Source organism: Myxococcus sp. CA023, assembly GCF_010998615.1.
In the GTDB taxonomy this organism is placed as follows: domain Bacteria; phylum Myxococcota; class Myxococcia; order Myxococcales; family Myxococcaceae; genus Myxococcus.
This window is the reverse complement of sequence record NZ_JAAEAH010000049.1, coordinates 1-57671: the sequence shown is the minus strand read 5'-3', so window position 1 is coordinate 57671 and position 57671 is coordinate 1. Positions and strand designations below refer to the sequence as shown.

Sequence of the window (57671 nt, the reverse complement as noted above, 5' to 3'; positions counted from 1 at the left end):
GAGCCGCCGGACCTCCGCGTCCTTTTCCGAGGACAGCACCTGGAAGAGGAAGTCTAGCGCCTCCGTCTCCTCCAGCGCGGCGGCCTCGCGCACCGCGGCTTCGCGGCGGGGACGGCCGGCCTTGAGTGATTCCGTCAGCAGGTCGATGCCGTGCTGGGACGTGTCGTGGTCGCCCGCGGGCGAGCCATCCACCGCGAGGCCGAAGCGGTGCGTGCGGCGGTCATCCCCGCCCGTGAAGACGGAGCCCAGGGACGTCTTCGCCAGCCGCGGATTGGCCGGCGGCACGAAGGCGAGCGCCTGCACGGGCTTGCCCCCCGCGTCGAGCGAGCGCGGCTTGCGGCGAACGTCCAGGCGCCAGACCTTGACCTGTCCGTCGCTGCCCGAGGACCACACGCGGTCGCCGGGCTCTTCCTCACCCGGCTTGGCGGTGGGCGTGGGCGGGAAGAGCAGGGCGAGCACCGGGCCGGCATGGCCGGTGTCCTTCTCGCCGCGGACCTCGAACTCCACCGCGCCCACGAGGTACCAGATGCGCAGCTTGCCGTCGTCACCGGCGGACACCAGCCGGCCGTCGCGCGGCGTGAAGGCCAGCGCGCGCACGGCGCCTTCGTGGCCGGCCATGTCGCGCTGCGCGCCAGTGGCCACGGTGAAGACGCGCACCACGCCGTCGTCACCCGCGCCCGCCGCGTAGGTGCCGGAGGGGTCCACGGCCACCGCGCGCAGGGGCTGGGTGGACGCCTTCCACTCGTGCATCTTGCGCGTGGACTCCCAGTCCCAGGCGCGCACGACGCCGTCCGCGCCCGCGCTGAAGAGGAGCGTGCCATCCGCGCTGGAGGCGAGCGCCGTGACGCCGCCAGGGTGCACGTCATTGAGCTGGAACTGCACCTGCCCGTCGGACAGCGTGCCGATGCGCACCGTGCCATCCGCGCCGGCCGCGGCCCACTGTCCACCGGACAGGGCGAGCGCGTTCACCGCGGAGGGCAGCTCCGTGCTCCACAGCACCTTGTTGGTGCCCGGCTCGAACGCGGTGAGGCGGCTGGCGGTGGATGCGCGAGCACCGCCCACCAGCAGCAGGCGCGCATTGGCCGCGAGTGCGCGGACCTTCTCGATGTTGCCGATGGCGAGTACGGGCATCACGCTCCTCAGTGGCTGGTCTTCTTAGCACCAGCGCCCTCAATAGAAGAGCGCGCAGTGAAGGGGTTCGCGGTGCCGCGCGCCGTCAGCGCCCGTTGCCCCGGATTCCCGTGGAGCGCAGATAGAACCGGGCCGTCTGCGCGAGGAAGCGCAGGGGGTAGCCGGGGTCGGCGAGCTGGCGCTGGAGTTCACCGCCCAGCTCCGACAGCAACGTCCGCAGCAGCGCCAGTTTGCTCGGGTCGTCCAGGGTGGACGCACGCCCCAGCGAGGGCATCCGCCGCCGCCACACCGGGCTGCTGGCCAGCGCGGCCCTCACCCCGTCGAGGAGGTCCAGGAGCGTGGGCGGCATCAGGCCGATGGAGATGGACAGCGCCTCCTCGGTTGCCTGCGCCATGTGCCAGTGCCCGCCTGGGATGTAGATGAAGTCCCCGGCGCCCAGCGAGTGCGTCTCCACGGGCGTCTTCTCCTGCGCCGCCAGGGAGCCGCTGGGCACGGACTCCGGCAGGGGCACGGGGTGGAGCGTGTTCTCCCGCAGCAGGTAGTCCTTGCGGCCCGCCGTCTGGAGGATGAACACCTCCTCCGGGTCACAGTGCCAGCCGAAGCCGTGGTGCCCCGCGGGCGTGCAGTAGATGTGCAGGTTGATGCGGCCGTGCAGCTCCGCGCTGAAAGCGCGCGCCAGCTGGGCCAGGTCCGGGTGGTGCAGGTCCGGCTGCCGCAGCGCGAGCGTGTAGCCCTGTGCGAACAGCTCCCGCGCCGCCTTCGCTGTCGTGGGCCTGTCTCCCGGGTAGGGCACGCCCTGGCGCGCGAGCAGCACGTCGCAGGCCGTCTCCTCGACGAGGAAGTCGATGGTCTCCCAAGTCCCCAGGCGCTGGAGGCGCTCCGCGGCGGAAGCGCCGGTGAAGGGACGCCGCTGGTAGTGCTCCTGGAGGAAGCGCTCCCGCGGAAAGCCATTCAGCAGTTCATCGAGCAGCATGGGCGTTCAATCTGCTCAGGCGCTTCCGAGTTGGGCATCCGGGTGCGCGGCCCGCAGCTGCACCAGTGAGGCGAGGCAGCTCTGCCATTCCCCCTTGGCCAGCGAGCCGGTGAACTCCTCCAGCACCGGGGCCACCACGCGGGCGAAGGCCGCGTCGTCCAGGCCCAGGTCGCGCACCAGTTCGATGACGCGGCGCTTGGCCACGCTGGCGGATAGGCGCTTTTGCACCTCGCCCTCGCGGGCCTCCTTGGCGCGGCCCGGCGGCAGGCCGAAGAGCATCTTCCGCAGGAAGGTGCGCAGCGCGTCCACGTTGGCGAAGCGCTCCGTGCCACTGGCGGCCGGGGCCTCCTTGGCGCCCGCGGGCTTCCACCCCTCCGGGAGGTGCGTGGGGCGGTGCTTCTCCCAGAGGAGCCGCACCGCGAACAGGCCCACTTCGCGGTCCGCGCTCTGCATCAGCCACGCGAGCCGCTCGGCGCCGCCCAGCCGCGCGTAGTGCCGGCGGATGAGCTCCACCGCGACCTCGCGCGTGCTGCGCTTGGTGCTCTCCGTGAGGGAGAACACCTTCACCGGGTCCAGCTCCTCCGGCTGGAGCGTGTGCCGGGCGTCCGCGCCTTCCTCGCCCGCGCGCAGCAGGGCGTCATAGGCCAGGTTGCGGACCTCCTTCGCCTCGGCGTCCGCCAGCTCGTACACGCGCGTGTGCCAGCCCCAGGCGCGCAGCTCCGCGCGGGCAATGGCCAGGGCGAAGCGGCGCACGTCGTCCCGCGAATCGGTGAGCGCGGGCCACAGCAGCTCCGGCGTGTACGCCTTGCGCGGCGCGCGGGGCTTGAGGTTGTAGGACTTCGACTCCGGCTGCTCCGGCCCGATGACGGGGTGGTGGCAGCGCAGGTACGTCTGCGCGAAGGCGCGCACGGGCACCGGCTGCTTCGCGCCCAGGGCCAGCTCGAAGAGGCGCTCCAGGCCCGCGGCCGCGTCGCCCGAATCGCTGAAGTCCGCGGGGGCCACGTTCTCCAGCAGGTAGCGGTGCGCGAAGCCGTGCAGCTCCGGGTCGGCGCGGCGGGCCAGCGCCAGCAGCCAGGGCACGGTGAGCTGGCGCGCGGTGAACAGTTTGCGGTTGCCCAGCAGGCCCAGCGCCACGCCTCGGTACTTCGCGCTGAAGACGCGCGCCTTCACCTGCTCCACGTCCAGCCCGGGCAGGCTGTCCGCGCGCATGAGCGCCTGGGTCGCCATGTTGCTGATGCGGGGATGGGCGGCCTTCTCCAGCAGCCACTCCGGACCGATGGCAGCGGCTGGGTAGGCCGACAGCGCCCGCATCGCCAGTCCTTCCACGGGGTGGGGCTTCTTCTGCAGCCGCGGGTCGTCCAGCAGCGCCTTCCAGAAGTCCGCGGGCAGCTCGGTGGCGCCGTACTTGGAGCTGATGAAGCCCTTCACCCAGTTGAGCTGCTCACCGGTGCCCAGGTACATGTCGCGCAGGAAGTCCGCGGGCAGCTCCGCCCGGTCGAACGACTGCGCCAGCGCGCCCGCCGCGAAGGACGAGGTGGCCTTGTGCTGCAGGAGCCGCCCCAGCAGCGCCACGCCCAGCTCGCGCGGGTTGCGCTTCTCCAGCGTGGCCGCGGCGAAGGACTTCACGTCCGGGGCGCCCTGGGCCACCAGCTCCTCCAGGCGCTCCGCCGGCAGGTCCTGCGCGTGGGCGCGGGCGTACTCGATGGCGTAGGCGCGGGCCTTGGCGCTGGGAGACAGGAGCAGCGCCAGCACCGCCTCATGCAGGCCGAGCTCACGCAGCCGGCCCTGGTGGAACTCGGGCGAGCCCTGCAGCGTCTCCACCAGGAAGTCGTGCGCGCTGCCCAGCGGCCGGCGGGCGAGCCGGTCCAGCCACGCGGGCGTCACTTTGCGCAGCGCCTCCGGGAAGTCCTTGCGCAGGCCCTGGATGGCGAAGCTGGCGGCGGGGTCCGACTCACACACGTCCAGCAGGCGCATCAGCGCGTCCGGCGAGCGCTTCCACGCGTCCGGGAAGGCGCGGTGCTTCACCATGTCGCCCGGCGGCGGCATGGCGAAGGAGTCCTGCGTGTACTTGCCGCTGCCGTGCGCCCAGATGTGGTGGGCCACCCAGACGCCGTACCAGGAGGTGTCCGTCGCGTAGTGGCGCAGCACCTCCACCGCGAACTGCGGGTAGAGCTCCGGCACGGCGGCGCCCAGGTGGCGCAGGTAGCGCCAGGCGCGGCGGCGCAGGTAGGTGAGGGTGCCGCCGGAGACTTCCCGGCTGGCGCTGGGGCGGTGGCGCTCCACGTCGAAGCGCCAGGCGAGCACGCCGAACAGCTCCGCGTCGTGGTTGGCCTCCGCCAGCTTGTAGATGCGCTTGAGTCCGCCCCACAGGCCGAAGCGCAGGTCCGCGCGGCGGGCGATGTCCATCAGCGCCGCGCGCGAGGCCTGGGTGCCGCGCTGGTAGAGCGCCACCAGCAGGTCGGCCAGGGCCAGGCGGGGAGGGCGGGGCACGTCCTGCTGCGCCAGGTAGCGCTGCCACGCCTCGGAGGAGGCCTGACGCCGCCCGTCCGACTCGTAGTGCGCCCGGGCCTGGGTGAGCGTCCGGAGGAGCGCGTCGAAGGTGAAGGCATCCTTCGGCAGCGGCTTCTCCGGCGTCTGCTCGGGCTGCTCGAGCAGGGCGAGGACGGCATCGGCCAGGTCAGGGGACTCGGCGCGGACCAGCCGCTCCAGGTCTGCCGCGCTCAGCGCATCGCTCGTGGACGTGGACATGGAGGGGGATTTACCACGCTACTTCTTCCAGAACATCAACGCGTCGAACAGGTCCAGCCCCGGGCCCAGGGCGGCGCGGGGGCTGTTGTTCTCGAAGTACGTCAGGTCGACGAGCAGGGCGACGGCCAGCACCAGCTGCCGCAGCCGGAAGTCGGTGCACTGGGGCTGGAAGTCGAGGGTGAAGGTGTCCGCGGCGGAGAAGCTTTCCTGGAGGAAGCCACTCCGGCGTTTGCGGACCACGGCCACTTCCACGTCATTCTGGAAGATACGGAAGGTCCAGGGTCTGAAGAGCGGGCCCTTCACGGTGGCGATGACGGCGCCGCCGGGCGTGACGATGTCCAGGTGGCGTCCCAACAGGGTGAAGCGCTGCTGGATGCGCGCCATCAGCCGGCCGTCCCAAGCCAGGATGTCCGCCTTCGTGAGGAGGATGCTCCAGGGACGCTCCACCACGAGCGCCACGATGCCGCCCAGCGTCATGCACTCCATCCGGGCCTTGTAGAAGGGCGAGAAGGTCCGCCGGAGCATGGCGCCGAAGCCACGGGCCTCCTCCTCCACGTACAGCGCGACGCGCCCCGTGTCGTCGCACACCTCGTAGCGGTTGCGCGTCTGGGCGCCGAAGAAAACCTCCAGGCCTTCGCGCATCTGCCGCATGCGCAGCGCGGGCGTCTCCATCATCCCCTGCACCGACTGGCGCAGCTCGGTGCTCATGTGGCGCGGGTCGCCCGGGAGCCCCTTGCCCGCGCCGGACGGCACCTCGACCTCGGAAAGCGGTTCCAAGGCCGCGCTGGAGGGCGCCTCCGGCTTGCGGGGGGCGCGGCCACGCCAGTCCAGCTCCAGCTCGGTCGTGTCCGCCAGGGGGCGCTTGTCGCTCATCCGCTTCACTCTAGGCGTGGGCTGGGACAACCGATAATCGCACTCGCGCTCAGGGCAGGGGCCGTGGTGTTACCTGGATGTCCCGCTCCAGCGTCTCCCCCTCCGCGAGGAAGAGCTCCTCCCGGTGGACGGTGAAGCGGGCGGGCTTCTCCTCTTCCAGCAGGACGATGAACGTGTACGCCCCAGCCGGGAGCTGCTCGTACACCAACACGCCCTCCTGGCTCTTCGTGGACGCTCGGATGTCTCCGAAGCGGGCCCGCGTGCGCAGCTCCCGGCCGGACACGGTCGGTGGCACCGTGCCCGACAGCAGCGCCTGGTAGGTCCCCACGTCCGGCTTGACCGGAGGCATCCGGACGCCGAGTCGCATCGTGCCGCCACCGGTGGCTTCCGTGAAGGCGAACGTCACCTTCCCCATGGGGGGGACCTTCACGCGCTGCGGAAGGAAGGCCACGCTGCGGCCTTCCGCGTTCTGTCCCATGGAAGCCGACAGCGTGTAGGTGCCCGCCGGGACGTTCCGGGCCTGGAACGTCCCCAACGCTTCGTCCACCGAGGCGGAGTAGTCCCCGTCGTTGGCCACGAGCTGCACGATGGCTTCCGCGGGCTTCCCGTCGCGGTCCTTCAGGGTGCCGTCCACCTGGGCGCCCGGATACACCTGCAACTCCAGGGCTTCGTCACCCGTGCCAATCCGATGGCGCATGATGGGGTGACCCTGGTTCGTCTGGACCAGCACGTCCAGCGGGCGCGCTTCCAGCAGTGGGAAGGCGAAGGTGCCATCCGGTTGGGAGACGTCCACGGCCAGCGCGGTGACTTCCTCCAACGCGCCACCTTCACCCGGCAGGTGGACCTCGACGATGGCATCCTCGATGGGCTTCGACGTCGCCGCGTCCACCACCCGGCCGCGGACGTTGCGCCCAGCCTCCAGCCGCACCTGTCCCAGGTCCAGGTCCTCGCCCGCGGAGACCTTCACGTCGCGCACGGCGCGCGTCAGCCCGGGGGCCTCGAAGGTCAACCGCAGCTCACCCTCGTCGCGGGGGGAGAGCATGAAGGCCCCCTCCGGGTCCCGGAAGGGATCATGGTTGATGGTGAAGCGGGTGATGGGCGAGCCATCCCCGCGCACCACGCGGCCACGGATGCGGCCCTGGCTCCGCAGCACCAGCCGCACGTCGCGAGCCCCCGACCTGGCGAGGACCGAGGGCGGGGACATGTTGGGGACGCGGGGCTCGGTGGCTTCGAACTTGTAGCCCTCTTTCGACACGCGCAGCGAGCACTCGCCCTCCGGCAGCGAGTGCAGGACGAAGCGGCCCTCCGCGTCACTGGTCGTGAGGACGGGGTGGACGGCTTTCCATCGTTTCGAGGGGGAGGTCGCGTCCACCGTCGCGTTCGCCACCGGGCGCCCGAGCTCGTCCACGACGATGCCGGAGACGGGCTCTCCGGTCTCCAGCCGCAGGGTGGTCTTCACGGTCTCGGTGCCGCGCACGGTGACGGTGTGCGGCGTCGCGTGCTCGATGGCGCTGCTGTCCACCCCGGCCTTCAGGGTGTAGGTGCCCGGGGCCACGCTGACGATGATGAAGCGCCCTTCTTCGTCTGAGATGGTCTCGAGTGAGGACGGTGCGTCGCTGTTGTCCACGAGACTGAGCATCATGCGGTCGAGGGGCACTCCCTGTGCGCTGGTGACGGTGCCCTCCACCCGGCCCGCCCCGCGCAGCACCACGTGGAGCGCCGTGTCAGGCGCGTTCACCGTGACCTGCTCATCCAAGTGGTCATCGTTGCTGAAGGCGAGTGTGTAGCGCCCGGCTTCGGGGAACGTGAGCTCGAAGCGTCCGTGCTCGTCCGAGGTCGTGGCGTCCACGCTGCGGAGGTCTGTCTCGGACTCGGTGCGCGTCTCCTCGTCCAGGTCGATGTCCACGCCGGGCACGGGATTGCCCTGGGCGTCGGTGACGGTGCCCTGGACGAGGTGTGCGCTCTGGAGGGTGAAGTCCAGACGATGGCCTGGGGCGGCGACGGCGTCATGGAGCAGGCCCAGGAAACCGGAGGCCATGACGTTGAAGATGTAGGGCTCCAGCCGCAGCGGCCCTAGCCTGAACCGGCCGTCCGCCGTCGTGGTGACGTAGTCCACGGGAGGGGACCGTCCCCTCGCCGCGCCGGCCCCCACGGTGGCTTGGGGAATGGGGCGCCCGGACTCGTCGCGCACGGTGCCTTCCAGGTAGACGAGCGTGCCCAGCCGCACGGTGGTGTCCGCGTCCCCGCTTTCCTCGGTCAGTGTCACCGTGGCGAAGCCGTGCTCGCCCTGGTGCTCGGCGCGTACCTCGTAGTCGCCCGGCGAGAGCGGCTCGAAGGAGAAGCGGCCTTGGTCGTCCGTCACGGTGACAGACGACGTGTACGGCACGTGGACCTCCGCGCCGGACACCGGCTTGTCCTGGGCGAGCACGCGCCCGGACAGCCGCCGCGGCGGATGGAGGACGATGGGGTCGAGCTTCGCCGCGTCCACATTCTGGAGGGAGTCCGTCAGCAGGCCCTCGTGGGTGGCGACGACGGAGTAGGCGCCCGGCGGCAACGGGCCGAACGCGAAGCGGCCGTCCGCGCCAGCCTGGGCGTCGAAGAAGCGGGAGTGGTCCTGGTGGAAGAGCGTCAGCCGTGCACCGGGCAGCGGTGCGCCGGATTCGGCGATGACGCGGCCGGGAAGGAAGTGGCCCGTTTCGAGGACGAGCTCCACGTCTTGCGTGCCGGTGCGGACGTCCAGCGCCAGCGTGGCGTGCCGCTCCCCGATGGCCCACAGCGCCACGGTGCCCTCGGGCAGTCCTTCGAGCAGGAATGTCCCGTCCGCGGAGGTGGCGCCCTGGGCCACCACGGGCGTGTCGCCGTGGCCCACTTCGACGAGCTCGCGCACCAATTCCTCGGGCTCGCCGATGCAGCTGCTGGAGGACAGCGGCAGGCCCGGGGCACGTGTGTCACAGGGGCGCGCGGACAGGGACTCGCTGGGCATCTCCCGCGTGGCGGAGAGCTGGATGCCCGCCGCGGGGTGGCGCTGCGGGTCGAGCACTCGGCCGCGGAGCGAGTGGTTGCCGCGCGGCGGTGGCGTGGGCTCGCCGACGTCGCGTCGCGACGCACTTCGCTGTGCGGTGGAGCGGGGGGGGCCAGCACCCTCGTTGTCCTGACCATGGACGAGCGCCACGGCCAGCACCAGCGCGAACCCACCGAGCGCGACCATCACCACCGGCTGTTTGCGCATCGCGTTCCTTGGAGAGCCCCGCCTCGAACCCGGCGTGCATTTTTGCCTGGGTTCCCGAGCCGGTGAAAGGGGCGGGCCTGGAGGAATGCGTCAGGCGCCGGGCGTCAGCGCCTCGATGCGTGCCTTTTCCGAGACGATGAGATTCCGGACGTGCTCACGCAGGGACGCCACGTCGGTGAAGGCGCTGAGGTCGACGGGGGGCATGACCTGGACGTGGCAGCGGGCGGTGGTCTCCAGCACCAGGCCGTGTTTGGGCAGGGTGCGCGCGGTGCCGGTGAGGACCACGGGGATGACGGGGCAGCGCTGCTTCAAGGCCAACGCGAAGGCGCCGTCCTTGAAGGGCTTCACGACGCCGTCGGAGGAGCGCGTGCCTTCGGGGAACATGAGGATGGGCACGCCGCGAGACAGCCAGTATTCGCAGTCGGCCATCATCTTCGTGATGCTCGCCTTGTCACCGCGCACCAGGGGGACATAGCGGTTGAGCCGCATGTTCCAGCCGATGAGCGGCAGCTTGAAGTTCGACGCCTTGGAGACCCACTTGAAGGGGCGGTAGAGGCCGAAGAGGACCAGGATGTCGCCGAGCGACTCGTGGTTGGACACGAGCACGGCCGGGCCCCGCCAGGGCAGGTGTTCGCGGCCGTCGACCTCCAGGTGCCAGAGCGGGTTGACGTAGAAGTAGAGCTGCGCCCAGAAGCACGAATACAGGTGCAGGACGCGCCCGTTACGGTCGAACGGCAGCGTGACGAGCCAGACCAGCACGGCGCCCACGAAGAGCACGGCGCTGGAGAGCATCAGGAACGCCCAGAAGACGATGGAGAAGAGGAGTCGAATGGCGCGCGCAGTGTGCCACAGGCTCGCGGCAGGTGGGCTTGTACTTGAATGTGTCGCGCGGGGCCTACCGGGCGAGCAGCGACGTGAGGATGGGCTCGGCATGCGTCCACAGCAGTGCGCCCCCGGCGTCTGGCTCCACGCGGCGCCGGGCCGTGGGAATCCTCGTCGCGAGCGTCTGTCCATGGTCGGGTGAGTGAACAGGGCTGGTGTCGAGCCCGCCGTACCAGAGGTCCACCGGCACGGAGAGGGACTCGGGCTCGAAAGGCCAGCGGGACATGGCCAGCACGGTGTCTCGTGCGTAGCCCGCAGTGCCTTGTGAGAAGGCTTCATCCAGCGCGCGCCGGTACGCTTCGGAGAAACGTGGCTCGGTGTACACGGCACGGTCCGCTTCGTGGCTCATGCCGATGACCATGTTCCACATCATCTTAGCGCTCATCCCCGCGAAGAATGCCTCGGCTTGGGCGGGCTCCGTGGCGGTGAGGTCCACCAGTTTCGCGACGTCAGGATGGAGAAGTGCGCGCACGGCCGGGTGTGCCAGTTCGTCCCCGCCTGAAACGAGCGCGACCGCCTCCACCCCCTGCGTGGCCGCGCAAGCGAGGGCGAAAGGCGCGCCCTGGGAGAAACCCACCGCGCGAAGTCCGTTCAGCGCCCGAGCAACACGGAAGTTCCGGATGTCACTGGCCCAGTCCAGGAGGTTCCGCTGCGGCATGGGCGTGGACGCCCCCAGGCCTGGTCTATCGACGGAGATGAGCCGGACGCCCGTTTTCTCCAACACCGCCGAGCCAAAGCCCAACCATCGGCTGGTCGCCGCTCCCGGACAGAGCAACACGGGCCTGCCTGTGAGAGGACCCCGCTCACTCCAGCCCAACACGCGCCCGTCGGGCAGTCCTGTCGTCCCCTGTCGTTCGGGGTTCTGCATCTCGGTGGTCGTCATGGCTCGGGGGGTCGTCGTCAGGGACGGAGCCTGACGGTATCTCCGATACGTTCCGGGCACGTCATCCTGGCGCTTCGCTGGGCTAGCCCGTCTTCAGCACGGACACGGGCGCGGGCGGTTCGCTCGTGGAAGCGTCCAGTGCCTGCACCCGCGCGCCCTCGGCGGCGAAGACGTCTCGCAGCCAAGGATGGCAGGTGAAGGCGATGACCTGCTGGTGCTCGGAGAGCTTCGCCAGCAGGTGGATGGCGCCTCGCGCCCGCTCCGGGTCGAAGTTCACCAGCACGTCGTCGACGATGAGCGGCAGCGCCCCGCGTGTCTCGCCGAAGTCGCGCACCACCGCCAGCCGGAACGCGAGGTACAACTGCTCGCGCGTCCCTCGGGAGAGCTGCGCCGCGCTCCAATCGCGCTGGCCGTCTCCCACGCGCAGCTCACGCTCCTCTCCCGTGGGAATGAAGACGCGCTGGTAGCGGCCCTGAGTGAGCGCGGCGAAGTGCTCCGAGGCGAGCTGCACCACCCGCGGCTGCTGCTCCTCCTCGAAGCGGCGGCGCGCCCGGGCCAGCAGTGCCAGTGTCAGCCGGTCCGCCGCGTACTGCTTCGCCAACTCGGAGGCCCGTGCGCGCAGGGACTCCTCGACGATGCGGAGCTTCGCCAGCGCGTCGTCGTTCTCCCACTGCTCCAACTGGTGGCTGAGCGCGCCGCGCTCCGTGAGCACCGCCTTCAGCCGGTCCTGGGCCTCCGCCTGTCTGTCGCGCAGGGACTCCAGCTCTACGCGCAGGCCCTGCTCGCCGCCCACGTCGATGAGCGCCTGCCGGGCGAGCGTCTCCGACAGGCCCGTGCGCGCCTCGATGCGGTGTGACAGCTCCCGCGTCCGGCCCGTCAGCTCCACGTAGCGGCGTGCCTGCGCGGCGCGGCGGCGGAAGGTCTCCTCGTCGGCGCTGCCACCTTCGGCCAGCAGCGTCGCCAACGCCGCTTCTTCGTCGTGGCACAGTCCGTCCAGTCGCGCCTTCTCCGCTCGCAGTTCGTGCCGCCGCTCTTCCAGCGTCCTGCGCTCCAGGCTCTGCGCGCGCTCCGCTTCCAGCGCCGCCGCCACCCGCGACGCCAGGGGCTCCATGACACCGGCGTCCAGTTCGCGGGCCTCCGTCGCGCCCGGGATGAGCTCCGCCACCACTGCCTCCGCCCACAGCCGCGACGTCACCAGGGCGCAGACCTGCGCGTCCACCGTGAGCGCGGCTTCCTCCGCGCCTACGTCCAGGAGTCGCTGACGGAGCGCCGCCGCGTCGCGCCACAACGTCAGTGCCGCGGACGCGGCCAACGTGGGAGGGAAGCGCCGCTCGGACAGCAGGGCCGTCAGCTCCGCGCCCAACTGTTCCTGCCGCGACTCCGCTTCGCCCACCGCCTCACTCGCGCGGTGCTCCTCGCGTCGCGCGGCGGTGTGCTCGGCGTGCAGTGTCTCTCGTTCCCGCTGGAGCTGCTCCCGCCGTCCCGCTCGCTCCAGCGCATCCGCCAGCACGGCTTCCCGCGCCGCCATGTCCGCCGCCGTCGCGACCAGGTTGAGTCCGGCCTCGGACGCCGCAGACAGCAACTCACGGTGCAGCAGTTCCTCTCGCGCGGACAGACCCAGCAAGGCCGCGCGCAGCCGCTCCTCTTCCTGCTGCCGCCAGCGCTGGCGCGCGCGTTGTGCCTCCACATCCGCGTCGCGCGCCGTCTCCACACGGCGCCGGGCCAGCTCCAGCACGCCCGTTAGAAGCAAGCCGCCCACGAGGCACAGCGCGCCCACCACGTTGCCCGCCAGCAGCCACGCCGTCACCGCGAGCGCCACCACCACCGCCGCGACCGCTGGCACCCACCACGTGGGCAGCACCGCCGCCGTCGCCTGCGGCTCGCCCTGGGTGCGGACGCTCTCGAATTGCCGGTGCAGCTCGGCCCGCTGCTCCGACAGGCGCTCCATCTCCGCGCGCACGGTGCGCAACCGTCCCAGCCCCGCCTGTTGCTGGCGAATTCGCGACGCCCGTTCCTCCGGCAGCGTCGACAGCTCGGCGTTCACCCGCGCCAGCGCGCCATCCAGCCGCTCGCGCTCCGAGACGGCGCGGGCCCATGCGCCGTCCGCCTCGCGATGCGCGACCTCGGCCGCTCCCAGCCGGAGCGCCAGTTCCTCCAGCGTCACGCGGACGCTCACGCTCAGGTCCAGCGCCAGCAGACCGGGCCCATCCACGGGCAGGCCCAGCTCGCGCAAGGCCAACTCCACTTGCCGCTGCTTCTCCGCCACGGCGGCCCGTCGGGAGGGCAGGGCGCGCAGCAGCGCGGCGCCCTCGGTGTATGCCGCCAAGGCCTGGTTCAGTGCTTCCTCGCGTCCACGGACCCCTGACGGCGCGGACAGCCGCTCCAGCCCGGCCTCCACCGTGGCCAGTCGCTCCGCCAGCCGAGCGCCTTCCGCGCGATAGCTCCGGCGCCGGTGCAGGCCGTCCTCGAGCCGCGACTCACCTGCCTCGGGGAAGGTCTCCAGCGCGGGCAGCGTCGCCAGCTCGGCGCGGGCCTGTGCCAGCGCCGCCACGTCCCCGAGCGCCGCCTCCAGTCGCGTCAGCCGCTCCAGTCCCGTCCCCGTCTCCAGCAGCTCCGCTTCGAGCGTCCGTTGCTCCTCCACCAGCGCGCCCAGCCGCTCCTTCTCCGCGAAGTAGCGCGCGGGCCGGTCTCCCTCCTGCCGCAGCCGTGCCTGGACGTCCTCCAGGGCCTTCAGCGTCTCGTTCAGCGAAGGCTTCACGCCGTTGGGCTTGTAGATGCCCTCGGTACTCTTGCGGAGCTGGTCCATGACCTCCGGCAACCGGCGCGCGCCGCGCATGCTGGCGGCCACCAGGGCCTCGGAGGCGCCTCGCTGTTCGGTGAGCCGCTCGAAGCCGGCCAGTTCATCCAGGCGGAAGGCGAACACGTCGAAGAACAGCTCGCGCGACACGTGGGCCAGCGCGCTCTCCAGCGACTCCTTCGAGAGCTCCTTCCCCTCCGCGTCGCGCACCGACAGCTCGCCCTCCGACGAACGCCGGCTCGCGATGCGGCGCACCAGCAGCGGTCCCGCGTAGGTGGTCAGCGTCAGCTCGCCGCCGAACGCGCCGCCGTGGGCCGGCTCGTAGCGCTCCGGTTGCCCGCGCTTCTCGAAGCCGAACAGCATGCTGCGCAGGAAGGCCAGCAGCGTGCTCTTCCCCGCCTCGTTGGGGCCGTACAGCAGGTGCAGTCCCGGTCCCAGGTCGCGCGTGAGGCCGGAGAAGCGGCCGAAGCCGAGCACGCGCAGCGCGTCGATGCGCAGCCCCGGCTTCATGACGTCTCCTCCTCGTGCAGCGACTCCACGCCGTGCAGCCCGGCCTGCACCACCCACTCCGCGCGAGGCGCCTCCAGCGCGTCCACGCCCAGCCGCTTCAGTCGCTGGCTCAGCGCGCCCAGGGCCTCCTCTTCCCACAACCGCGCCAGTGCCGCCGGGTCCTCCGCGAGGAAGCCCACCTCGTCCAGCAGCGTGCGCGCGAAGCCGCCCGCCGCGCACACCGCCTCCAGGTCCACCTCCGGCCGGCTGCTGTCTCGCAGCGACTCCAGCAGCACCGGTGGGTGACTCCTCGCGAGCTGTTCGCGCAGGTCCACCTCCAGCTGTGCCAGCGCGCCAGGGCGGGCCAGCTCGCGGTGCAGCGGACCTCTTCCGGTGAGGGTGAGTCGCACCGCGTGGCCGTCCAGTTCGGGCGCGCAGCGTGCCTCCACGCCTTCCATCGCCGTGGCCAGCAGTCCGTCCAGCGTGCTGACGCCGGACAACGGCACCTCCAGCTTGTGCCAGCGCACGCCGTCCACGGGGATGAAGCGCCGCCGCATGCCGCCGTCCTCCACCTCCACCAGCATGCAGCCGCGCGGGCCGGTTTCGTTCGCGTGCCGGCCCTGCGGGTTGCCGGGGTACACCGCCACGCCGCCGCCGGGGAGCATATGCTCGGCGCGCGTGTGGACGTGGCCCAGCGCCCAGTAGTCCAGCCCGCGCGAGCCCAGACCCGCGGTGGTGCAGGGCGCGTAGTTGGCGTGGCCCTCCGCGCCGCCCAGGTTGGCATGCAGCAGTCCCACGCTGAAGCCGTCTCCGGTGCGGCGGAAGCGCGCGGAGAGGTCGTCGCGCACCTCCACGTCCGGATAGGAGATGCCCTGCACGCGACACAGTCTCCGGCCCTCGCGCTTCACCTCCACTTCTTCCCAGTCCGGGCCGAACACCTTCACCGACGGCGGAAGCCCCAGCGCGCCGGTGTCTCCGCTCAGCGGGTCATGGTTGCCGTGGACGATGAAGGTGGAGATGCCCGCCGCGTCCAGCCGGCCCAGCTCGCGCCGCAGCGCCAGCCGCGCGCGCACCGAGCGGTCCTTCACGTCGAAGAGGTCTCCGGCGAGCAGCAGGAAGGCCACCCGTTCTCGCAGGCACACCTCCGTGATGCGCGTGAGCGCTCGGAACGTCGAATCCTGGAAGCGTCCCAGGAGCGGCCCCTGGGTCGCGACGCCCCGGAAAGGCGTGTCCAGGTGCAGGTCGGCGGCATGAACGAACTTGAAGGGCATGGCGCGCCGCACAACGTACCCGATGCGGGCGGGTGACCCGACATTCCGGCCCGGACGCACGGTCGCTGGCCGACAGCGACCCCTCCCTTTGTGCCCGGGTGGCGTCGACTCGCCGCCAGAACGGGTGTGACGGGTAGGACAGAGCCGAAGGCCCAGAAGCGGAGCGGGGCCCGGGAGCATCCCGGACCCCGTGGGGTGCTTGCTCGCGGCGGGTCGCGAGCAGGCGGGCTACTGCTGACCTTCGGGGCTGTGCGTCCCGGTGTCCTGGGTGTTGTGGTCGTTCATCATCCCGGAGCCACCGGTGCCGGCGTCCTCGTTCATCATCCCAGAGCCGCCCGTGCCGGCGTCGTAGCCCTGCATCTCCTGGCCGGAGCCACCGGTGCCGCCGGTGCCGTCGCTGGGGCGCGGCTGGGTGCCCTGGCCGCTACCGCCGGTGCCCTCCATGCCCGGGGTGGTCGTCGTCCCTTGCTTTTCACGGTTCTGTTCCCTGCATCCCGTAACGGCCATTGCCGCCGCCACCGCACCGAGCACCATCCACCGATTGAAAGCCTGCATCGCGTTTCCTCCCTGAGTAGCGACTGGCCCAAGGCTGGAGGCGACCCTCGCGTGTTGCACCCCGCCCCCTCGACCGTTGCGCATGTCCGCCCATGCTCCGGCCGGGCGGCCAGGGGCCCGCTTCAATCAGGAGGTGGGGCGAGTCCTCAGTCCACCCGCCGGAGTACGAGCAGCCCGTACTCCAGACCGCCGTCCATCAACGCCTGCTGCAGGCGCAGGTGCTCGCGGCTGGATTCGCCGCGGCCGGCCTGAGCGAGCGCACGCAGGGGATGCTGGGAGGGGTGTGCCGACGCGCGCTCATGCACCATCAATTCCAGTGTCAGCGACCAGAAGCCCACCACGCGTGAGGACACGTCGTCGCGTACCTCCAGCTCCAACCCCGCGGCGTGCGCGGCGGACAGGTACTCATCGAGCGAGCCGATGCGCGTGCGCCAATACCGGTCAAAGCCGGGGGCCAGCTCCGGACGGCAGAGGAAGCAGTCGGCGATGGCCAGCACGCCGCCTGGCTTCAGCAGCGTCCGCGTGCGGCGGAACCACTCGGCGCGCGGCAGGTAGCAGGCGCTCTCCACCGCCACCACCGCGTCGAAGGCCGCGCGGCCCGGCACGGAGAGGGCGTCACAGAGGATGGGACGCACGCGCGCGCTCACGCCCGCGGCCTCCGCGAAGCCGCGCACCAGCGCGACATGCGAGGGCACGTTCGTCACCGCCGTCACGTGCGCCTGATGCTCGGTGGCCCAGTAGAGCGCGCCGCCGCCCAGGCCACAGCCGACGTCCACCACCTCGCCGCCGTCTGGGAAGCGGCCCACGGCGCGCGCCAGCTCCACCAGCAGCGCTTCCTGTGCGGAATGGACCGTGTCGCGCAGCACCTCCGAGGGCGCGCCGGGCGGCGGCACCACGTCCACCAGCCCGGAGTGATAGTGCACGCGTGGGCCGGGCCCATAGCGTTGGAGCAGCCGCTCCGTCTTCGCCTCGTAGTACGCGCTCACCTCGTCGCGTCTCCACTCGGGTTGCACGGCTTCGGCTCTCATGACTCCCCCTCTGGCAGCATCGGTTCGATGCGGCGCAGCGCCGCGTCCAGGCAGCGCAGGTCCAGTCGGCGCAGCGCCTGCGCGGCGGCGCGCGCCCAAGCCACCACCGCGTGCCGGTCCGCCCCGGGCATGCTGGTGAAGCGCACATCCCGCGTGCGGATGTCCTCCGCCACGTGCGCGGCCACGCCCAGCGCCCGGCCCGCCGCCGCCGCGCGGGGCTCCAGCACCGTGCCCGCCCACAACACGCGCAGGTACGCGGCCCACTGCTGGCCGGCGATGCCCTCCGCCACCTGGCGGAACAACGGCGCGGTCCAGTCGTTGGCGCGCACCTCCAGCGCCTGCGGGCCGGCGGCCACCGCCAGGGTGCGGACCGCTTCTTCCAGCACCGGGCCCGGCAGCTGCGCCTGCGCGCCGCACAGCGTGGCGAAGGCCAGGTTCTGGAGGATGAACTGCACGCACGGCCCCACTCGGATGGGTGGGTCGTGGTACGTGCACTCGCCGTCGATGAGGTCGTCGGCGAGGTTGCCCGCGCTGAAGCTGAGGAAGAGCCCGGCGCCGCGCGCCATCAGGGCCTCGCGCGGTAGGCCGGCCTCCGCGCCCGCCTCGTAGAAGAGGGACAGGGGGCCCGGCTGCGCCGCCTCCAGCGCCGCGAGCACGTCCCGCTCCGACACCTCCGGCAAGTCCAGCCGGCGAAGCGCGCGCAGCGACTCCTGGTACAGGGCTCCGCCGCTCATCGGTACTCCCTGGGAAGGACCATGCGGAGCACGGCGCCGCCCCCTGCCGCGTTCTGCCGGTGCAGCATGCCGCCGCTGGCGCGCAGCAGGCACTCGCTGGTGTAGAGGCCCAGGCCCGTCGCGTGGGACTTGCTGGTGTACAGCGCCTCGGCGGGGCGGACGAGCTGGCCGGGCGGGAAGCCGGGGCCATCATCCGTGATGGTGACCTCCAGGCGCCCGCTGAGCGACTCCACGCGCGCATGGATGTGGACCCGCGCCGCGCCTTCCTCGCCGTTGCCCTCGCAGGCGTTGAGCACCAGGTTCTCCACCACGCGGCGCAGCGTGGGTACGCCGCCGCGCATCAGGGCGCGCAGGGGCGGGGAGGGCTGCTCCACCTCCACCTGGATGTCCACGTCCGGGAAGCGCAGGCCCACGCTGGCCTGCACCGAGTCCAGCACCGGCGCCAGCTCCACGGGCTCCGGCTCCATGCCGGCATGGCGACGCCCCTTGTTGCGGGCGTCCATCATCATGTCCCGTATCTGCGTCAGGTTGTCGTTGAGCTGCCGGAGCAGGTCGTCGAACTCGGTGCGGCCGGGGCCCGGGCGGTGCGCGCCCACCACGGCCAGCATGTCCGCCGCGCTGCCCGCCGCCATGAGCGCGTTGTCGATGTCGTGGTGGTAGCCCAGGATTTCCGACAGCGCCTGCGACAGGCGGCCCACGTCGCGCTCCTGCTGCTCCAGCAGTTGCGCGTGCACGGCGGCGCGCAGGCGCTCCGCGTCCGCGCGGGCCCGGTCATGCTGCACGGCGAAGGTCCCCAGGTAGAGCTGGGCGGTGAGCGCCGCGGGGCCGATGACGCCGAAGAGGGCCAGGTGTTCGTCGCTGCCGCGCAGGGGCAGGGCCAGCGCCAGCGCCAGCGCGGTGCCCAGGGCCAGGAAGGGCTGGCGCGGCGTCACCCGGTGCAGCCGGCCATGGAAGGCGGTGGCGAAGAGGAACAGCGAGGCGATGACGGCGGCCCCTGGCGGCGCCGACAGCGCCATCAGCGCGGCCACGAAGAAGTGCATCGCCGCCACGCTGAAGATGAGCCACACCCAGCCCCAGGGCTCGATGCGGCGGCGCCGCCGGTGGACGAGCGAGAACAGGACGCCGCTGGTCAACATGGGCACGGCGCACAGCAGCGCGGTGCCGAAGTGGATGCCGAAGAAGCTCCGCGCGCCGGGGGCCCAGGCCGTCACGGCCAGCAGGCTCGGCACGAAGGCGCATAGCGCGAGCCACGCGCCCAGGCCCGAGGCGGCCAGCACCTCCGCGGCATCCTGGGCGCGCGTCCACCGCCGGAACGAGGACAGGAGGGCCTGTCGCCCGGCGGAGCGCGGACTCATACGGTGGCGGACAGGATGTCACCCGCCGTACCCAGGCTGGACGACTCCTCGGTGGCGCGTTCGGCCCGGAGGTTCAGTTCGTTGACGATGTCCGCATTGCCGCGCTGGAGCAGTTGCACCGACACCTCGCCGCCTGCGAGTACGTGGTGGAGGGCCTCCAGCACGGGCCGCAGTGCGGGGTTGAGCGCGCGCGCACCCAGCGGGCCCTCCATCGCGCCCAGCTCATTGCAGCGCGCCAGGTAGTCTGACAGCGCGCTGTCACGGACGGTGTCGCCGCGCGAGCTGCCGTGCTCTGGCCTGTCCGCACGGTTTCGAGGCCGTGGTGTCGTGGGCGCGCCCGTGCGGGCATCCCAGCGCGGTGGGCATTCTCGTCGCGTGCGAAGTGGATGGAACCGGATTTCTCGGACTCTTGGCGTCATGCTGGCTCCCCCCCGGGGCCCGGCACAGTCGTTTCACCCCCGAGCAAAGCGAAGGCTCCCCCGCGCCGTCAAACTCCCGGCCAGGCGAGTGTTGTCCAGCGTGTTCTCTTCACCCTTCAGGGCAGGCGGGTGATACGGGATGGACAGAGGGCGCGGTGGAAGAGGTGCGCGGAATGTCTCGAGTCTTGACGAAGCCGGGGCCGGTTACGGTGGCGGTCCTGACGTTGCTCGTCGCGATGACCTCCATCCAGACGGGCGCTTCGCTGGCCAAACAAGTCTTCCCCGTGCTGGGCGCGGCGGGGGCCACGGCGCTTCGCGTGTTCTTCGCGGCGCTCATCCTGGCGGCGGTGTTCCGGCCCTGGCGGCAGCGGCTCACCCGCAAGGACTTGCGGGCCGTGGCCATCTACGGCGCGGCGCTGGGCGGGATGAACCTGACCTTCTACCTGGCGCTGGAGCGCATCCCGCTGGGCATCGCCGTCGCCATCGAGTTCACCGGGCCGCTCGCCCTGGCCATCTTCTCCACGCGCCGGGCGCTCGACTTCGTGTGGGCGCTGCTGGCCGTGGCAGGCATCCTGCTGATTCTGCCGCTGTCGGAGACGTCGCGGTCGCTGGACTGGATGGGCGTCTTCTGGGCGCTGGTGGCCGCCACCTGCTGGGCGCTGTACATCCTCTTCGGTCAGCGGGCCGGAGGCACCGTCCACGGCGGCACGGCGGCGTCGCTGGGGATGTGCGTCGCGGCGCTGCTCGTCATGCCCTTCGGGGTCGCGCACGCCGGCATGAAGTTGCTGGACGTGTCGCTGCTGCCCATCATCCTGTGCGTGGCCGTGCTGTCGAGCGCGCTGCCGTACTCGCTGGAGATGTATGCCCTCAAGGCGCTCCCCACGCGCACGTTCGGCATCCTGATGAGCCTGGAGCCGGCGCTGGCCGCCGTGTCCGGGTTGCTGCTGCTGAAGGAGCGGCTGTCGCTGGTGCAATGGGCGGCCATCGGCTGCATCATCCTGGCGTCCGTGGGCAGCTCCGCGACGTCTCGCAAGCCCGTTGAAGCCGCCGCCGCGAGCTGACCGGCAGGGGGCGTCGATGCCGTTCTCCGGGGTCGGGCCCGTCTTCGGGCTCGCAATGGGGCCCGGCGCCGGGCTAGAGGACGGCCTCATGCGTGACCGAATCCAGGCCGTGCTCCGCCAGCTTGCCCAGTCGCCCGACATGGAGGCGCGCTGGCTCCACACCCTGTCCCTGATGGAGTTCATCGGCGCGCGGAAGATTTCGCGCACCGTGGCGGACCGGCACCCGACGCTGGAGGTGCTGGGGCATCTGGCCGACGAGACGCGCCACGCCTTCGCCTTCAAGCGCCTGTCCGCCGAGGTCGCCGGCGCGGAAATCACCACGTTCCTCTGCCCGGAGGCCGCGGGCCGCTACTTCCAGGCGCTGGACCACGAGCTGGCCACCTGGGCGACGTCCTTCACGGGCGCGCCGGATGTCTATCTGCACTACCTGCTCACGACGACGGCCATCGAACGGCGCGCCATGGTGCTGTACCCGCTCTACAAGGCCGCGACCCGCCAGCCGGCCGTGCGCGAGGAGTTGGGGCGCGTCGTCACCGAGGAGCAGAGCCACCGGCGCACCATCGAGGACGCGTGTGTCGAGCGCCTCACCGCCGTGGGCGCCACGCTGGATGCCGCGCTGGCGCTGGAAGAGCGGCTCTTCGCTGCCTTCATCGGTGAGTTGGAGGCCATCGTGGCGCGGGAGTCGGGCGCCCAGGCTGCCTTCGTTCCGGCGCCCGGCGAGGACGTCGCGACGCGGTCGCCGCAAGGGTGACTACAGCGCGTCGTCGTCGCTCGCAGGCGCGCCCGTGCCATGGGCGCCCGACAGGACAAGCGTGCCGTCCATCAGCTCCGCGCGCAGGTTGCGGGCCTTGCGCGCCCGCTTGCGGCTGAGCTCCACGCCCACCGCGTCCAGACCCAGCGCGTTGGCCACGGCCAGCACGGTGCCGTGGCCACAGAAGGGGTCCACGACCGTGCGCGTGCGGGTGTGCTCCAGGATGAAGCGGCACGCGATGAGGCACGCCTCCACGCCCATGCCGCGCGTCCACGTCACCTCGCCCGCTTCGGGCAGGACGTCCGGCGTGGACTTCGCCATGTCCACGCGGACGCCGCGCGAGAAGCACAGCATGTGGGAGTACGCGGGCCGGCCGAACGTCACCGTCCCGGGCGGCCGCCGGCACACCACCTTGTGCCAGAGCAGGTCGACGCCCACCTCCTCCGCGGCGCGAGCCACCAGGTAGCCCTTGTCCACCCAGGTGCCCTCTTCCTTCACGTCCGTCTGGTAGAAGATGGCCACGCCTTCGGGCGGCACGCGCGCGAGGATGAGCGCCGCGGCGCGGATGAACCAGGCCTTCCACTCCGCCAGCGACAGGGACGGGAACTCGGACCAGTCCGGCAGGGACGCGATGGCCGAGCTGCCCTCCAACACCGGCCGCGCCTCCAACCACACGAGTGCGTCTTCGCAGTACACCGTGCGCTTCGCCGCGCCCGTGGCGCCTGCCTGTTCGTCCACCATGTGGGGCTGGAGTCTGCCAGAGCCGCGCGCACTCCGCGTCGGGCTGGTCAACACGCCCAAACCGTGGCTTGCTAGCGCTCCTGTAGATTTCTACAATCCTGTTTTATCTCGTTGAAACGGAGAGACGGAATGCCCACGACTTCAGGGAAAGACGGGACTTCGCTCCACTACCGTGTCGTGGGTGAGGGTCCGCGCACGGTCATCCTGGTCCACGGTTGGATGGTATCAGGCGCGGTCTGGGATGCGCTGGTGGAGCGCCTGGACCTGACGGGGCTGCGGCTGGTGATTCCGGACATGCGGGGTTCCGGTCAGTCGGGCCGGCCGGACGGAGGCTTCAGCCTGGAGTCGCTGGCGCACGACGTGCTGGCCGTGGCGGACGCGGTGGACGCGCGGCGCTTCACGCTGGTGGGGCACAGCATGGGCGGCCAGCTGGCGAAGTGGGTGGCCGCGGAAGTGCCGGCGCGCGTGGAGGGGCTGGTGCTCCTCAACACGGTGCCCGCCGCGGGTCTGCCGCTGCCTCCGGATGCGGCGGGGCTGTTCCGCACGTCGGCGGGGAGCCGCGAGCAGAAGCAGACCATCCTCGGCCTCGCGTGCAAGCAGTTGTCGCCGGAGGCCCTGGAGGCGTTGGTGAAGGACTCGATGGGCGTCAGCCCGGCGGCCATCGAGCACGTCTTCGACGCGTGGACGGCGGGTGGCTTCGCCGACAAGCTGGCCTCGATTACGGCGCCCACGCTGGTGTTGGCCACGGACGACGCCTTCCTGCCGGCGGCCTTCCTGCGGGAGGCGGTGGTGTCGAGGATTCGCGGCGCGCGCCTGTCGTACCTTCCCGGCCCCGGTCATTACCCACAGGTGGAGCGCCCGGCGGAGACGGCGGCGCTGGTGTCCGCCTTCCTCGCCGGCTCCCTGCCGGCCTGAGCGCCCGCTTCGAGGAGGCAGCACGATGGCCTGGAGCATGTCCTTCGAGTACGACGCGCCGAACGACGTCGTCACCGCGTACTTCACCGACTGTGTGTTGGTGAGTGAGGCGGACGTCCTTCGCTGGCGGAAGGAAGTCGAGGAGCACCTTTCCAAGTACCCGCCCAAGGTGGACCTCCTCATCAACCTGGACGGGCTGGTGGTGAAGTTCACCGCCGGCCGTGTCTTCGGCAAGGAGCGGCGCGAGGTGTTGGAGCGCTACACGCACCGCTCGTACCGCTTCGGTGGTGACGAGATGACGCGCATGTTCGTGCTCACCAGCGGCGCCATCAACGGCGCGGCTGTCAATCACTTCACCACCCGCGACGAGGCGCTGGCCGCGCTCCATGCCGAGCGCGAGGCGCTGCGCAAGCGGGGCTTTTCGCCCTTCGGTGGTGGCTTCGTCGGCAGCAAGGTCTGAGCCTTGACGGCCAGGGACGGGAGCCGTCGAAGCGGCCCCCGTCCCCCAGCCTTAAGAGCAGTGCGTCTGAACACACGTCCCGTCGCAGTCGTAGATGCATTGAACGACCGACCGGCAGGTCACCCGCCACACTGCATCGGGGTCCTGGCACGTGCCGTTGCTCCCCGCCCGCAGGCAGCCCCGAGTCTCGAGCGACTGGGAGTAGTAGTAGGTTCCTTCATGGCACATCGCGGGAAAGACGGTGCCTATGCCGCACCACCCTGCCTGATAGGCATACTCGCTTTCGGCGGAGGTGTAGATCGTCTTCCGGCCAGAGGTCCCAGCCTGCGGGTCGCAACCGCGGGTGCACGTGGTTTGATTGAGATAGATGCCATTGCAGAAGCCGGCGCATGCTGAGGAGCAACCCCAGCTCGTCGCCTGCCAGCCGCTCGGGCAATCACCACCACACTGCGAGAACGTTTCGGTATTGGGGGCGCAAGTGACCTGATTGTAGTTGGGGGAGCCGCTACACGAGCCGCCACAGGCGGTCGGATTGCAGAGTTGGCTCGTCACATGATGCCCGGCAGGGCAGGTTGTGCCACAGAGCGTCAATTCCCGCGCGGCTTCGCCAAGTTCAATCTCGTTGTCGGACTCTTGAGGCTCTTCGTCCGTCTGGGGGTTGCATCCCCCGAGTACAAGCATGCCGCAGAGCGCCGCGGTCAGGACCGAGAGTCTCATCATTCCTTGCATGGTCGAACGCCTCTCTCTTGGAGGGTGTGTCTTGGGGTGAAGGCTGCTCGTACCAGTGGTGAGCGCCTGCGTCCATCTGCCTGGTCGGATTTCCGCCCGCGGAAGTGTGTCTGTTGAGACGGCCATGCGCCCGGCGCGCTCAGCAGTCTGTCTTCACGCACTCGCCTTCACAGTTGTAGACGCAGTCGATGCAGACGTCGGTGGGCAGTGTGGTGCACCAGTCCTCGTCGACGGACCGCACTCCGGCCTGCAACTGCTTCCGATTGCCTGGAAGTCACTGGGGCAGGTGTAGCCACACATGGTGAAGGTGCCTGTGTTGACTCCGCAGGTGACCTGATTGCCCCAGGGGCCGCAGGTACCGCCACATTCCGGGACGCAGCTCCATCCGCGCGTATGCCAGCCGCGCGGAGGGCATTCGTAGCCACATTGGGTCATGGTGTCGCTGAGTCCAGCGGCCTGTTCGTCAACGTCCTGCGTCTGGGGGGGGGCATCCGTATATCGTGCATCGCAGCCGCCCAGGACGAGGACGCCGCAAAGGGTTGCCATCAGGAGTGAGTGCGTTTGCGGCTGGCCCATGGTCCTGTCTCTTGATGGGCTTTTTCGTGGTGTTGGCTTTGAAATGCCACAAGTGAATGTCTGGCATCCCTCTGGCTGTCGTTGATGTCGTGGGAGGGTGCCTCACACGCCCGCGAACCACTCGTAGCCGCGGTCCTCCCAGTAGCCTCCGGTGGGCTCGGGCAGGAAGTTCACCTCGGTGAGGTACTTCACCATCTTGTAGCCCAGCTTCACGCCCGAATAGAGGCGCAGCGGCGCGCCGTGTCCAGGCGTCAGCGGTTGGCCGTTCATGCCGTAGGCCAGAATCGTCTGTGGATGGAAGGCGCTGGGCCGGTCCCAGGACGAGTAATAGCCCGCGTCGAACGAGCGCAGCTCCACGTAGCCCGCGCGGGTGTCCGCGCCCACGTGCCGGGCCAGCTCGCTCAGGCGAACGCCATGCCAGGACGCCACCGCGCTCCAGCCTTCCACGCAGTGGTGGCGAATGCGCAGGTCCGTGCGAGGCAGGCGCTGGAGGGCGTCCAGCGTCAGCACGGTGGGGCGCGCCACGAGCCCGCCCACTCGGAGCGCCCATCCCGAGGGCGCGAGCGGCACCGTGTCGGAGATGAAGTATTCGGGGAACTTGCCTGGAGGCGTCGTCTCCTCGGGTGGCAGCTCCGGCGCCAGCCGGCGTTCATCGAACAACACGGCCTGAGCGCGCGCGTTGAAGCGCTCCATGACGCCCAGGAAGCCCTCGTGAGGGCGGCTGCTGTCACACGCGCTGGCCGAGAGTGCGGTGGTGCCCAGCAGCGCCGTGCGCCGCGTGAGGAGGTGTCTAGGCATCCGGTTTCCTTCCGCCCGTCACCATCTCCGCCAGGCTTCGCGGGTGGAGCAGCACCAGGACGATGTGGCCCACGGTGAAGAGGGCGAGCAGCGCCAGGATGACGAGGTGGATGGCGCGCGCCCCGTCGTAGCCACCTAGCAGCGAAGTGAGCGCGCCGAGCTGCACGGGCTTGTAGAGGACCAGCCCGGAGAGCACTGCGAGCAGCCCCAGCGCCAGCGTGCCCGTGTACGCCAGCCGCTGAAGGCCGTTGTAGAGCCCCTGCGCGGGTGCGTGCTTTCGCACGCGCAGGTAGAAGGCGAGCGTGTCCAGGGCGTTGCGTGTATCGCGGCGGGGCAGGAAGAGGCGGCGGCGCCACTCACCGCTAAGGGCGAGGTAGAGCACGTACGCCACGCCGTTGAGCATGAGGAACCACGCGAAGGCGAAGTGCCAGTGACGGGCGCCGGCCAGCCAGTTTCCCAGCCGCATCCATTCGGGCGGAGGGATGCCCTGGAAGGGATACCAGCCGTAGGGCCGGCCCTGTGGCCCGAGCATGGGATAGGCGACAAGTATCTGGAGTCCGCTGGCCGCCATGATGAGCAGCAGCGGTACGTTGAGCCAGTGGGTGACTCGGATGAGCCACGGCTGAGGCCTGCGTCGTTCAGGGGCTTGCACGCGCGGGGAAGAAAGCACCCGGCGTCACGCGGCGTGGGCGCGGCTTTTCCCGCGTTGGTGGACAGCCGTCATTCAGGGCGGGGGCCGCGCACCCTGCGTCGACACGAGGACGGGCCCTGGCCTCGCGGGGCAGGAAGAGGCGCCGGGATTTCAGCTCGCACGATGCGCTTGAGCCCGTTCGTGCAAGTTGCAACCTGGACAATGGCAGCAGGGACACAAGCCCCTGGAATGACAGGGGGGTCGTGAGCCGTGGTCGGGCACGGCGCGTGCTCTTGGGGAGACGCGACCATGCTCGCTTCTCCACTGCCATCCCTGGTGTCCTCCCTGTTGTTGTCCCAGGTCCCCCCGCCGGAGCCGTCTCCTGATGCCGAAGCCCCGGGCCTGCTGTCTCGCCTGGAGGTGGAAGGCGGGGTGGACGTCTACTTCGGCTACAACACCAATCGCCCCGCCGACGGTGCCAGTTTCATCCCTGGCACGGGCACCACCGCCCGGCGGGACAACGAGGTCTCCATCAACCTCGCGTCGCTGGGCGTGTCGCTCGCGCCCGAGCCGGTGGGCTTCAAGGTGCTGCTGGGCTTCGGCACCGGCATCGAGGTGCTGCACCAGGCCGAGCCGGAAGGCCCGGCCATCGGGCCCGAGGTGTGGCGCCATCTCCAGCAGGCCACGGTGTCGTACGCGACGGGGCCCCTGACGTTGGAGGCGGGCGTCTATCCCAGTCACATCGGTCTGGAGTCGTTCCAGTCGAGGCTCAACTGGAACTACACGCGCTCGTGGATGGGCGAGCTGTCGCCCTACTACCAGTCCGGCATCAAGGGCACCTGGGCCTTCGATGACGCGTGGAGCGCGCAGCTCCACCTGCTCAATGGTTGGCAGACGATTGGGGAGAACAACCGCGGCAAGGCGCTGGGCACGCAGGTGGCCTACGCGGGCCCGCGGCTATCCACCGCCCTCAACACCTTCGTGGGGGAAGAAGGTGACGGTGACCTGCGACTCTTCGTGGACGCCGTGGCCACCTGGAAGGTGACGCAGGCCTTCGCGCTGGCCGCCACGGCGGACGTGGGCCGGCAGGCGCGTTCCGGACAGGCCGCGGCCCTGTGGTACGCGGCGGGCCTCAACGCGCGAGTGCAACTCTCCGACATCGTGGCCGTCGCAGCCCGGGTGGAGGCCTATCGCGACGAGGACGGGCTCATCACGGGGGCCGTCCAGACGTTGGGGAGCGGCACCCTCACCCTGGAGTTGAAGCCCGCCGAACACCTGGTCCTCAAGATGGAGGCGCGGCGTGACACCTCCACCGCAGACGTGTTCACCGGCCGCGCCACGGGAGGGGATGGCGCGCCCACGCTCGAGGACTCCGAGACGCTTGGGGTGCTCAGCGCCGTCGCCTGGTTCTGAACGGGAGCCCCATCTCATGGACCTCGTGCTCGTTCTTGTCACCACCGCTTTCTTCGCGCTCGCGTGGGCCTACGTCCACGGCTGCGAGCGCCTGTGAGGCCTTGTCCGATGACTTTCGAATACGCCGCTGGCGCCGTCCTGTCCGTGCTTCTCGGTGCCTACCTCATCTACGCGCTGCTCCGCCCGGAGCGCTTCTAGGCCCCCGCCATGTCCTTCATCGGTTGGTCGCAAATCCTGTTGTTCTTCGCCCTGGTGCTGGCGGTGACGAAGCCGTTGGGGGCCTATCTCTTCCGTGTCCTCGAAGGGGACACCCGTCCGCTGCCGCGCGTGCTGGGCCCCGTGGAGCGCCTGCTGCTGCGCCTGTGTGGCTCGGCGGACCGGCGCGAGCAGACGTGGGTGGCCTACGCGAGCTCGCTGCTGGCGTTCAGCCTCTTCAGCGTCCTCATCGTCTACGGCCTCCAGCGCGCGCAGCACCTGCTGCCGCTCAACCCGCAAGGGCTGGGCGCGGTAGGCCCGGAGCTGGCTTTCAACACCGCCGTCAGCTTCACCGCCAACACCAACTGGCAGTCGTACGCCGGTGAGTCCACGCTCAGCTACTTCACGCAGATGGTGGCGCTGGCGTGGCAGAACTTCGTCTCCGCCGCCGCGGGAATCGGCGTGGCGCTGGCGCTGGCGCGGGGCTTCACCCGCCGGCCCGGTCCGGACGGACAGAAGACGTTGGGCAACTTCTGGGTGGATGTGATGAACGCCACCCTCTACGTGTTGCTGCCGCTGTGTCTGGTCTACGCGCTCTTCCTGGTGTCGCAGGGCGTGCTCCAGAACTTCGCGCCCTATTCGCAGGGGGTGACGCTGGAGGGCGCGAGTCAGACGCTGGCGCAGGGACCGGTGGCCTCGCAGGAGGCCATCAAGACGCTGGGCACCAATGGCGGCGGCTTCTTCAACGCCAACAGCGCGCATCCCTTCGAGAACCCCACGCCCTTCACCAACCTGGTGCAGATGTTGTCCATCTTCGCCATCCCCGCGGCCCTCACGTACACCTATGGGAAGATGGCGGGTGACACCCGGCAAGGCTGGGCCTTGTTCGCGGCGATGTCCGTCCTCTTCCTCGCGGGCGTGGCCGCGGTGTACGCGGCGGAGGCCCAGGCCAACCCGGCGTTGAGCGCCGCGGGGCAGGTGGCGCAGGCGGGAAACATGGAGGGCAAGGAGGTGCGCTACGGCGTCGCGGCCTCCGCGCTCTTCGCCGCTGTCACCACCGCGGCCTCGTGCGGCGCGGTGAACGCGATGCACGACAGCTTCACGCCCCTGGGCGGCCTGGTGCCCATGGTCAACATGCAGCTGGGCGAGGTCGTCTTCGGCGGCGTGGGCGCGGGCCTCTACGGCATCCTCGTCATGGTGGTGCTCAGCGTCTTCATCGCCGGGCTGATGGTGGGCCGCACGCCCGAATACCTCGGCAAGAAAATCGAGGCGCGGGAGATGAAGCTCGCGATGTTGTACGTGCTCGTCTTCCCGCTCTTCACGCTGGGCTTCAGCGGGCTGGCGGCTGTGCTGCCGCAGGGCGTGTCCTCGCTCAACAACGCGGGGCCGCACGGCCTGTCGGAAATCCTCTACGCGTACACCAGCGGCACGGCGAACAACGGCAGCGCCTTCGCGGGCCTCAACGCCAACACGCCCTTCTGGAACGTCACCCTGGGCGTGGCGATGCTCGGCGGGCGCTTCCTGATGATGGTGCCCGCGCTGGCCATCGCCGGCTCCATGGTGGGCAAGAAGGTGGTGCCCGCGGGCCCGGGCACCTTCCCCACGCACGGCGTGCTCTTCACCGGTCTTCTGGTGAGCGTGATTGTCATCGTCGGCGCTCTCACGTTCTTCCCCGCCCTCTCCTTGAGCCCCATCGTCGAGCACTTCCTCGCCGGGGCCGGAAAGCTCTACTGAGATGTCCTCGCCTGCTTCGAAACCGGCGTCGTTGCTGGACGCCTCGCTGCTCAAACCGGCGCTGGTGGACAGTCTGCGCAAGCTCCACCCGCGCGATGTGGCGCGCAACCCCGTCATGTTCGTGGTGTGGGCCGGGAGTCTGCTCACCACGGTGTTGGTGGTGAAGGACGTGGTGTCGCCGCGCCCGGATGCCGCCCCGCTGGGCTTCACCGTGCAGGTGACGCTGTGGCTGTGGTTCACCGTGCTCTTCGCCAACTTCGCGGAGGCCGTGGCGGAGGGCCGCGGCAAGGCCCAGGCTGGCGCCCTGCGGAAGATGCGCAAGGACACCACCGCGCGTCGCTGGAAGGACGGGCGCGAGGAGCGCGTGCCCGCGCCGGACCTGCGCAAGGGTGACGAGGTGATTTGCGAGGCCGGGGACCTCATCCCCGGTGACGGTGAGGTGGTGGAGGGCATTGCCAGCGTGGACGAGTCCGCCATTACCGGCGAGTCCGCGCCCGTCATCCGGGAGTCGGGTGGCGACCGCTCGGCGGTGACGGGCGGAACGAAGGTGCTCTCCGACCGCATCCGCGTGCGCATCTCCGCCAACCCCGGCGACTCCTTCCTGGACCGGATGATTGGCCTGGTGGAAGGCGCGGCCCGGCAGAAGACGCCCAACGAGGTGGCGCTCCACATCCTGCTGGTGGGGCTCACCCTCATCTTCCTGTTGGCGTGCGTGACGCTGGTTCCGCTGGCGCTCTACTCGGGCGTGCCGCTGTCGGGCACTGCGGTGGTGGCGCTGCTGGTGTGCCTCATCCCCACGACGATTGGCGGACTGCTGAGCGCCATTGGCATCGCGGGCATGGACCGGCTGCTGCGCAAGAATGTGCTGGCCATGAGTGGCCGCGCGGTGGAGGCGGCGGGTGACGTGGACACGCTGCTGCTCGACAAGACGGGGACCATTACCCTGGGCAACCGCATGGCCACGGAGTTGCTCCCCATGCCGGGCGTGCGGATGGAGGAGCTGGCCGAGGCCGCGCAGCTCGCCAGTCTGGCGGATGAGACGCCCGAGGGGCGCTCCATCGTCACGCTGGTGAAGGACGCGTACAAGATGCGCCCGCGCGAACTGCAGGCGCACCACGCCACCTTCGTGCCCTTTACCGCGCAGACGCGCATGAGCGGCTGTGACCTGGTGGACCCGAAGCCGCGCAGCATCCGCAAGGGCGCGGTGGACGCCATCGTCACGTACGTCCATTCCCAGGGGGGCACAGCGCCGGAAGAACTGGCACATGCGTCGGGCCGTATCGGCGACGCGGGTGGAACACCGCTGGCGGTCGCGGACGGTGCGCGATTGCTGGGCATCATCCACCTGAAGGACGTGGTGAAGGGCGGCATCAAGGAGCGCTTCGACCGCTTCCGCGCCATGGGCATTCGCACGGTGATGATTACGGGCGACAACCCGCGCACCGCTGCGGCGATTGCACGCGAGGCGGGCGTGGATGACTTCCTGGCCGAGGCCACTCCCGAGGCCAAGCTGGCCCTCATCCGCACCGAGCAGGGCCGCGGCAAGCTGGTGGCCATGACGGGCGACGGCACCAACGATGCGCCCGCGCTGGCCCAGGCGGACGTGGGCGTGGCGATGAACACCGGCACCCAGGCGGCGAAGGAGGCCGGAAACATGGTGGACCTGGACTCCAATCCCACCAAGCTGCTGGAGGTGGTGGAGGTGGGCAAGCAGTTGCTGATGACGCGCGGCACGTTGACGACCTTCTCCATCGCCAACGACGTGGCGAAGTACTTCGCCATCCTCCCGGCGCTCTTCATGGGCGTGTTCCCACAGATTGCGCCGCTCAACGTGATGGGGTTGTCCTCGCCGTTCAGCGCGGTGCTCTCGGCCGTCATCTTCAACGCGCTCATCATCATCCTGCTCATCCCCCTGGCGCTGAAGGGGGTCCGCTACCGCCCGCTGGGCGCCGAGGCCCTGCTGCGGCGCAGCCTGCTGCTGTACGGCGTGGGCGGCGTCATCGTTCCCTTCGTGGGCATCAAGGTCATCGACGTGCTGCTCGGCGCCGTGGGTCTGGCGTGAAAGGACTTATCCCCATGTTCTCCACATTCCTCACGGCCCTGCGCACGTGCGTCGTCACGATGGTGCTCACGGGCCTGCTGTACCCGCTGTCCGTCACCGGGCTGGCGCAGCTCCTCTTTCCGGGGGAGGCCAACGGCTCGTGGGTGAAGGACGGCCGGGGCCGCGTGGTGGGCAGCGCGCTCATTGGCCAGGGCTTCACCCGGGAGGGGTACTTCCATCCGCGTCCTTCCGCCGCTGGCTCGGGCTACGACGGCGCGGCGTCCTCGGGCAGCAACCTGGGGCCCACGTCGCTGAAGCTGAAGGAGCGCGCGGCGGCCGAACTGGAGCGCCTGCGCCGGGAGAATCCGGATGTGGCGGGGCCCGTTCCCGCCGAGTTGGTGACGACGTCCGCGTCCGGGTTGGATCCTCACCTGTCGCCGGAGGCGGCGCGCTGGCAGGCGGCGCGGGTGGCACGGGCCCGCGGCGTGGCGCTGGAGCGGGTGCTGAACGTGGTGGACGCGCTGGTGGAGGGGCGGACCTTCGGCGTGTTGGGTGAGCCGCGCGTCAACGTCCTGCTGTTGAACCTCGCGTTGGACAGGCGCTTCGGGCCGCTTCCGGACGCGGCGCCGGGCGTGGGGGGCGGGGGCTCGCCGGGCCAGGGCGCACCTTGAGCGAGGTGGGGGCACGCGCATTCACCACGTGAGATTTGCCGGGCGCGAGGGCATCCTCCGCCCGGCGTCCCACCGGATGGGCAGAGGATGACGATGACGCGGCGCTCTCGCGCGGAGGACTTCCTGGAGCTGGTGGAGCGGGGCAGGCGTGGCCGGCTCAAGCTCTACATCGGCTTCGCGGCCGGGGTTGGGAAGACGTACCGGATGCTGGAGGAGGCACACGCGCTGAAGCGGCGCGGCGTGGACGTGGTGCTGGGCTTCGTGGAGCCACATGACCGCGCGGACACGCAGGCGCTGGTGGAGGGCCTGGAGGTGGTGCCGCGCAAGCAGTACACCTACCGCGACGTCACCGTGGAGGAGATGGACCTGGACGCGGTGCTCGCGCGCAAGCCCCAGGTGGCGGTGGTGGACGAGCTGGCTCACACCAACCTGCCGGTGTGCCGCCACCGCAAGCGCTACCAGGACGTGCAGGCGTTGCTGGACGCGGGCATCAACGTCATCGGGGCCTTCAACGTCCAGCACCTGGAGAGCCTCAACGATTTGGTGGAGCGCGCCACCGGCGTCACCGTGCGGGAGACACTGCCCGACAGCTTCCTCAAGACCGCCGACCAGGTGGTGAACCTGGACTTGGCGGTGGAGGACCTGCACGAGCGGCTCCGGACGGGGAAGATCTACGCGAAGGACAAGGTGCCGCGGGCGCTGGAGCGCTTCTTCACGGAGGAGAACCTGGCCACGTTGCGCGAGCTGGCGCTGCGTGAGGTGGCGGAGAGCTTGGACCGCGCCACCGCGAGGCCGCCTCCGGGGGAGGGAGATGAAGGTTCGCAGCGGAGCGCGGCTTGGGGCCGGGTGCTGGTGGCGCTGTCGAGCTATCCCCGGCACGCGGCGACGCTCATGCGCCGGGGCTCGCGGATGGCGGGCCGGCTCAACACGGATTGGTTCGTGGTGTACGTGGAGACGCCGCGCGAGGCGCCGCACCTCATCGACGCGGAGGCGCAGCGGCACCTGCTGATGAACATCGAGAAGGCGAAGGAGCTGGGCGCGGAGGTGGTGCGCCTGAGGGCTCGAGACCCGGTGGAGGGCATCCTGGACTTCGCGCGCTCGCACGGCGTGGGCCACATCATCGTCGGCCGTTCGCATCAGCCGTGGTGGAAGCAGCGGCTGGGGCGCGCGGTGGACATGAGGCTGGTGCGTGAAGGCCGGGGCTTCGACATCCACGTGGTGGCCTTCGAGCCGCGCGAGGAGGGACGCCGCCCATGACGTTGCGAGCCCGGTTGTTGTTGGCGCAGGCACCCCTGGCCCTGGCGCTGTTGTTGGTGGGCATGGTGGCCGTGGTGACGTTGTCCCAGCTGGGGCGTTCTGGGCCTCGGGTGCTTCAGGACAACTACCGCAGTGTGCTGGCCGCGCAGGAGATGATGGCGCAGCTGGAGCGCATGGACAGCGGGGCGCTCTTCATCATCGCGGGTGAGCGGCAGCGCGGGCTGACGCAGCAGGCGGCGCAGCGCGCGCGCTTGGAGTCGCAGTTGCGGGTGCAGGAAGGCAACGTCACCGAGCCCGCCGAGGATGCGGCGACGCTCCAGTTGCGCACGACCTGGCGGCGTTACCAGGAGGCCTACGACGGGTTCCTCGCCCAGTCGTCGCCGGAGGGGGCGCGGGAGGCGTACTTCGGTGTTCTCGAGCCGGCCTTTCAGGAGGTGACCGGAGCGGCCCGGGCCATCCTGGACCTGAACCAGGACGCCATGGTGCGCAAGAGCGAGGCGTTGCAGCGGCAGAGCGCGCGGGTGAACACGGTGATGGTGGCGGCGGTGCTGGTGGCCTTTGTGGTGGGGTTGTTCGCCTCGCAGTCGCTGACGCACCGGGCGCTCCGTCCGGTGTCCGTGCTGTCGCAGGCGGTGCGGCGCCTGGGCGAGGGCGACTACGCGGCGCGCGCGGTGGTGGAGGGACAGGACGAAATCGCGCAGGTGGGGCGGGACTTCAACGCCATGGCGGAGGCGCTTCAGCAGTACCGGCGCAGCAGCCTGGGTGAGCTGCTCCAGGCGCAGGCGGCATCACAGGCGGCCATCGACAGCCTGCCGGACCCGGTGGTGGTGTTCGGCGCGGACGGGAGCTTGCTCAACGTCAACCGCGCGGCGGAGGACGTGCTGCGGCTGTCGCTGGAAGCGGGCGGGGACATGCTGGGGCGGGTGGTGCCGGAGGCGCGCGCGGTGCTGGAGCGGGTGCGTGAGCACGTGTTGACGGGGCGAGGGGCGTATCAGCCGCACGGGTACGAAGAGGCGGTGCGGGCGCCGCTCCCGGACGGGGACCGGTGGCTGCTGGCGCGCGGCAGCCCGGTGTACGGGGAGTCAGGGGAGGTGGTGGGGGCCACGGTGATTCTCCAGGACGTGACGCGGCTGCGGCGCTTCGACGAGCTGAAGAACGACCTGGTGGCCACGGTGGCGCATGAGTTCCGCACGCCGCTCACGTCGCTGCGCATGGCGCTGCACCTGGTGACGGAGGGCGTGGTGGGGCCGGTGACGGAGAAGCAGGCGGACCTGTTGTTCGCGGCGCGCGAGGACTGCGAGCGGCTGCAGGGCATCGTGGATGACCTGCTGGATTTGTCGCGCATCCAGGCGGGGCAGCTCCAGTTGGAGATTCGCCGGGTGCTGGCGGAGGACCTGGTGGACGCGGCGCTGGACGCTCAGCGGATGGCGGCGGAGGAGCGCGGGGTCCAGTTGTCGAAGCAGGTCGGGCTGGACGTGGAGCTGGTGGACGTGGACCCGGAGCGGCTGGGGTTGGTTCTGGGGAACCTGGTGGGCAACGGGGTGAAGCACACGCCCCCGGGGGGCGAGGTGGAGGTGCGCGTGTCGCAGGATGCGCGTGGGGTGCGCTTCGAGGTGCGGGACACGGGGGAGGGGATTGCCCCGGAGCTGCAGGCGCGCATCTTCGAGAAGTTCTACCGCGCACCCGGCGCGCCATCGGGCGGCGCGGGGCTGGGGCTGTCCATCGCGAAGGACATCGTCCAGGCGCACGGCGGGGAGATTGGCGTGGTGAGTACGCCCGGCCAGGGAAGCACGTTCTGGTTCACGTTGCCCCGGCGGGAGGAGTCTGGGCCGGCGAGCGCGTGAGGACGTGACGCAAGGGGCGCTGACGGCTGCCTGCTGAGGAACGGTGTGCCACAGGGCAACACCGTGCCCTCGTCTTCACGCTGCTTACGTCCCCGTAAGTTGAACCCCAGGCCTCAGGCGTTCGCCTGACCCTGGAGTTTCTGCATTTCCTCGCGGCGGACCTCGGAGGCGGTGCGGACGATGTCCTTGCACGACATGCCCAGGTCCTGCTCGGTGACCTTCTGACCGAGCTTGGGCAGCACGTCCCGTTCCTCCATCGTCACGTGCTCCTTCACCACCTTCTCCAGTTCGCCGAACAGGGAGACCAGCTTCTGCGGGTCGTTGCGCGCGCGGATCATCTGGGCGATGAGCTTCGTCATCTCCCCGTGCTCCTCGACGGAGTCCTGAATCAGTTGGTCACCCACCACCCGGCGCGCGGCGGGGTACACCCAGCGCTCCTCGATGGTGGTGTGCAACGTGAGCGCCTCCGCGAGCTGGATGCCGAGCTCTTGCTTGCTCGCATCGTCCTTCGCCGCGCGACACGCATCGAACAGCGCTTCCACCTCGCGGTGCTGCTGAATCAAAAGGTCAATCACGTCCACGTCTGCGCTCCTTGGAATCGGTTCGGTGTCCTCCAACGCTCCGCATGCACGCAGGACGCCGCAATCACCGCTCCAGGCACGCGGCGAAGCCCTGCCCGGTCCCCCCGTGGAACACCCTTGACGAGAGCCGGGCACACGGGCGCTCCCAGGCCCGTGCTCACCCGGCCGGCCGCGCTCAGCCCTCGCCCAACTCGTACTTCTTCCGCTTCCGCCACAGCGTGGACGCGTCGATTCCCAGCACCCGCGCCGCCTCGTCCAACGTCGGCGCCGAGGCCATGACGCGCAGCACGTGCTCGCGCTCGATGTTCTCCAGCGTGTGCGGCCCGCCCAGTGTCATCACCGGACTTCCCGCCGCGGCGATGCGGTCCGGGAACGCCTGCGGCTCCAGCACCTCCGCAGGCCAGACGATGAGCGCTCGCTCCATTGCATTACGCAGCTCGCGCACGTTGCCCGGCCACCCATAGGCCAGCAGCATCTTCTCCGTCGCGGGCGACAGCTCCGGCGGTGGGCGCTGCGCTGCGCGAGCGAAGAAGGAGACGAAGCGCCGGGCCAGCGAAAGCAGGTCCTCCGGCCGCTCTCGCAGCGACGGCAGCTTCACCTCGATGACGTTCAGCCGGTAGAGCAGGTCCTCCCGGAAGCGCCCCTCGGCCACGTCCTTCTCCAGGTCCCGATTCGTCGCCGCCACCACCCGGACGTCCGCCTTGCGCGTGCGTCCCTCGCCCAGCCGTTCGAACTGCTTCTCCTGGAGGAAGCGCAGCAGCTGCGCCTGGAGCCCCGGACTCATCTCCGCGATTTCATCCAGGAACAGCGTGCCCCCTTCCGCCGCCTCCACGCGTCCCGGCTGGTCCTTCACCGCGCCGGTGAACGCGCCGCGCACGTGGCCGAACAGCTCGCTGGCCAGCAGTTGCTCGGACAGAGTGGGACAGTTGACGGTGACGAAAGGTCGGCGCCGCCGAGCGCTCATCGAATGCAGCGCGCGGGCGAGCACCCCCTTGCCGGTGCCACTCTCTCCCCGCAGCAGCACCGCCGCGTCGGACGCCGCCGCGCGCGTCAACAGCCCGATGGCCGCGTGCATCGCGGGCGAGGCTGTCTCCAACGTGGCCTCCGGCACCGCCTGGGAAAGCTGCCCCTCCAGGTTCTCCAACTGCGATGCCAGCTCCTGGTGCCGCCGCGCCTTCTCCACCACGTGGCGAATCTGCGCGGGCGTGAAGGGCTTGGGCAGATAGTCCCGCGCCCCGCGTCGCATCGCCTCCACCGCCGTGTCGAACGTGGCGTAGGCGGTGATGAGCACGACGTCCAGGTGGGGCGACTCGGCCAGGAGGCGTGGCAACAGCTCCATTCCGCTGGCCGTGCCGAGCCTCAGGTCGACGAAGGCCAGGTCGGCGGGGCCTTGCGCCAGCGCGGCCAGCGCGGCCTCGGGGGTGGCCGCCTCGCGTACCTCACAGCCGAAGCCCTCGAGGCACACGCGCAGGGTGTGGCGGATGTTCCGCTCGTCGTCCACCACCAGCACCCGCATGGGGCGCTCTCGAATGTCCATGACTTCATCCTAGGAGCAATCCGCGCCGTCTCGCGGTCAGACTCCCGCGCAGCGTGCGGGAGCACACGCAATGGCCGCCCGGCTGTTGGCGGTTGCCTCACATCCGCTGCACTCCGTGCTGGCGTTGTTCTCCGGTTTGGGCTGGAACAGGGGGCGTATGCGCTTGATGGGGATGATGGCAGGCGGCCCACCGCCCGAAGACGGTGAAGAGGAGAACGTCTTCTCCCGAGCCCGAGGCCCCTCGCTGGCCGAGAAGCGGACTCGGAAGGTCGTGTTGGTGGGGCTGGTGCTGCTGTTGCTCGGCGGCGTCTGGCTGTACCTCCAGGGCGGGGAGAACCGGGCGCTGAACGCGCTGTCTCCCGCGCAGCGGGCCTCGCTCTTCCAGGAGACGCGCGACTCCTTCCACGAGATGTGCATGGGGGATGCGGGCACCAGCCGCTTCCCGAAGCGCTGCGCGCAGATGGCGGACTTCCTCACCCGCTTCACGGAATGTGACGCGACCTGCCAGCAGGAGATTGCGCCCGCGCTCCAGCGCTCCGTGCGCTGATACGGGGCTCCACCGGGGAAGCGACGGCCTGCCCTCCTCCCCGGAGAGCGCGGTGAAATCGGGCTATTGGAATGCTCGCCCGTAGGTGGGGGCGGGTCCTACCCGTCGTTCACGGCGCTCCGCGTCCGTCTGAATGACACGGGTGGTGAGAGTTACCAGCCCGCAGACAGTTGGCTATCCTACGACGCGCGGCGTGAGCACCGGCCGCACGAGGATGTGGCTCCCGCGGGAGTCCACGGAAGGATGGCGACATGTGCTGGCGCAGCGGGCCCTGGAAAACGGGGTGGCTCTTCCACAGCCGGATTCTGGCCGCGGCGCGCGGCATGGAGTCGCGGGCGTTGAAGGGTGCTCACGGTAGCGGGGAGGCCAGCGGGTGCGTCTGAAGCTCAAGCAGAAGATGATGTTGTTGCCGGCCGTTGTCGCGGTGTTCCTGGTGGCCATCCTGGTGGCGTTCATTGCCCTGGGCGCGCGCTCCGGTGGCGTGTACGCGCGCATCAGCAGCTCGCAGGTTCCCACCATCGAGCTGAGCCGTGAGGTGATGCACCGCTTCCCGGGCCTGCACCGCAACGTGCTGGCCGCGGTGGCGGCGAAGGCGGCGGGAGGGTTGGAGCCGCTGAGCGCGGAAGTGGACGAGCTCCAGTCGAAGCTCGACCTGGCGAGGGCCGTACCGGACGCGAACCTCCAGCGAGTGGATGAACTCAAGTCGTCCCTGGCCACGTACTGGAGGAACTCCGGGGCAGCGCTGGCGTTCGCGGTGGCGGGTGACGCGCAGGCGGCGTCCACGCTTGAGTTGGTGGAGTCCCGGGCAGCGGCGCTGTCCGATGAACTGGAGAGGGCCGTGGAAGCGGATGGCCAGGCCATCGCGACCTCCTACGCGGAGGTGGCCGGGCTGCACCGCGCCACCACCTGGACGGTGTGCGTGCTGGTGCTGTTGTGCATCGCGCTGACGGTGGGGCTGGCCTACTGGCTGCACCGCGAGGTGACGCTGCCGCTGGCGAAGCTGACCTACGTGGCCACGCGCATCGCGGAGAAGGGCGACCTGACGCAGGCCATCGACGTGAGCGCCCACGACGAGGTGGGCGAGCTGGCGCGCGGCTTCCAGGTCATGGTGACCCGGCTGCGCAACGTGCCCACCACCATCCAGACGGTGGTGACGGACCTGACGAACGCGGCGAAGACGCTGACGCAGGCCAGCCAGGAGCAGGTGAACTTTCTCACCAACCAGTCCCGCAGCCTCACCGAGGCGAGCACCACCATCGCCGAAATCGCGCAGACCTCCAGCATGGCCGCCAGCCGCGCGGAGATGGTGCTCCGCGTGGCGGGACAGGCGGATGCGTTCAGCGCGTCCGGCCAGGAGTCCATCGAGAAGAGCGCCGAGGGCCTCCAGCAGATTCGCCAGCGCGTGGGCGCCCTGGTGGGCAGCATCGGGCACCTGAGCGACCAGGCCGTGCACGCCGGTGAAATCATCGGCAGCGTGAAGGACCTGGCGGACCAGTCCAACGTGCTCGCGCTCAACGCGGCCATCGAAGCGGCGCGCGCCGGGGAGCAGGGCCGGGGCTTCGCGGTGGTGGCGCGGGAGATGCGCTCGCTCAGCGGCCAGTCGCTGCAGAGCACCCAGCGCATCGGCAAGATTCTGCTCGAAATCAACCAGGCCATCCGCCAGACGGTGGGTATCGCCGAGGGCGACAGCGAGAAGATGGAGGAGGGCATCGAGCAGGTGCTCGCCTCGGCCAACACGCTGAAGGAAATCACCACCGTGGTGCAGGAGAGCAGCCAGGCCGCGCGCCAGATTGTGGCCTCCGTCACTCAGCAGAACGCGGGCATCGCGCAGATGACCGAGGTGATGACCACGCTGTCCTCCATGATGGCGGACGTGGTGACGGCCACGATGACGGCCGAGCAGGCGGTGACGCAAATCAACGCGTCGCTGGGGCAGCTCCAGGAGCTGTCCACCGGCTTCCGCGTGTGACGTCGCCTCGGGGCCGCGCGGGTGCCACCGTCCTGGGTGGCACCCCGGCTTGGGGCTCGGCTCACTCCCCCTGCATCAGCCCGGTGACGCGCCCGTCGTCGTGGACGGTGACGCGTCGGGCGGCGGGCTCGCGTGGCAGGCCGGGCATGGTGAGGATTTCTCCAGTGAGCGCCACCATGAAGCCCGCGCCCGCGGACAGCCGCACCTCGCGCACGGTGAGCGTGAAGCCGCGCGGTCGTCCCAGCTTCGTGGGGTCATCCGACAGCGACAGGTGCGTCTTCGCCATGCACACTGGCAACCCGGCGCCGCCCAGCTCGCGGATGGCGTCCAGGTCCTTCTTCGCGCTCGCGGTGAAGGCCACGTCGTCCGCGCCGTAGACGGTGCGGGCGATGGCGGCCACCTTCTCTTCGGGCGACTGCGCCACGTCGTAGAGGAAGCGCGGCTGGGGCGGCGCGGCGTCCGTGCCGTCCAGCATCTCCATCACGCGGTCGGCCAGCTCCAGCGAGCCGTCACCACCTCGCGAGAAGCCGTCACACACGGCTGTCTCCACGCCACGGGCCTTGCCGAAGGCGCGCAGCTCTTCCAACTCGGACTCGGTGTCCTGCGGGAAGCGGTTGACGCACAGCACGGCTGGCAGGCCGAAGGCGGCCACCGACTCCAGGTGCTTCTCCAGGTGGGCGAAGCCGCGAACCAGGGCCTCGCGGTCCGGCTCGGCCACTCGCGCGGGTGCGGCGCCACCGTGGTGCTTCAGCGCGCGCAGCGTCACCACCAGCACCACGCCCCGGGGCCACAGCCCGCTGCCGCGGCACTTGATGTCCAGGAACTTCTCCGCGCCGAGGTCGAAGCCGAAGCCCGCCTCCGTGATGACTTCATCCGCGTAGGCCAGCCCCATGCGCGTGCCCATCACGGAGCTGCATCCGTGCGCGATGTTGGCGAAGGGGCCCGCGTGCACCAGCGCGGGGCCGCCCTCGCGCGTCTGGGCGAGGTTGGGCATCAGCGCGTCCTTGAGCAGCGCCACCATGGACGCCGCCGCGTCTACGTCCCGCGCGCGCACCGGCTGGCCGTCCCGGGTGTGGCCGATGATGACGCGTCCCAGCCGCGCCTCCAGGTCCTTCAGGCCCTCCGCGAGCGCGAGGATGGCCATGACCTCGCTGGCGGCGGTGATGTCGAAGTGGTCCTCGCGTGGCACGCCCTGCGCCTTGCCGCCCAGACCGACGATGACGTTGCGCAGGAAGCGGTCATTCATGTCCAGCGCGCGCCGCCAGCGCACGCGCGTGGCATCCAGGGCCACCGGCTGGCCGTAGAAGACGGCGTTGTCCACCAGCGCGGACAGCAGGTTGTTGGCGCTGGTGATGGCGTGCAAGTCACCGGTGAAGTGCAGGTTGATGTCGGCCGCGGGCTCCAGGCTGGCCTGCCCGCCGCCGGTGCCGCCGCCCTTCACGCCGAAGACAGGGCCCAGTGACGGTTCGCGCAGGGCCGCCACCGCGCGGCGCCCCCGCTTGCGCAAGCCCATGGCCAGCGCCACGGACATGGTGGTCTTTCCTTCGCCCGGCGGCGTGGGGTTGATGGCGGACACGAGCACCAGGCGTCCCTGCCGGCCGCCCCGCTTGCCGAGTGCGTCCAGCGACACCTTGGCGCGGTGGGTTCCCCACGGCAGCACGTCTTCGGGAGACAGGCCCAGCTCGGCGCCTACGTCGGTCATGGCTCTCAGCGTCATGCCGGGAATCTCCGTGCGGAACTGGCAGCGGTCAACGGCGGAGACGCGTGCCTGCTGGAATTCAGGGCCGCGAAGACTTTCGCTCGCGTGTCTGGATTCCTGCCCTGGCGCGCGTCAATCCAGGCGGAAGCCTTCGGGAGCGCGCGGGTCCTTCCGGTCATACATGTTGAGGTACATCATCACCGGCTCCTCCAGCCCGTCGTAGGTGACGACGTACACGTCGAGCATGCCGGCGCCGAAGGGCGAGTCCTCCGACTCGAAGGCGCAGCAGCTTCCATGCCGCTCGTAGCGAACCTTCTGCCCCTGCGGTCCCCGCAGGTGCTGGAGGTATTCGTGTTCCCCGCTGACGCCGCCGCCCACGTGGATGGGGTCGTCCTTGCTGTAGCCATATCCGGAGGGCGCGCTGGACGTGGCCTCGGGTGGCGCCGCTTCCGCCGCGGGCTCGTCCGGCCGGGTGGCGCTGGCGGTGGAGGCACAGCCCGTGGCCAGCACGGGCACCAGGAACAGCATCGCGAGGCGGGAGGTCGTCATGCGGCGGCAGCTTACCGCTTTCGCATGGCAAGCGGCCTTGGAGTCGGAGCCCCTTCGGCGGTGGCAGCCGAGCAGGGCGGCCCCTTTCATGCCCTTGGCGGGCGCCGCATCTTTCCGCCGGAAATGTCCCGCCAACGAGGCCGAGGAGCGCCCATGTCGAAGGCCCACATCCATGAGGAAGGACGGAGCGGCTGGGGCGCGCCGGGGCCTGCCGAGGCCCGTCACCCGAGCGGGCCCGACTTTGCTCCGGCGCTGCTGAGATTGGGTCAGGCGCTCCAGGCGGCGCTCATCATCGACGCGCACGGACGCGTGGTCTGGATGGACGATGCGCTGACACACGCCACCGGACCGCATGGCGAGCCCTTCCAAGAGCGTCCCGTGGCTGCGGTGCTCGCTCGGTTGCCCTGGCTCGCGCAGGCGATGCGGCCCGCGCTCCAGGGTAAGGCCAGTGTCCACGAGGAGCCGGGCCTGAAGGCCTTCGTCCTGCCCGTGTTCGATGAGCAGAGGACATTGTTGGGAGCCTGCGCGCGCCTCCAGGTTCCTGAGTCCTCGATGGGGCAGGTCGCCGAAGGCGGTGTGACGCGGCACGCGCCGGAGATCCTGGCGCACATGAACTCGGTGCTGCGCGCCACGTTCGACTCGATTGCGGAAGGCGTCATCGTGGTGGACCTGAACAAGCGCGTCACGGCCTTCAACAAGCGCTTCCTCGACATCTGGGGGCTGACCGAGGAGATGATGGTGGACCGCGACGCGGAGCGAGTGCTGGTGCGCGCGGCGGGCGGCGTGAAACACCCGGAGTCGTTCACCGCGCGAATCCGGGAGCGCTTCGAGCCGTCCGAGCAGGTGGACGTGGAGACGGTGGAGCTGCTGGACGGGCGCATCCTGGAGCGCAAGTCGCTGCCGCAGCGGATGGGCGGCGCCATCATCGGCCGCGTGTGGAGCTACCGCGAGGTGACGGCGGAGCGGCAGGCGGAGGCCGAGCGCGAGCGGCTGCTGCGCGAAGCCCAGGAGGCCATCCGCGTGCGGGACGACTTCCTGTCCATCGCCGCGCACGAGCTGAAGACGCCGCTGACGCCGCTGAAGCTGCACCTCCAGATGCTGCGGCAACACGGCGCCGAGGGGGACGGGGCCTCCGCCCGGCACGTGGACAAGTCGTTGATGCAGGTGAGCCGCCTGACGGGATTGGTGAATGACCTGCTGGACACCTCGCGCATCCAGGAAGGGCGGCTGACGCTGAAGCATGGGCCCGTCGTGTTGCAGGAGCTGGCCCATGACGTCGTCTCCGAGATGCGCCTGTCCAGCGCGCACCACCGGGTCGAGTACGAAGCGCCGGAGGCACCCCTGGTCGTCCTGGGCGATGCGGACCGGCTCGCGCAGGTCCTGGTCAACCTGATGGAGAACGCCTTCAAGTACAGCCCCAGTGGGGGAACGGTTCGCGTCCGGGTGGCTCGGGAGGACCGCCACGCCCATGTCTCCGTCCAGGACGAAGGCATTGGCATTCCGCGGGACCAGCAGGAGCACCTCTTCGAGCGCTTCTTCCGCGCTCGCAACGCCCCCATCTCCGGCTTTGGTGGGCTGGGGCTGGGGCTCTACATCTGCGGGGACATCGTCGAGCGGCATGGCGGCCGTCTGTGGGTGGAGAGCGTGCTGGGGCACGGCTCCACCTTCCGCTTCACCGTGCCGCTGGCGTCCACGTGACGGTGCCTCACCGTTGCAGGGCCTGCGCGGTCTGACGCTGGCGGGCCACGCGCAGGCGCCACACCGTCACGGGAATGCCCACGACAAGAGGCGCCACGCTCCAGAGCCACAGCCTCTCCGTCCACACGCGCTCACGCAGGGGCGCGGGAACCTGGGCGCTCAGGAGGAAGGCGGCGGTGGTCAGCACGAACACGGCGAAGCCCTTGCGCAGCAACGCGGGGGACACGCGCCCCGCGAGCCTTCCGCCCACGAGGCTGCCCGTCATCGCGGCCAGGAGGACTTCGCCGGTGAGCATCCAGGGCAGGTCCAGGTGGCCCAGGTGCCCCACCAGGCCGGCGGCGCACTGGAGTGCGATGACCACCAGGGACGTGGCGGTGGCGACTGGCATGGGCAGCCCCGCCAATGACAGCGCGGGCACGATGAGGAAGCCGCCCCCGGCGCCCACCAGTCCCGACAACACGCCCACCGCGATGCCTTGTGCGAGCACGCGGGGAGCGGGGAGCGGGGGGACGCTGGTGGCGACGGGCCCGGCTTCCCGGCGGCGAAGCATGGCCACGGCGGCGGCCACCATGACGCCCGCGAACAGGAGCAGCAGCGTGTCGGGCGCGAGGTGGGGATTGAGCCGGCCGCCGAGGAAGGCCCCGCCCATGCCACCTGCGCCGAACACGAGCGCGGTGCGCCAGCGGACGCGGCCCGCGCGCGCGTGGAGGAAGGCGCCACTGGCGCTGGTGACGCCCACCACCACCAGGGACATGGCAATGGCCGTCCGAGGCTCGACGTCGAGCACGTAGATGAGCAGCGGCACGATGAGGATGGAGCCGCCACCTCCGAGCAGACCCAGCAGGATGCCCACGAGCAGCGAGCCCGCGATGCCAGCGTACAGCATCACCGCTCGCCTTCCGCGCGCGCGACGGCGAGCAGGTCCCGGTATGTGCGCAGCAGGTGCTCGAAGGCGGCGGTGTCCCGGACACCCGTCGGCCGCGCGGCCTGGAGCGCGTCGAGCACGGCGGTGAGTGCTTCCCGAGACGGGGGCGTCATGGGGGGCACGGTGGGACCTTCATGGGGCGGCGGTGCCAGGGCGCGGTGGAGGCCGTCGAGCAGTCCATCGCGGACGGTGCCCAAGGTGGGCAGGGTGTGGGGGACGGGGCGCACCACGGGCAGCCGCGCGGTGTTCCACGCGAGCATCCCGCCTCGCAGGTTCATCACTCGAGTGAAGCCCAGGGTGACCAGGCTCGTGGCCGCCCTCGCCGAGCGCGCCCCAGAGCGGCAGATCAGCACCACGTCCGTGTCACGCGGCCAGGTGTCGACGACATCCGGCACTGTGGCCAGGGGGACGTGCCGGATGCCCGCGACGTGGCCCAGGATACCGTCGAGCTCGGCGGCCTCACGCACGTCGACCAGCGTGAGCTCGGAGGGCAGGCACGCCGCGAGCTGTCCCACGTCCACGTCGCGGTAGCCCGCGGGATGGGGCGTGGCGTTGTCGCAGAGAGGATGCATGGGGGCTCCGCGTGACTTCAGGCCTGGAGGGAAGGTGAGGGCGGCGTGTGTCCGCAGGCCCGGTTGGCGGGGACGGCCACGTCCAGCTTCCGGGGAGGTGGGAGCTGGAGCGCGTTCATCAAGACGATGAAGTCCGCGCGCGTGCGTCCGGCCAGCCGGGGGTTGTGCTGCTTCTCCTCGCCCACCGTGGACATGGCGTGCCCGGCGTAGTCGTGGCCGGGGTAGACCGCCGTGTCGTCGGGCAGGGTGAAGAGGACGCGGGTGATGGCGTCGTAGAGTTGGCCCGGGTCGCCGTTCTGGAAGTCCGTCCTTCCGGTGCCTCGGATGAGCAGCGCGTCTCCGGTGAAGAGGCGGCGCTCACAGAGGAAGCTCAGGCTGTCGTCGGTGTGACCGGGCGTCTCGAGGACACGGACTTCGAGGCCGCCCACGCGCACGATGTCTCCATGGTTCACCGTCCGGTCCACGCAGGGCGCGCCGCGGCTGGAGGCCACCACGGTGGCGCCTGTCCGCTCACGGAGCACACCCGCGCCGGTGACGTGGTCGGCGTGGACGTGCGTCTCCAGCACCACGGACAACGTGAGGCCCAGCTCCCGGAGGAGCTTCAGGTCGCGCTCCGTCTGTTCCAGCACCGGGTCGATGAGCGCGGCGGCGCCCGAGGCCTCGTCGGCCAGGAGGTACGTATACGTCGAGGTGTCCGCGTCGAAGAGCTGGCGGAAGAGCATCGTTCGCCTCCGTCGGAGTGGGGGTGCGAGGCCGTCATTGCCAGTGACGTGCCAACAGGCTGGGAGGGGCTCGTGTCGGGGGGACGCGGGTTGCCGGCACCGCGGAAACGGACCCTGCGGGCAAGACGGCATGCTTCAAGCGTGCAGTCGTGAAACGCACCTGAAACAGAAGTGAAACGTCGTTTGAGTGCAATGTTCGTGGTGTTTCGTGGCCGACGCCCGCCCGTCGCTCAGCGCTCCGCCGCCGCACCCAGGTCGCGCAGGCGCCGCCACAGCGTCACGCGACTGACGCCGAGCAGGCGCGCGGCCTCGGAGCGGTTGCCGCCCGCCTGGGCGAGCGCGGCGCGGAGCCGTTCCGGCTCCAGCGAGGCATCCGGGGCAGGCTGCGTCACGGGAGCGGCCTGCCGCTGCTCGGAGAACTCCGGTGGCAGGTCCGCCTCTCGGACCACCGGGCCTTCGCCAATGACATAGGCGTATTCCATCACGTTCCGCAGCTCGCGCACGTTGCCGGGCCAGGGGTGCTCCTCCAGCAAGCGGCGGGCACCCGGAGAGAAGCGCTCCACGCGGCGGGCGCCTCGTTGGTGCAGTTCCTCCAGGAACCGCAGGGCCAGTGGGAGGATGTCGCCTCGTCGCTCCCGCAGCGTGGGCAGGAAGAGCGGCACCACGCGCAGGCGGTACATCAAGTCCGCGCGGAAGCGTCCCGCCTCCACTTCGCGCCGCAGCGGCCGGTGCGTGGCGGCGATGATGCGCACGTCCACGGGCACGGGCTGGCGGCCTCCCACGGGGATGACGGTGCGCGTCTCCAGCACGCGCAGCATCTTCGCCTGGAGGTCCAGGGGCATCTCCGCCACCTCATCCAGGAACAGCGAGCCCTTGTCCGCGAGCCGGAAATGTCCTGGGCTGTCGCGCACCGCGCCCGTGAAGGCGCCGCGCACATGGCCGAACAGCTCGCTCTCCAGCAGGTTGGGCGGCAGCGCCGCGCAGTTGATGGCGCGAAACGGCCCGCGCGCCCGTGCCGACAGCGCATGCAGCGCGTGAGCGATGTGCTCCTTGCCGGTGCCCGACTCCCCGCGAACGAGCACGCTGGACTCGGTGCGGGCCACCTTCTCGACGATGCGGAAGACGCGGCGCAGCTCGGGCGCCTGGGTCCACAGGCCGTGGAACAGCTCCGCGCGACCGCTCGTCTCTTCCACCGCGTCAGGCGAGACGAGCAGGGCCCACCCGGATGCCCGAGGCCCTCGCGCCAGGGGGACGGCGCGCACCCGCACGGGCTTTGAGCGCCCACCCACGCGCAGGCGGACGGAGGCCTCATGCCCGTTCTTCAGGACGTCCTCCAGCGGCTCCGTGCCGTCAGCGCGCCTCAGGATCTGCGCCAGCGGTGTCCCTGCGCGCAGCGTGCCGCCCAGCAGGGCTTCGAGCGCGGGCGTGAGCGCGGTCACCTTCCTCGCGTCGTCCACGAGCAGCACGGGGCCCGCGAGGGCATCCAGGGCGGGAAGCACGAGGCGGGAGGTGGGCATCGTCGGTGCATAGCCCGACCCCCGGCGTCTTACGCAAGGCCCCGCATCATGAATGCCCAGTAGAGGCGTGGCAGGCCGTACTTCTTCAGCAGCCACATGTCGCGCCGTTCCTGCATGGTGTCGATGAAGGGGATGGTGGGCGCGGGCTTGCCGTCGTAGTCGAACTCGGCGAGCAGCAGGCGCCCATAGCCCGTGGTGAGAGGGCAGGACGCGTAGCCGTCATACCGCGCGGGCAGGGGCCGGTCCTTCATGCAGGCCAGGAGGTTCTCCACCAGCACCGGCGCCTGCTTGCGTATGGCGGCGCCCGTTCGGCTGGTGGGCAGGTCCGACGCATCGCCGAGCGCGAAGACGTTCGGATGGTCCGGGTGCTGGAGCGTGTACTTGTCCGCCTTCACCCAGCCGGCATTCGGACCCTCCCGCCAGGACAGCGGGCTGCGCTTGATGAAGTCCGGCGCGCTCTGCGGCGGGGTGACGTGCAGCATGTCGTAGGTCAGGGTGATGCGCTCCGTCTGCCCGTCGCGCGTGGCCTCGAAGGTGGCCTCGCGCCGCTCGCCGTCCACGGCGATGAGGTCGTGCTGGAAGCGGGGCGTGATGCCGTAGCGGTGCACCACGCCCTCCAGCACGGAGGCGAAGGGCTTCACGCCGAAGATGGTCTTGGCGCCGGAGCCGAAGACGACGCTGGTCCGTTCCAGCACGCCGGTGCGGCGGAAGTGGTCCGCGGCCAGGTACATGATTTTCTGCGGGGCCCCGGCGCACTTCACGGGCGTGGAGGGCTGGGTGAAGAGCGCGGTGCCACCCTGGAAGTTCTGGAGCAGGCGCCACGTCTTGGGCGCGAGTTGGACGTCGTAGTTGCTGCTGACATGCGGCGTCTTCAGCGCCTCGCGCAGGCCCGCGACCTTGTCCCAGTCGAGCTGGATGCCAGGGGCGACGACGAGGAAGTCGTAGCCCAGGCGGAGGCCACCGCGGGTGAGGACCTCTCTCGCCTCCGGGTCTATCTCCGTGGCGGCGTCGCGCACCCACTTCACGCCGCGCGGGATGAGGCGGGACTCGTTGCGCACGGTGTCCTCGACGCGCGCCTCCCCGGCGCCCACCAGCGTCCACAGGGGCTGGTAGTAGTGGTGCTGCGAGGGCTCGAGGACGGCGACGCCCTTCTGTCCAGCGCGCGCCAGCCGGGCGGCCACCGTGATTCCGGCCGTGCCACCTCCGATGATGAGGACGCGATGGTGTTCGCGCACCGGCACCACCCTGGGGCTGGACGGCGTCACCGAATCCCCGCGGTCGAAGTCCTCGCTCGTCTGCATGTCGCGCGCTCCCTTGTGACGCGTGAAACGGGTAGGAAGCCCTAGCAGGGCGCATGCCACACTCGTCCCCGAGGGCAGGTCTCGGGTGACGGGGTGAACAGGGTGTTTCCCGGCCGTTTCAGCGTGTTTCAGGGGCCGCGGCACCGGCGGAGAAGCCCCGGTGCCGCGCGCGGACCGCTACTTCCCGAAGAGGCCGCGCAGGCGCTTCTTCGCTTCTTCCTCGGCGCGCTTCTTGGCCTCGGCCTCCAGGCGCGCCTTCTCCTCGGCGGCCTTGGCCTCCAACTCCTTGCGCTTGGCCTCGGCCTCGGCGCGAAGCTTGTCCTCGCCGCCTTCGATGATGCCCTGGACCTGCTGGCCGCGCTCGCCGCCAATCAGGCTGCCCGCCAGTGACGAGGCCGCCAGCTTCGCGATTTGCGTCACCGCTGGCTTCACGTCCAGGCTGGTGACCTCCGGCTTCCACGCGGGGCCTGTCAGCTTCAGGCCCACGGGGATGGCGGCCGGCGGCGTCACCTTGCCCAGCGTCAGCGTCTTCACCGTGGAGGGTGTCAGCGACACGGAGCCCGTCAGGTCCAGCGAGCCATCCAGCCGGATGCCGCCGTCGAAGCTCAGCTCCGCCTCCGGCCGCGCCCACGTCAGCGGCTTGGAGAGCTGGGCGACGCCGTCCTTGATTTGAACGCTGAAGGGCAGGTCACCGCCCAGCTTCGTCACCTGCTCGTTCTTCAGGCCCTTGGCCGCGATGGGCAGCGCCTTGGCGAGCGGCTCGGACACCGCGGCCACCAGGTCCTTGCCCAGCAGCTCGCCATCCAGCAGGTCGCCGTTGATGCCGCCGAGCAGCGTCTGCTTGAGCTGGTCGGGCGTGTAGCCCACGCCCTTCACGTCCACGTTGCCGTTGAACTTGCCCGTCACGGCCTTCTGCGGCGTGAATTGCGTCAGCGCCTGCTCCACCGCGACGCCCTCCACCTTCACCTTCGCCTCGAAGGGGCGCTGCTCCGGCAGCGGGCCCAGGCGCATCGTGGTGCCGTCCGCGACGATGCGCCCGCCGTAGACGCCCGTGGAGAACTTCTCCACCGTGATGAGGTCGTCGGTCATCTTCACCACGCCCGTCACCTGGGTCATGTTCATCTCCATGTAGCGCAGCGTGCCCACCGCGAAGCGGATGTCGCCCCGGAAGCCGTTGAAGCGCGTCGGGTCATCCGACGGCGGCGCCTCCGGCGGCGGACCGCCACGCGCCTGGACTTCCTCCTCGCTCATCATCAGCGCGTCCGCGTCCAGCTTCTGGCTCTTGAGGTCCGCGGAGAACGTCGTCGTCTGCTTCTTCCCCGCGCCCGCGAGCGCGAAGGACGCGCTGCCTGTCATCGTGTCCGCGAGCACGTTCGCGGTGAGCTTGGGGATGTCCACCTTCATGCCGGAGCCCTTGCCGGGCGCGTAGGTGCCCGCGGCGCTCAGGTCCATCCGCTGTCCCGGGGCCTTGTCCACCAGCAGGCCGGGCCGCAGGTCGATGCCGCCCAGGTCCGCCTTCGCGTCGAAGCGCAGGGCGCCGCCCGTGGCCGCCGCGCCGGAGACCCGCGCGGAGAGCTTCATCGCGCCGCCCGCGTCCTTGGTGAGCTGGGCCGGCACGCGCAGCCGCACGGGCGTCAGGTCCACGTTGACGTCGATGGCCTGGGCGTCCTGCGTGCCGCTGCCGCGCACGTCCAGGCCGATGGGACCGGCAATCATCCCGTTGAGCTGCTTGCGCAGCGGCGGGTAGTACTCGGCGAGCGCGGCCGGGTCCAGGTTGCGGCCCGTCAGCTCGAAGCCCTCCACCGCGGGCTTGTCGGTCAGCAGGCCCTTCACGCTGCCCTTGCCGGTGAGGCTCGCGGGGCCCAGGTCCACCTTCAGCTTGTTGAGCGCCAGGTCACCCGTGGTGATGTCGCCCGCGACGTCGGTGTCCATGACGACGTCCAGCGCCTTGCCGCCCTCGGAGCCGGTGAAGCTCAGGCCCAGGGCCTTGAGGATGCCCACCAGCTTCGTGGGGCCCTGGCCGCCGGGAACGGCGCTGCCCAGGTCCGCCTGCCAGTCCGCGTCCAGCGTGCCCGCCCGCAGGCCGATGTCCGGCGGCAGGAAGGGGCCCAGCGGGGCGAGGTCGATTTTCTGCGCCTTCAGCGTCACGCGCTCGGGCGTGGGGACCAGCGTGGCCGGCAGCGGCGCGGCGTGGAGGGACACCTGGAGGTTCTGGGTGTCCGCGAGCACGGCGGCGGCCAGATTCACCACCAGCGGCTTGCCCACGCGGAGGTCCTTCACCTCGATGTCCAGGTCCTTCACGCCCAGCTCGCGGGCCTGTTCTCCGGCGCCGCGGTCCACGAAGCGGATGGCGCCGTCGGTGAGGGCCGCGCGCTCCACGTGGACGCCGGAGAGGTCCATGGGCTGGGACTCTTCAACGGGAGCCTCCTCTTCCTTGGGCTGCTGTTCTTCCATCCGCTGGAGCAGGCGCTGCACGTTGGTGGTGCCGTCGGCGAAGCGGACCAGGTTGACGGTGAGGCCGGAGACCTCGGCGTTCTTCACCTGGATGTCCTTGCCGCTGGAGGACAGGAGCGGGCCTGCGGCGACGCGGACGTCAATCAGGGCCAGTTGGGCCAGCGGCAGGTCTTCCCCTTCGGCGGGGCCGACGGTGACGTTCTCCACCTGGGCGCCAATGGTGGGGAAGAGCTTGGTGGAGATGTCCCCGATTTCGATGGGACGTCCCAGGAGCTGGGAATAGGTGGCCGCCTGGTCGCGGGCCGTCTTCAGCAGGATGGCGTCCAGTCGCCAGAGCGCCACGGCCACGATGATGACGAGGAGCGCGAAGACTCCTCCAAGGACATAGGGCCAACGGCGCTTCTTCTTCACCACGGTGTCGGACATCGCTTGAAACCTCCTCCAGCGAGCGGGCCGCAGGCGCCGGCCTGTGCGGTACCCGACGGGCAGGCAGACGCTTAGCCCAGCCCAGGCTCGTCCGCACGCGTCAGACGCGCCGGCCCGCAGCGGGACAGCAGCATGACAGTTCTGCCCAAGACGACGCTGGAGGCGGGGAGAAATGCACGGAGGCGTACAATTCGAAGGACGGACGGCCGCTCTGGGGGCACGAAAAAGGGGACACCAGCCGGCTCCTGGTGCCCCCTGCCACTCGGCAGTTCTCCGATGTGGGCACCCGGCGCCAGGAAGGGAAGGGGGCCAACGCCGTCCCGGTTGGCCCCTGGGGCCGGCTGCGCCGAGGGTGGGCAGGCGTCTACCGCTCAGAGCTCGCCGTTGCCGCTCATGTCACACATGCCCGCCGGCCGGATGCGCAGCGCGCGCAGCTCGCGGCCGTAGTCGGCGCTGTCGCTGGCGACGAAGTAGAGGTCCCACCCCGAGCGCACGAAGTTGCTCGGGTCCGAGTGCATGCTCCCCGGCGCGATGCCCTGCACCTCGAACACCCCCGGCTCGCGGGTGTCGCTCACCCACGCCTCCCGGCCCCCGGCCTCCGTGTGGGCGCTGAAGAAGAGGTACTCCTCCACGGCCGTCAGCTCCGCGGGCTCCGAGCCCAGCGCGCCCACGGCGATGTCGGCGTGCAGCTTCGTCCCCGCGCTCGTCCCGTCGCTGCTCCACAGCTCGCGGCCGTGCACCCCGTCATCCGCGACGAAGAAGAGCCGGTCCTTCACCACCGTGAGGTTCGTCGGCTGCGACGGCACCGTGCCCGGGTAGATGTCCTTCACCCGCATCGTGCCGGACGTCGTGCCGTCGCTGCGCCACAGCTCGAAGTCCACCCCCCCGGCGCCAGTCGCCGCGCTCAGGAAGAGCTTGTTCTTGTAAGCGACCATCCCCAGGGGGGCGCCGATGAACGTGTACACGTAACGCGCCCAGCTCGACGTGCCGTTGGTGACGTAGAGCCGCGTCTGCGGCGCATCGAAGTTCCAGGTGAAGAACAGCTTGTCCCCCACCGGCGTCAGGTCGCCCAGCATGTTCTCTTCCGTCCCGTCCACCAGCCGCACGAAGCTGGTGCCATCGGTCCGGTACAGTTGCACCCGGCTCGACTGGCGGTCGGTCGGTGAGAAGATGTTCACCTTGACGTAGAGGGCGTTCGTCCCCGCCACCATCTCGAAGTGGCTGGAGACCAGGTCTCCCTCCGTGCTGAAGTCACGCAAGAGGAAGGTTCCCTCCTCCGTGCCGTCGCTGCGCCACAGCTCGCGGCCATGCACACCATCATTCGCCGTGAAGTACAGCACGCCGTCGTAGAAGGTCAGGTGCTCCGGGTCCGAGCCCAGCCCTCCCGGCGAGATGTCCTTCACCAGCTCCGTGCCATCGGTGGTGCCATCCGTCTTCCAGAGTTCGCGGCCATGCACTCCATCATTCGCCGCGAAGTACGTCGTCATCCCGCACTGGAGGAAGGGGCCCGCGTCCGAGCCCGGGCCTCCGGAGTACACGTCCAGCAGCGGACGCGTACCCGGAGCCACGCCCGAACTCAGCCAGGGCTCACGGCCCCCCACGCCATCCGTGGCGGAGAAGAGGAGGACCTCGTTGCCGTGGGTGAGGTCCTGCGGATGGGAGTGCCCCGCGCCCGGGATGATGTCCCGCACGAGCCGCGCCGTCGTGTCGCACAGGTCCCAGCCGGAGGCCGCACCCAGGCGCGCGGTGCCTTCACGGCTGGCGGAGGCTTCCACCTCCCCGTGCTCCAGGCGAACCGGGTAGGGTGCTTCGATGCCGCATCCGAGGGTGGCGATGCCTGAAACGGCGGACAACAGCAAAGGAAGGCTTTGTGCGCGAAGACGCATACTCACTCCTTGTTGCGGTGGCTGGCTGCGGTGGGGTGCCGCGGTCGCGCAATCTGGCCGGGATGTGACGAAACCCAAGCCGTCCGCGAGTCGGTCCAGGGCTGTCATTGCGTGACAGTCGCCCTCCGCGGGCGCCTCGGCGTACGAGACCGGGGACCTTCAGCCGACAACCCGGGCGAGAGCTGTTCGACGAAGAAGCATCCAGAGCGCGCTTCCCGCTTTCCGAACCGCCGTCCCATTACGAGACTCGACGCGCCATGCGCATTCGCTCCGCATTCGTCCTGTTGGCCTGTGTCTCCGCTTGCGCTTCGCGCTCGGGGGCCGGGCCGGAGTCTTCCACGGCCATGCCCACCGCTTCAGTCTCCGCCGCGGATGCCGACTATGTCGTCCTCGCGCGCGAGTACCTGGATTGGTATGCGGCGGCGCATCCCACCCGGGCCACGCGGCTCGGCTATCACATGCATGACGCCCACCTGCCGGACGTCTCTTCGGGCGCGCTGAAGCGCAAGGCGGAGGCGCTGCGCGGCTGGCTGACGCGCCTGGAGCAGGTGGTGGCGCGCGGTGGCCTGTCGGGGGACGCGGCCGTGGACGTGCGCGTGCTGGAGAACGCGATGCGCGCCGACCTGCTGGAGCTGGAGGAGGTGCGCCCCTGGGAGCGCAACCCGGGCTTCTACGTGGGCATCATCTCCAGCGGGTTGGACGGCCTGTCGTCACGCGAGTTCGCCCCCGTGGCCGAGCGCATGCGCGCCATGCGCTCCCGGATGGCGCGCATCCCCGGCGTGCTCGACGCGGCGCAGTTCAACCTGAGCGGCGTGCCGAAGCTGTGGGCGGAGTACGCGCTGCGCGACGCGCGCGGCACCGTGGCGTATCTGCGCACGGACCTGCCCCGGGCCCTGGCGGCGCAGGGGTATGCCCAGGTGCCGCTGAGCGAGCGCGCCGCCTTCTCCGCCGCGCGTGAGGAGGCCGCACGGCAGATGGAGGCCTTCGCGGTGTGGCTGGAGCGCGAGCTGCTGCCCAAGGCGGACGGCGACTTCCGCCTGGGGCGCGAGCGCTTCGAGAAAAAGCTGGCGCTGGAGGAGCACGTCACGCTGGACGCGGACGCGCTGCGCGACATCAACGAGCGCGCCATCCGCGACTACAAGGCCTGGGTGGCGCGCGAGGCAGCCCGGTTGGACGCCACCAAGACGCCCGAGCAGGTGATGGCGGAGCTGGTGAAGGACCACCCGAAGGCGGAGGAGCTGGTGGCGTCGGCGCGGGCGCAGTTGGTGGAGCTGCAGCGCTTCGTGCGCGAGCGGAACATCCTCACGCTGCCGTCGGACCGGCTGCCCGTGGTGCGGGAGACGCCGTCCTACGCGCGGTTGGGTTTCGCGTCCATGGACACCCCCGGCCCCTTCGAGACGAAGGCCACCGAGGCCTTCTACAACATCACCAACGTGGAGCCTGGCTGGACGCCTGAGCAGAAGGCCCAGCACCTGACGTACTTCAACCGCGCGGGACTGCTGGGCATCACCGTCCATGAGGCCATGCCTGGCCACTTCGTGCAGCTGCTCTACGGCGCGCGGATTCCCACGGACGTGCGCAAGGTCTTCACCCCCGCGTCACTGGTGGAGGGCTGGGCGCACTATTCCGAGCAGATGATGGTGGATGAAGGCCTGGGGAATGGTGACCCGGCCGTGCGGCTGGGGCAGCTCCGCCGCGCGCTCCAGCGGCACGCGCGCTGGTACGCGGCGCTGGCGCTGCACGTGTACGGAGAGCCCGTGGAGGCGGTGGCGAAGCGGTACGCGGAGATTGCGTACTTCGAGCCCTTCCCCGCACTGCGCGAGGTGGAGCGCGGCACGCTCGACCCCACGTACCTGTATTACGCCGTGGGGCGCATGCAGATCTTCAAGCTGCGCGACGACTACCGCCGCCACCTGGAGTCGCGCGGGAAGACGCTGGTGCTGAAGGACTTTCACGACCGGCTCCTCCAAATCGGGCTGCCGGTGTCGCTCGCGCGGGGGGTGTTCCTGCCGGGCGACACGGCGCCGTCGCTGGAGTGAGCCGCGGACTACAGCTCGATGACCCGGGGCGTCGCCTCCTGCTCCACCTGCGAGCGGGAGGCGACGCCCCTGGATGCTGAAGCCGTTGGGCGCGTGCACGGCGCCCGGCGTCACTTCTTCTTCGGCGCCGTCCCTGACATGTCGCGGATGAAGACGCGGTCGATGCCGTGGATGCGCAGGGCCACCAGTTCGTCCGGGGTGACGTTGGGGTAGCCTGCCTCGCGCATCTGCTTCACGAACTCGGGCGTGACGCCATGGATGCGGAAGGCCAGAATCTGGTCCTGCGTGAGGTCCTTGAAGCCCAGCTCACGAATCTGCTTCACGAACTCGGGCGTGACGCGGTGGATGCGGAAGGCGATGACGTCATCCGCGTCCGTGCCCTGGAAGCCCAGTTCGCGCATCTGCTTCACGAAGTCGGGCGTGACGCCGTGGATGCTCATGGCCGTCAGTTGATTCCAGGGCAGCTTCGCGAAGCCGACGCCGGAGAACTCCTTCACGCGCTGGGGCGTGACGCGGTGGATGCGGCTCTCGACCAGTTCCTTGAACGACAGTCCGGGGTAGCCCGCGTCGGACAGGCCACGCGCGTACTCGGGCGTTACGTCGAAGATGCCCGCCTGGATGAGCTCCTCCGTGCTGAGTTGCTTGTAGCCCAGCGCGGCCAGCCCCTGGATGCGGGCGGTCGTGACGTTGGTCGCCGCCAACTGGAACTGCACCTCGGGCGTGATGTCCGAGTAGCCCAGCGTGGCCATCTTCTTGAGGAAGTCGCTGCTGGCATCGAAGCGGAAGTGGCCCGCGCCCTGGCCGTCCTGGAACTGGCCTTCGAAGCGGAAGGTGCCGGCCTCGCGCGGCAGGGTGAAGGTGGTGGCGCCGCCCGTGGTGGACAGTCCCTGGAAGGACGCCAGGGCTTCCGTGAAGCCCATGTTGCGGTGCGGGCCCTGGCGGAGCTGGAGGTTCAGGGTGGATGGGTCGCTGCTCTTGGGCGAGGCCGACCAGGTGCCGCGAGGCTCGAAGGTGGAAGAGGCCGCGACGGCGGAGGTGGCCATCAACAACAGGGCCACGAGGGGCAGGCGTGACGACATGAGACGCATGGTGGGCTCCTTCGGGTAGACCCCTCCCGTGCGGCGCGCGTCGGATGGGACGTGCGCCGAGCGGGGTGGGGCAATCGAGACGTGTTGGGTGATGGGCGCGGGACGAACGGCTTACTTCGAGCCGGTGCCGCGCATCTTCCTGATGAAGTCCGCGTCCACGCCGCCGGTGCGCAGCCGCACCAGTTCGTTGACGGAGAGGTCCTTCAGGCCCGCGTCGTGGAGCTCACCCAGGAATTGGGCGTCCACGCCCGTGGCGCGCAGCCGCTGGAGCTCCTTCGTATTCATCGTCTGCACGCCCGCCTTGCGCATGCTGGCGAGCCAGCCTGGGTCCACGCCCACGGCGCGAAGCTGCATCAGCTCCCGGGCCTTCAGCTTCGACAGGCCGTGCTTGTTCATCGCTCGGATGTACTCGGGGCTCACGCCCACGGCGCGCAGGTGGGCGAGCTCCTCCAGCGACATGCCGGTGTATCCGGCGTCCTTGATATCGCGGACGAAGTCCTCGTCCACGCCCACGGCGCGCGCGTGGGACAGTGCCTTCGAGTCATCGACGTTGAAGCCCGCGGACTTGAGGGACTGGATGTACTCGGGCGTGACGCCCAGGTGTCGCAGGCGCGTCAGTTCCTTCGCTTCCAGCTTCCGGCCGAAGCGCGTGTTCATGTCCTGGACGTAGTCGGGGGTGATGCCGGCGTGGCTCATCCTCACGAGGTTGGAGACGGTCGGCGTGTAGCCCATGGCCGTCAGTTGCTGCACGCGCTCCGGGGTGATGCCCGCGTTCTTGAGCGCGATGAGCTGCGCCACGGAGAGCTGCTGTCCCGCGCCGACCCGCGTCTGCTGGTCCAACTCACGCTGGGCGCGCGAACCCAGGCTCCGCGCCGGAGGCGCAGGTGGCGGGGTGGGGCCCGGGGCTGACTGGGCCGCCACGGCCGCGACACTGGCCGGAGGAGCGGGCGGCGTCGGGGGCGCTGGCGGTGCCACGG

At 70.3% G+C, this 57671-nt stretch carries 44 protein-coding genes and 1 pseudogene (1 of these 45 running past the window's edge); 15 read left to right on the top strand and 30 right to left on the bottom strand.

Translation table 11 applies throughout. The annotated features are described in order from the left end of the window. The 14 genes from F8M74_RS21860 to F8M74_RS21795 all read right to left on the bottom strand — a co-directional run. On the bottom strand, window positions 1–1131 hold the start of the coding sequence (locus F8M74_RS21860; RefSeq protein WP_171410323.1) for a HEAT repeat domain-containing protein. 5406 nt of this gene lie to the left of the window's left edge; only the first 1131 of its 6537 coding nucleotides appear in the window; it begins with the start codon at window positions 1129–1131; its stop codon lies beyond the left edge, outside the window. A gap of 85 nt (window positions 1132–1216) precedes the next feature. Continuing rightward, window positions 1217–2104, bottom strand: coding sequence for a cupin domain-containing protein (locus F8M74_RS21855; RefSeq protein ID WP_141253288.1), 888 nt, complete (start codon window positions 2102–2104; stop codon window positions 1217–1219). 15 nt (window positions 2105–2119) lie between these two features. After that, window positions 2120–4852, bottom strand: coding sequence for a hypothetical protein (locus F8M74_RS21850; RefSeq protein ID WP_141253289.1), 2733 nt, complete (start codon window positions 4850–4852; stop codon window positions 2120–2122). A gap of 18 nt (window positions 4853–4870) precedes the next feature. Continuing rightward, window positions 4871–5725 (bottom strand): phospholipid scramblase-related protein, encoded by an 855-nt coding sequence (locus tag F8M74_RS21845; protein ID WP_228559253.1) that lies wholly within the window; start codon window positions 5723–5725, stop codon window positions 4871–4873. A gap of 49 nt (window positions 5726–5774) precedes the next feature. After that, on the bottom strand, window positions 5775–8954 hold the full coding sequence (locus F8M74_RS21840; RefSeq protein WP_141253291.1) for a carboxypeptidase-like regulatory domain-containing protein: 3180 nt from the start codon (window positions 8952–8954) through the stop codon (window positions 5775–5777). Between the two features lie 90 nt (window positions 8955–9044). Continuing rightward, window positions 9045–9746, bottom strand: a complete 702-nt coding sequence (locus tag F8M74_RS21835; RefSeq protein ID WP_141253292.1) for a 1-acyl-sn-glycerol-3-phosphate acyltransferase — start codon at window positions 9744–9746, stop codon at window positions 9045–9047. Between the two features lie 103 nt (window positions 9747–9849). Next, on the bottom strand, window positions 9850–10719 hold the full coding sequence (locus F8M74_RS21830; protein WP_228559255.1) for an alpha/beta fold hydrolase: 870 nt from the start codon (window positions 10717–10719) through the stop codon (window positions 9850–9852). An 82-nt stretch (window positions 10720–10801) separates the two neighbouring features. Then, window positions 10802–14026 carry an AAA family ATPase gene (locus F8M74_RS21825; RefSeq protein WP_141253293.1) on the bottom strand — a complete coding sequence of 1075 codons (3225 nt, stop codon included), beginning with the start codon at window positions 14024–14026 and terminating at the stop codon, window positions 10802–10804. Then, entirely contained in the window at window positions 14023–15276 is a 1254-nt protein-coding gene (locus F8M74_RS21820) for a DNA repair exonuclease (RefSeq protein ID WP_171410322.1), read from the bottom strand. The genes F8M74_RS21825 and F8M74_RS21820 overlap by 4 nt, the downstream gene beginning before the upstream one ends. A gap of 228 nt (window positions 15277–15504) precedes the next feature. After that, entirely contained in the window at window positions 15505–15831 is a 327-nt protein-coding gene (locus tag F8M74_RS21815) for a hypothetical protein (RefSeq protein ID WP_141253295.1), read from the bottom strand. Window positions 15832–15977: 146 nt separating this feature from the next. Further along, the gene (locus tag F8M74_RS21810; RefSeq protein ID WP_141253296.1) at window positions 15978–16859 is read right to left on the bottom strand and encodes a cyclopropane-fatty-acyl-phospholipid synthase family protein; all 882 of its coding nucleotides are present in this window, start codon (window positions 16857–16859) and stop codon (window positions 15978–15980) included. After that, window positions 16856–17593 carry a hypothetical protein gene (locus tag F8M74_RS21805; protein WP_141253297.1) on the bottom strand — a complete coding sequence of 246 codons (738 nt, stop codon included), beginning with the start codon at window positions 17591–17593 and terminating at the stop codon, window positions 16856–16858. Before F8M74_RS21805 ends, F8M74_RS21810 begins: the two co-directional genes overlap by 4 nt. Next, complete coding sequence (locus tag F8M74_RS21800) at window positions 17590–18948, bottom strand: sensor histidine kinase KdpD (protein ID WP_141253298.1); 1359 nt, start codon at window positions 18946–18948, stop codon at window positions 17590–17592. The genes F8M74_RS21805 and F8M74_RS21800 overlap by 4 nt, the downstream gene beginning before the upstream one ends. Beyond that, window positions 18945–19160, bottom strand: a complete 216-nt coding sequence (locus F8M74_RS21795) for a hypothetical protein (RefSeq protein ID WP_141253299.1) — start codon at window positions 19158–19160, stop codon at window positions 18945–18947. Before F8M74_RS21795 ends, F8M74_RS21800 begins: the two co-directional genes overlap by 4 nt. 380 nt (window positions 19161–19540) lie before the next feature. Between F8M74_RS21795 and F8M74_RS21790 the strand changes: the two genes are divergently transcribed. Next, entirely contained in the window at window positions 19541–20428 is an 888-nt protein-coding gene (locus F8M74_RS21790; protein ID WP_141253300.1) for an EamA family transporter, read from the top strand. An 88-nt stretch (window positions 20429–20516) separates the two neighbouring features. Beyond that, window positions 20517–21179: a hypothetical protein gene (locus F8M74_RS21785; RefSeq protein ID WP_228559257.1), complete on the top strand. Its 663-nt coding sequence runs from the start codon at window positions 20517–20519 to the stop codon at window positions 21177–21179. On the opposite strand, the gene F8M74_RS21780 is transcribed toward F8M74_RS21785, so the two are convergent. After that, on the bottom strand, window positions 21180–21920 hold the full coding sequence (locus tag F8M74_RS21780) for a site-specific DNA-methyltransferase (protein ID WP_163884524.1): 741 nt from the start codon (window positions 21918–21920) through the stop codon (window positions 21180–21182). Window positions 21921–22049: 129 nt separating this feature from the next. On the opposite strand from F8M74_RS21780, the gene F8M74_RS21775 reads away from it, so the two are divergent. Both F8M74_RS21775 and F8M74_RS21770 read left to right on the top strand, forming a co-directional pair. Beyond that, window positions 22050–22835, top strand: a complete 786-nt coding sequence (locus tag F8M74_RS21775; RefSeq protein ID WP_141253303.1) for an alpha/beta fold hydrolase — start codon at window positions 22050–22052, stop codon at window positions 22833–22835. 25 nt (window positions 22836–22860) lie between these two features. Continuing rightward, a complete protein-coding gene (locus F8M74_RS21770; RefSeq protein ID WP_141253304.1) occupies window positions 22861–23295 on the top strand; it encodes a hypothetical protein in 435 nt (144 codons plus the stop codon). Window positions 23296–24702: 1407 nt separating this feature from the next. Here F8M74_RS21770 and F8M74_RS21765 read toward each other — a convergent pair. Both F8M74_RS21765 and F8M74_RS21760 read right to left on the bottom strand, forming a co-directional pair. Further along, the gene (locus tag F8M74_RS21765; RefSeq protein WP_141253305.1) at window positions 24703–25398 is read right to left on the bottom strand and encodes a molybdopterin-dependent oxidoreductase; all 696 of its coding nucleotides are present in this window, start codon (window positions 25396–25398) and stop codon (window positions 24703–24705) included. Then, on the bottom strand, window positions 25391–26050 hold the full coding sequence (locus F8M74_RS21760; RefSeq protein WP_255470779.1) for a cytochrome b/b6 domain-containing protein: 660 nt from the start codon (window positions 26048–26050) through the stop codon (window positions 25391–25393). The genes F8M74_RS21765 and F8M74_RS21760 overlap by 8 nt, the downstream gene beginning before the upstream one ends. Window positions 26051–26338: 288 nt before the next feature. On the opposite strand from F8M74_RS21760, the gene F8M74_RS21755 reads away from it, so the two are divergent. From F8M74_RS21755 to F8M74_RS21725, 7 genes are all read left to right on the top strand, one after another. Then, on the top strand, window positions 26339–27442 hold the full coding sequence (locus F8M74_RS21755; protein WP_141253307.1) for a porin: 1104 nt from the start codon (window positions 26339–26341) through the stop codon (window positions 27440–27442). 108 nt (window positions 27443–27550) lie between these two features. Further along, window positions 27551–27640, top strand: coding sequence for a K(+)-transporting ATPase subunit F (kdpF, locus tag F8M74_RS21750; RefSeq protein WP_140786629.1), 90 nt, complete (start codon window positions 27551–27553; stop codon window positions 27638–27640). 9 nt (window positions 27641–27649) lie between these two features. Next, window positions 27650–29371 (top strand): potassium-transporting ATPase subunit KdpA, encoded by a 1722-nt coding sequence (gene kdpA, locus F8M74_RS21745; RefSeq protein ID WP_141253308.1) that lies wholly within the window; start codon window positions 27650–27652, stop codon window positions 29369–29371. Between the two features lies 1 nt (window position 29372). Beyond that, window positions 29373–31433, top strand: a complete 2061-nt coding sequence (gene kdpB / locus F8M74_RS21740; RefSeq protein WP_141253309.1) for a potassium-transporting ATPase subunit KdpB — start codon at window positions 29373–29375, stop codon at window positions 31431–31433. A gap of 14 nt (window positions 31434–31447) precedes the next feature. Beyond that, entirely contained in the window at window positions 31448–32083 is a 636-nt protein-coding gene (gene kdpC, locus F8M74_RS21735; protein WP_141253310.1) for a potassium-transporting ATPase subunit KdpC, read from the top strand. A gap of 87 nt (window positions 32084–32170) precedes the next feature. Then, window positions 32171–33340, top strand: a complete 1170-nt coding sequence (locus F8M74_RS21730; protein WP_141253311.1) for a sensor protein KdpD — start codon at window positions 32171–32173, stop codon at window positions 33338–33340. Beyond that, window positions 33337–35184 (top strand): ATP-binding protein, encoded by a 1848-nt coding sequence (locus F8M74_RS21725; protein WP_141253312.1) that lies wholly within the window; start codon window positions 33337–33339, stop codon window positions 35182–35184. The genes F8M74_RS21730 and F8M74_RS21725 overlap by 4 nt, the downstream gene beginning before the upstream one ends. A gap of 113 nt (window positions 35185–35297) precedes the next feature. Here the strand turns inward: F8M74_RS21725 and F8M74_RS21720 are convergent, their stop codons facing one another. Together F8M74_RS21720 and F8M74_RS21715 are read right to left on the bottom strand one after the other, a co-directional pair. Continuing rightward, window positions 35298–35759, bottom strand: a complete 462-nt coding sequence (locus F8M74_RS21720; protein WP_228559259.1) for a hemerythrin domain-containing protein — start codon at window positions 35757–35759, stop codon at window positions 35298–35300. A gap of 181 nt (window positions 35760–35940) precedes the next feature. Next, on the bottom strand, window positions 35941–37302 hold the full coding sequence (locus F8M74_RS21715; RefSeq protein ID WP_141253314.1) for a sigma-54 dependent transcriptional regulator: 1362 nt from the start codon (window positions 37300–37302) through the stop codon (window positions 35941–35943). A 70-nt stretch (window positions 37303–37372) separates the two neighbouring features. On the opposite strand from F8M74_RS21715, the gene F8M74_RS21710 reads away from it, so the two are divergent. After that, a complete protein-coding gene (locus F8M74_RS21710) occupies window positions 37373–37849 on the top strand; it encodes a hypothetical protein (protein WP_240462302.1) in 477 nt (158 codons plus the stop codon). Window positions 37850–38222: 373 nt separating this feature from the next. Beyond that, entirely contained in the window at window positions 38223–39818 is a 1596-nt protein-coding gene (locus F8M74_RS21705; protein WP_141253315.1) for a methyl-accepting chemotaxis protein, read from the top strand. Between the two features lie 61 nt (window positions 39819–39879). Here F8M74_RS21705 and F8M74_RS21700 read toward each other — a convergent pair whose 3' ends face one another. Further along, on the bottom strand, window positions 39880–41535 hold the full coding sequence (locus F8M74_RS21700; RefSeq protein WP_141253316.1) for a formate--tetrahydrofolate ligase: 1656 nt from the start codon (window positions 41533–41535) through the stop codon (window positions 39880–39882). Between the two features lie 114 nt (window positions 41536–41649). Next, a complete protein-coding gene (locus F8M74_RS37970; RefSeq protein ID WP_216620672.1) occupies window positions 41650–42066 on the bottom strand; it encodes a hypothetical protein in 417 nt (138 codons plus the stop codon). A 153-nt stretch (window positions 42067–42219) separates the two neighbouring features. On the opposite strand from F8M74_RS37970, the gene F8M74_RS21690 reads away from it, so the two are divergent. After that, window positions 42220–43764 carry a cell wall metabolism sensor histidine kinase WalK gene (locus F8M74_RS21690; protein ID WP_216620673.1) on the top strand — a complete coding sequence of 515 codons (1545 nt, stop codon included), beginning with the start codon at window positions 42220–42222 and terminating at the stop codon, window positions 43762–43764. Window positions 43765–43771: 7 nt separating this feature from the next. On the opposite strand, the gene F8M74_RS21685 is transcribed toward F8M74_RS21690, so the two are convergent. The 7 genes from F8M74_RS21685 to F8M74_RS21655 form a co-directional block, all read right to left on the bottom strand. After that, window positions 43772–44650 (bottom strand): sulfite exporter TauE/SafE family protein, encoded by an 879-nt coding sequence (locus tag F8M74_RS21685; protein ID WP_216620675.1) that lies wholly within the window; start codon window positions 44648–44650, stop codon window positions 43772–43774. After that, window positions 44650–45261: a rhodanese-like domain-containing protein gene (locus F8M74_RS21680; RefSeq protein WP_141253320.1), complete on the bottom strand. Its 612-nt coding sequence runs from the start codon at window positions 45259–45261 to the stop codon at window positions 44650–44652. The genes F8M74_RS21685 and F8M74_RS21680 overlap by 1 nt, the downstream gene beginning before the upstream one ends. 17 nt (window positions 45262–45278) lie before the next feature. Then, the gene (locus F8M74_RS21675; RefSeq protein ID WP_141253321.1) at window positions 45279–45983 is read right to left on the bottom strand and encodes an MBL fold metallo-hydrolase; all 705 of its coding nucleotides are present in this window, start codon (window positions 45981–45983) and stop codon (window positions 45279–45281) included. Between the two features lie 230 nt (window positions 45984–46213). Continuing rightward, the gene (locus tag F8M74_RS21670) at window positions 46214–47500 is read right to left on the bottom strand and encodes a sigma-54-dependent Fis family transcriptional regulator (protein ID WP_141253322.1); all 1287 of its coding nucleotides are present in this window, start codon (window positions 47498–47500) and stop codon (window positions 46214–46216) included. 29 nt (window positions 47501–47529) lie between these two features. Beyond that, entirely contained in the window at window positions 47530–48801 is a 1272-nt protein-coding gene (locus tag F8M74_RS21665) for an FAD/NAD(P)-binding oxidoreductase (protein ID WP_141253323.1), read from the bottom strand. A 177-nt stretch (window positions 48802–48978) separates the two neighbouring features. Continuing rightward, window positions 48979–51681: an AsmA family protein gene (locus F8M74_RS21660; RefSeq protein ID WP_141253324.1), complete on the bottom strand. Its 2703-nt coding sequence runs from the start codon at window positions 51679–51681 to the stop codon at window positions 48979–48981. Between the two features lie 371 nt (window positions 51682–52052). Continuing rightward, a complete protein-coding gene (locus tag F8M74_RS21655; RefSeq protein ID WP_228559261.1) occupies window positions 52053–53567 on the bottom strand; it encodes an ELWxxDGT repeat protein in 1515 nt (504 codons plus the stop codon). A gap of 344 nt (window positions 53568–53911) precedes the next feature. Here F8M74_RS21655 and F8M74_RS21650 point away from each other — a divergent pair, with 344 nt between their 5' ends. Then, window positions 53912–55606: a DUF885 domain-containing protein gene (locus F8M74_RS21650; protein WP_228559263.1), complete on the top strand. Its 1695-nt coding sequence runs from the start codon at window positions 53912–53914 to the stop codon at window positions 55604–55606. Between the two features lie 110 nt (window positions 55607–55716). Here the strand turns inward: F8M74_RS21650 and F8M74_RS21645 are convergent, their stop codons facing one another. Further along, window positions 55717–56694, bottom strand: a complete 978-nt coding sequence (locus F8M74_RS21645) for a 4-hydroxy-3-methylbut-2-enyl diphosphate reductase (protein ID WP_141253327.1) — start codon at window positions 56692–56694, stop codon at window positions 55717–55719. Between the two features lie 111 nt (window positions 56695–56805). Beyond that, window positions 56806–57671 (bottom strand): annotated as a pseudogene (locus F8M74_RS21640) (peptidase M56); the annotation flags it as partial.

Excerpts from the sequence above, each read along its gene's own strand:
- F8M74_RS21685 (WP_216620675.1), bottom strand. The coding sequence starts at position 44,650 with ATGCTGTACGCTGGCATCGCGGGCTCGCTGCTCGTGGGCATCCTGCTG.
- F8M74_RS21790 (WP_141253300.1), top strand. The coding sequence starts at position 19,541 with ATGTCTCGAGTCTTGACGAAGCCGGGGCCGGTTACGGTGGCGGTCCTG.
- F8M74_RS21645 (WP_141253327.1), bottom strand. The coding sequence starts at position 56,694 with ATGCGTCTCATGTCGTCACGCCTGCCCCTCGTGGCCCTGTTGTTGATG.
- F8M74_RS21835 (WP_141253292.1), bottom strand. The coding sequence starts at position 9,746 with ATGCTCTCCAGCGCCGTGCTCTTCGTGGGCGCCGTGCTGGTCTGGCTC.
- F8M74_RS21700 (WP_141253316.1), bottom strand. The coding sequence starts at position 41,535 with ATGACGCTGAGAGCCATGACCGACGTAGGCGCCGAGCTGGGCCTGTCT.
- F8M74_RS21725 (WP_141253312.1), top strand. The coding sequence starts at position 33,337 with ATGACGTTGCGAGCCCGGTTGTTGTTGGCGCAGGCACCCCTGGCCCTG.
- F8M74_RS21655 (WP_228559261.1), bottom strand. The coding sequence starts at position 53,567 with ATGCGTCTTCGCGCACAAAGCCTTCCTTTGCTGTTGTCCGCCGTTTCA.
- F8M74_RS21650 (WP_228559263.1), top strand. The coding sequence starts at position 53,912 with ATGCCCACCGCTTCAGTCTCCGCCGCGGATGCCGACTATGTCGTCCTC.
- F8M74_RS21770 (WP_141253304.1), top strand. The coding sequence starts at position 22,861 with ATGGCCTGGAGCATGTCCTTCGAGTACGACGCGCCGAACGACGTCGTC.
- F8M74_RS21830 (WP_228559255.1), bottom strand. The coding sequence starts at position 10,719 with ATGACGACCACCGAGATGCAGAACCCCGAACGACAGGGGACGACAGGA.
- F8M74_RS21800 (WP_141253298.1), bottom strand. The coding sequence starts at position 18,948 with ATGAGTCCGCGCTCCGCCGGGCGACAGGCCCTCCTGTCCTCGTTCCGG.
- F8M74_RS21730 (WP_141253311.1), top strand. The coding sequence starts at position 32,171 with ATGACGATGACGCGGCGCTCTCGCGCGGAGGACTTCCTGGAGCTGGTG.
- F8M74_RS21845 (WP_228559253.1), bottom strand. The coding sequence starts at position 5,725 with ATGAGCGACAAGCGCCCCCTGGCGGACACGACCGAGCTGGAGCTGGAC.
- kdpC (WP_141253310.1), top strand. The coding sequence starts at position 31,448 with ATGTTCTCCACATTCCTCACGGCCCTGCGCACGTGCGTCGTCACGATG.
- F8M74_RS21765 (WP_141253305.1), bottom strand. The coding sequence starts at position 25,398 with ATGCCTAGACACCTCCTCACGCGGCGCACGGCGCTGCTGGGCACCACC.
- F8M74_RS21755 (WP_141253307.1), top strand. The coding sequence starts at position 26,339 with ATGCTCGCTTCTCCACTGCCATCCCTGGTGTCCTCCCTGTTGTTGTCC.
- F8M74_RS21805 (WP_141253297.1), bottom strand. The coding sequence starts at position 17,593 with ATGAGCGGCGGAGCCCTGTACCAGGAGTCGCTGCGCGCGCTTCGCCGG.
- F8M74_RS21840 (WP_141253291.1), bottom strand. The coding sequence starts at position 8,954 with ATGCGCAAACAGCCGGTGGTGATGGTCGCGCTCGGTGGGTTCGCGCTG.
- F8M74_RS21715 (WP_141253314.1), bottom strand. The coding sequence starts at position 37,302 with ATGGACATTCGAGAGCGCCCCATGCGGGTGCTGGTGGTGGACGACGAG.
- F8M74_RS21850 (WP_141253289.1), bottom strand. The coding sequence starts at position 4,852 with ATGTCCACGTCCACGAGCGATGCGCTGAGCGCGGCAGACCTGGAGCGG.
- F8M74_RS21855 (WP_141253288.1), bottom strand. The coding sequence starts at position 2,104 with ATGCTGCTCGATGAACTGCTGAATGGCTTTCCGCGGGAGCGCTTCCTC.
- F8M74_RS21665 (WP_141253323.1), bottom strand. The coding sequence starts at position 48,801 with ATGCAGACGAGCGAGGACTTCGACCGCGGGGATTCGGTGACGCCGTCC.
- F8M74_RS21820 (WP_171410322.1), bottom strand. The coding sequence starts at position 15,276 with ATGCCCTTCAAGTTCGTTCATGCCGCCGACCTGCACCTGGACACGCCT.
- kdpF (WP_140786629.1), top strand. The coding sequence starts at position 27,551 with ATGACTTTCGAATACGCCGCTGGCGCCGTCCTGTCCGTGCTTCTCGGT.
- F8M74_RS21710 (WP_240462302.1), top strand. The coding sequence starts at position 37,373 with ATGGCCGCCCGGCTGTTGGCGGTTGCCTCACATCCGCTGCACTCCGTG.
- F8M74_RS21670 (WP_141253322.1), bottom strand. The coding sequence starts at position 47,500 with ATGCCCACCTCCCGCCTCGTGCTTCCCGCCCTGGATGCCCTCGCGGGC.
- F8M74_RS21810 (WP_141253296.1), bottom strand. The coding sequence starts at position 16,859 with ATGAGAGCCGAAGCCGTGCAACCCGAGTGGAGACGCGACGAGGTGAGC.
- F8M74_RS21825 (WP_141253293.1), bottom strand. The coding sequence starts at position 14,026 with ATGAAGCCGGGGCTGCGCATCGACGCGCTGCGCGTGCTCGGCTTCGGC.
- F8M74_RS21815 (WP_141253295.1), bottom strand. The coding sequence starts at position 15,831 with ATGCAGGCTTTCAATCGGTGGATGGTGCTCGGTGCGGTGGCGGCGGCA.
- F8M74_RS21795 (WP_141253299.1), bottom strand. The coding sequence starts at position 19,160 with ATGGAGGGCCCGCTGGGTGCGCGCGCGCTCAACCCCGCACTGCGGCCC.
- F8M74_RS21680 (WP_141253320.1), bottom strand. The coding sequence starts at position 45,261 with ATGCATCCTCTCTGCGACAACGCCACGCCCCATCCCGCGGGCTACCGC.
- F8M74_RS21675 (WP_141253321.1), bottom strand. The coding sequence starts at position 45,983 with ATGCTCTTCCGCCAGCTCTTCGACGCGGACACCTCGACGTATACGTAC.
- kdpA (WP_141253308.1), top strand. The coding sequence starts at position 27,650 with ATGTCCTTCATCGGTTGGTCGCAAATCCTGTTGTTCTTCGCCCTGGTG.
- F8M74_RS37970 (WP_216620672.1), bottom strand. The coding sequence starts at position 42,066 with ATGACGACCTCCCGCCTCGCGATGCTGTTCCTGGTGCCCGTGCTGGCC.
- F8M74_RS21780 (WP_163884524.1), bottom strand. The coding sequence starts at position 21,920 with ATGGTGGACGAACAGGCAGGCGCCACGGGCGCGGCGAAGCGCACGGTG.
- F8M74_RS21690 (WP_216620673.1), top strand. The coding sequence starts at position 42,220 with ATGTCGAAGGCCCACATCCATGAGGAAGGACGGAGCGGCTGGGGCGCG.
- kdpB (WP_141253309.1), top strand. The coding sequence starts at position 29,373 with ATGTCCTCGCCTGCTTCGAAACCGGCGTCGTTGCTGGACGCCTCGCTG.
- F8M74_RS21775 (WP_141253303.1), top strand. The coding sequence starts at position 22,050 with ATGCCCACGACTTCAGGGAAAGACGGGACTTCGCTCCACTACCGTGTC.
- F8M74_RS21785 (WP_228559257.1), top strand. The coding sequence starts at position 20,517 with ATGCGTGACCGAATCCAGGCCGTGCTCCGCCAGCTTGCCCAGTCGCCC.
- F8M74_RS21660 (WP_141253324.1), bottom strand. The coding sequence starts at position 51,681 with ATGTCCGACACCGTGGTGAAGAAGAAGCGCCGTTGGCCCTATGTCCTT.